Here is a 54,686-nt window from a genome sequence, read left to right on the forward strand (position 1 = left end):
TTTTTGTTCATATGTAAACCTCGAGTGTCCAATTTCAAAATGTTCAGTGGCTCAAACAACCACAAACCCACTACAGTCTTTCTATTATGGTCATGCTATGGTACATGCATTCACAAATGTATGTAAACGTAACCTCTGTAAAGTCATTAACCTATGGCACGAAAAACCAAACAACAGGCACGTGAAACCCGGCAACTGATTCTGGATGTTGCTCTGCGTCTGTTTTCGCAGCAAGGCGTATCATCTACCTCGTTGGCAACAATTGCAAAAGCTGCGGGTGTAACGAGGGGGGCTATCTACTGGCATTTCAAGAATAAATCAGATTTATTCAACGAAATTTGGGAGCTGTCAGACGCCAGTATTAGCGATCTCGAAATTGAGTATCGGGCAAAATTCCCCAACGATCCACTCTCAGTTATCAGGGAGATATTAGTCTATGTTCTTGAAGCGACAGTGACAGAGGAACGTCGACGATTAATGATGGAGATTATCTACCACAAGTGTGAGTTTGTCGGTGAGATGACCGTGGTGCAGCAGGCCCAGCGGCAGCTCTCCCTGGCGAGCTACGAGCGTATCGAGCAGACCTTAAAAGAGTGTATCGCCGCGAAGCTATTGCCCGCCAATTTACTCACCCGGCGGGCGGCCGTGTTAATGCGCAGCTACCTTTCCGGCCTGATGGAAAACTGGCTGTTTGCCCCTGACTCGTTCGACCTGCATGCGGAAGCGCGCGACTACGTCGCTATCCTGCTGGAGATGTATCAGTTCTGTCCTACGCTACGCGGCCCGGAGAGCCTGACAGCTTAACGTTAGCGCGCGGATGTACGTGAATTTTTAGCGCCGTCCGCCGCTATTCGCCAGCGAAGAGAAGTGCTATTCTGCGCGCTTGCGACGACCCCCGGTATTCTCCGGCATTTGCATTCATTCATATTAACTATGCTGCACACGATCTCCAGGCAACGCGCCACGTTTATCTTTTTCATTACGCTGCTCTGCTTTATTGGCCTTTTCAGCCCAGTTCAGGGCCGCGCCGCGGACCTCCCTGACCGGGCAGAGGTGCAGAGCCAGCTCAATACGTTAAACAAGCAAAAAGAACTGACTCCGCAGGACAAACTGGTCCAGCAGGATTTGACCCAGACGCTGGAAACGCTGGATAAAATCGAGCGCATCAAAAGCGAGACGGCACAGCTGCGTCAGCAGGTCGAGCAAGCCCCGGCGAAGCTGCGCCAGGCGGTGGATAGTCTCAACAACCTGAGCGAGGTCCCTGACGACGCCGCCACGCGCAAAACGCTCAGTACGCTCTCTCTGCGTCAACTGGAGTCACGCGTCACCCAGACGCTGGACGATCTGCAGAATGCGCAAAACGATCTGGCGACCTATAACAGCCAACTGGTTTCCCTGCAAACGCAGCCGGAACGTGTGCAGAACGCGATGTATAACGCCTCCCAACAGTTGCAGCAGATCCGCAATCGGCTGAATGGCACCTCGGTGGGCGACGAGACGCTGCGCCCGACCCAGCAGGTGCTGTTGCAGGCTCAACAGGCGCTGCTCAACGCGCAGATTGAGCAGCAGCGCAAGAGCCTCGAAGGCAACACCGTCCTGCAGGATACCCTGCAGAAGCAGCGTGACTACGTCACCGCCTGGAGCAACCGGCTGGAGCATCAGCTGCAGCTGCTGCAGGAGGCGGTGAACAGCAAGCGGCTTACGCTGACGGAGAAAACCGCCCAGGAGGCGGTCACCCCGGACGAAACCACGCGAATTCAGGCCAATCCGCTGGTTAAGCAGGAGCTGGATATTAACCATCAGCTCAGCGAGAAGCTGATCCAGGCGACGGAGAACGGTAACCAGCTGGTGCAGCGCAATATCCAGGTGAAGAACTGGCTCGACCGCGCGCTGCAGTCTGAACGGGATATTAAAGAGCAAATTTCAGTTCTGCGGGGGAGCCTGCTGCTGTCGCGCATTCTTTATCAGCAACAGCAGACGCTGCCGTCGGCGGACGAACTGCAGGATATGACCAACCGCATCGCCGACCTGCGGCTCGAGCAGTTTGAGGTGAACCAGCAGCGCGACGCGCTGTTCCAGAGCGACGCCTTTGTCGCCAAACTGGAGGAGGGGCACAGCAGCGAAGTGAACGATGAAGTCCACGCCGCGCTACTGGAAGTGATCGACATGCGCCGCGAACTGCTTGACCAGTTCAACAAACAGCTGGGGAACCAGCTGATGATGGCCATCAACCTGCAGATCAACCAGCAGCAGTTGATGAGCGTCTCGAGCAGTCTGAAGGAAATTCTGACCCAACAAATTTTCTGGGTGAACAGCAATAAACCGATGGACTGGGAGTGGATTAAGGCCTTCCCGGAAGCGCTGAAAGGTCAGTTTAAGGCGATGAAAATCACCGTGAACTGGGAAAAAGCGTGGCCCGCGGTGTTTATCGCTTTCCTGGCCGGTTTACCATTGCTGCTGATTGCCGGCCTGATCCGCTGGCGTCTGCAGTGGCTGAAGGATTATCAGGCTAAGCTTGCTTCCCAGGTGGGGCAGCTGCGCAACGATACCCAGCTGCATACGCCAAAGGCGATCCTGATCGACCTGATTCGGGCCTTGCCGGTGGTGCTGGTAATTTTGGCGATTGGCCTGATCTTACTCACCATGCAGCTTAATATCAGCGGACTGCTGTGGGCGTACAGTAAAAAGCTGGCCATGTTCTGGCTGGTCTTTGGTCTGTGCTGGAAAGTGCTGGAAAAGAACGGCGTGGCGGTCAGCCACTTCAATATGCCTGCGCAGTTGACCAGCCACTGGCGGCGACAAATTGTTCGCGTCAGCCTCGCGTTGCTGCCGCTGAATTTCTGGTCGGTGATTTCCGAGCTGTCGCCACTGAACCTGATGGACGACGTGCTGGGGCAGTTTGTGATTTTCTTCAATCTGCTGCTGATTGCCGTGCTGGTCTGGCCGATGTGTCGGGAAAGCTGGCGTGATAAAGAATCACACAGCCTGCGCCTGCTGACGATCACCGTGCTGTCTATTGTCCCGGTAGCCCTGATGGTGCTGACGGCGACCGGTTACTTCTACACCACGCTGCGCCTGGCGGGACGCTGGATCGAGACCGTGTATCTGGTGATGATCTGGAACCTGCTGTACCAGACCGTGCTGCGCGGTCTGAGCGTGGCGGCGCGACGTATCGCCTGGCGCCGGGCGCTGGCGCGCCGTCAGCATCTGGTGAAGGAGGGTGCGGAAGGCGCCGAGCCGCAGGAGGAGCCGACTATCGCTCTCGAGCAGGTCAACCAGCAGACGCTGCGCATCACCATGCTGGTGATGATCGCGCTGTTCGCGGTCATGTTCTGGGCGATTTGGTCTGATCTGATCACCGTTTTCGCCTATCTCGACAGCATTACCCTCTGGCACTACAACGGTACCGAAGCGGGGGCCAGCGTGGTGCGCAGCGTCACGATGGGCAGTCTGCTGTTTGCCATTGTGGCGTCGATGGTCGCCTGGGCGCTAATACGCAACCTGCCGGGTCTGCTGGAGGTGCTGGTTCTCTCGCGTCTCAATATGCGTCAGGGCACCTCCTACGCCATCACCACCATTCTTAACTATGCGATTATCGCCATCGGGGCGATGACGGTGTTCGGGTCGCTGGGCGTCTCCTGGGATAAACTACAATGGCTGGCGGCCGCGCTGTCGGTTGGTTTAGGTTTTGGCCTGCAGGAGATCTTCGGTAACTTCGTCTCCGGTCTGATTATTCTGTTCGAGCGTCCAGTGCGCATTGGGGATACGGTAACCATCGGCACCTTCTCCGGTACGGTAAGCAAAATCCGTATCCGCGCGACCACCATCACCGACTTCGATCGCAAAGAGGTAATTATCCCGAACAAGGCGTTCGTTACCGAGCGCTTGATCAACTGGTCGCTCTCCGACACCGTGACCCGGGTGGTGATCCGCCTCGGCGTCGCCTATGGCTCCGATCTGGATAAAGTGAAAGCGGTGCTGCTGAAGGCCGCGCACGATCATCCGAAAGTGATGCAGGAGCCGGCGCCAGCGGTTTTCTTCACCACCTTCGGGGCCAGTACGCTGGATCATGAACTGCGTCTGTATGTTCGTGAACTGCGCGATCGCAGCTACACGGTGGATGAGCTCAACCGCGCCATCGACCGCCTGTGCCGGGAGAATGACATTAACATTGCCTTTAACCAGCTGGAAGTTCATCTGCGCAATGAAAAAGGCGATGAAGTCACCGAAGTGAAGCGGGACGGGAAGGGGGACGATCTGGCGCCCACCACCGCGTCCTGATCGAAGAGGGGCGGCGCAAAGCCGCCCCTGCTGCTTCAGGGTGCCAGCGCGGCGAGTTCTTCATCGCTGAGCCCGGTGAGCTCCTGCACGGTTTGACGTTCGAGGCCGCGCGCCAACATTCTGGCGGCGATGCTGCGGGTGGCTTCCTGCTCACCCTCTTGCTGTCCCTGTTTACGGCCTTTTTCTTCCAGCCATTCGGCAATGGTCATCATCAGCTCCTTATGCCTGGGCGACTGCGCCGCCAGCGTGCGGATCAGCGCCCCCGGATGTTCCGTAGTTCCCGCCTGCAACATATAGCGCAGCAGCGTATTCAGCTGCGCTTCGGTCAGATAGCCTTGCGTCATCAGCGCAATCAGCGGCACCTGCAGCTCGGCCAGATCGCGATGGCGGATATGCTTTTGCAGCAGCTCCAGCATGGCCATCCGCCGATGACGGGCGATCTGATTATCTGGCATTACGGTGAGGTCCACCAGCGGAAAATCATTGCTATAGAGCGTCTTCGCCAGCGCCGGATCGGCGAATAGCTGTTGCCAGTTGCGGGCCCAGGGCCAGGGGCTCACTTTGCCGTGATAAAACAGAATGGGCACCACCAGCGGCAGCGTGTCGTGGCCAGCGTCCAGATGACGCTGCATGGCGGCCAGCGCATAGCGCAGCAGGCGAAATGCCATCAGCTTGTCCGGGGTACTCTGGTGCTCAATCAGCGCGTACACATAGCCCGGTCCATGACGCGTGCGCAGTGAGTAAAGGATATCGGAATAGCTGGCGCGCAGGTCCTCTTCAACAAAGCTACCGGAGACCAGCTGCAGCGAATCCAGTTCGCAGATCGCCAGAAACGGCGCGGGGAGATACAACTGCAAAAAATCCTTCGCGACCGCCTGATGCATGAGCATCTGGCGAAACACCGCGTCGTGTGGGGTTTGACTGACTTTTTCCATCAATATTGTCTCCAGTGGCGTCATGCGCAGAGGACCAGACTGCCAGCACACTGCCGGAGACAACATCCTACTTCTCTGGGTTTTGCGACCCGCTTTCCGCGTTTTTTAACTTGTTTGCATAATCCCGCCTGACAATTTCCAGCGCGCCCAGCACGGTTTGCGCCGGGATCTGATGCGATTCCAGCAACATGATTAAATCGACGGCCAGTTTGACCTCATCGGATGCATTTTCCAGCGACATCGGGCTCTCCTGTTAGCGCGTCAGCCGCGCCAGTACGTTTTCAATCTTGTCCAGTGCCTGTCGGCAGCGCGCCAACCGGCCGCTGTAGGCTTCAACTTCTTTCCCCAGCCGCTGCTGCTCGTCAAGGCTGGTCGCCTGCGCCTGCTGACGCTGACGTTGGTCGCGCATCGCCAGCAGGCGGCGCTCATACTCCTGATGCTGCAGGCGACGGCGCTGCCAGCGGCTCAGCGTTGGCGACGCGTGGTCCCAACTGCGCAAGGACCAGGTGGCGGTTTCACGACGCAGCGCGGCGATTTGCGCCGCCAGACGCTCGGCAATCCAGACCACCTGCGGCAGCTGCTGGCGCTCGACGGCCTGGCTCAGTTGGGAAAAGTTTTGCCGGGCTTCCGCCAGATAGTCCTGCATCAGCGTGCTGCGGGTATGAAAGAGCTGACGGTCAAAGCGTGGGCTCAGGGTCGCGTGCTTCGCCAGCGGCGCCACCAGCGCGGCCAGCTCGCTGAGCTGATCGTTCAGCGTTTGTAAAAGTTGAGCTGTTTTCACCACACCTCTCCATTCCCTTCCAGCCAACTGTGCTACAGTAGCCTCATCTGTTTGATAACGATTCGCATTATGCCACCTGTTATTCTAACCATTATCGGCTGGCTGGCGGTAGCGCTGGGTACGCTGGGCATCTTCTTACCGTTGCTGCCGACAACGCCGTTTATTCTGCTCGCCGCCTGGTGCTTTGCCCGCTCATCGCCGCGCTTTCACCAGTGGCTGCTGTATCGCTCCTGGTTTGGCGGCTATCTTCGCCACTGGCAGCAGTACCGCGCGATGCCTCGCGGCGCCAAACCGCGCGCCATTGCGATGATCGTGGTGACTTTTGCTATTTCGCTGTGGCTGGTTAAGCTTACGTGGGTGCGCATCATGCTGTTGGTCATTCTGGCCTGCCTGCTGATCTTTATGTGGCGCATTCCGGTGGTTGACGCAAAGCAACAAAAGCACTGATGCGCAATAATGCCTGTTGCAATTGTTGCTGACAGCCAGTAAATTCTGGCGTTTTCGAGCGCGGGCAAGCCTGGTCAAAGGTTAAACAAATGTTTCTTTGGCCCCTTTTGCACGCCCGTGGGTAACACCGTTTCAATCAGGCATACACTTATGACCGCAACTGCACAGCAGCTTGAATATCTGAAGAACAGCATCCAGAGTATCGAGGATTATCCAAAACCTGGCATTCTTTTCCGCGATGTCACCAGCTTACTGGAAGACCCGAAGGCCTACGCGCTTAGCATTGAACTGCTGACCGAGCGCTACAAAGACGCGGGTATTACCAAAGTGGTAGGGACTGAGGCGCGTGGCTTCCTGTTCGGCGCCCCGGTTGCGCTGGCGCTGGGCGTGGGCTTTGTTCCGGTTCGCAAGCCGCGTAAGTTGCCGCGTGAAACCATTGCCGAGAGCTATGAGCTGGAGTATGGCACCGATCAGCTGGAGATCCACGTTGACGCAATCAAACCGGGCGACAAGGTGCTGGTGGTGGACGATCTGCTGGCGACCGGCGGCACCATCGACGCGACGGTCAAACTGATCCGCCGTCTCGGCGGCGAAGTGCACGATGCCGCTTTCATTATCAACCTCTTCGATCTGGGCGGCGAACAGCGCCTGGAGAAGCTGGGGATCCACTGCTACAGCCTGGTGCCGTTCCCGGGCCACTAAGCAAATCCCTCCACATAGCCTCGCCGATCGGGCGGGGCTGTGATAGCATGACCCCTTCGTGATTTCACCTTCCAGCGTTTCAGAGCCAGCCCATGAGTTATCAGGTCTTAGCCCGTAAATGGCGCCCACAAACCTTTGCTGACGTCGTCGGCCAGGAACATGTGCTGACCGCACTGGCGAACGGCTTGTCGTTAGGGCGCATTCATCACGCTTATCTCTTTTCCGGTACCCGCGGGGTCGGTAAGACCTCCATCGCCCGTCTGCTGGCGAAAGGGTTAAACTGTGAAACCGGCATCACCGCCACCCCCTGCGGCGTGTGCGATAACTGCCGGGAAATTGAACAGGGGCGTTTTGTCGATCTGATTGAGATTGACGCCGCCTCGCGCACCAAAGTCGAAGATACCCGCGACCTGCTGGATAACGTCCAGTACGCGCCGGCCCGCGGCCGCTTTAAGGTCTATCTCATCGACGAAGTCCATATGTTGTCGCGCCACAGCTTCAACGCGTTATTAAAAACGCTGGAGGAGCCGCCAGCGCACGTCAAATTCCTGCTGGCGACGACGGATCCGCAGAAGCTGCCGGTGACGATCTTATCCCGCTGCCTGCAGTTCCATCTCAAAGCCCTGGATGTTGAACAGATCCGCCATCAGCTGGAGCATATTCTTGGCGAAGAGCAGATTGCCTTTGAGCCCCGTGCGCTGCAGCTCTTGTCGCGGGCAGCCGACGGCAGCCTGCGCGATGCCTTAAGCCTGACCGATCAGGCGATTGCCAGTGGAGAAGGACAGCTGACGGCCGCATCGGTGAGCACCATGCTCGGCACCCTTGATGACGATCAGGCGCTGTCGCTGATTGAAGCGCTGGTTGCTGCCGACGGCGATCGGGTGATGGCGGGCGTCAATGACGCCGCCGCACGCGGCGTCGAGTGGGAGGCGCTGTTGGTGGAGATGCAGAGCCTGCTGCACCGCATCGCCATGGTACAGCTGTCGCCTTCGGCGCTGGGCGCCGATATGGCCACGGTCGAAGTGCGGATGCGCGAACTGGCGCGAACCGTACCGCCGGGTGACGTTCAGCTTTACTACCAAACGCTGCTGATGGGCCGCAAAGAGCTGCCTTATGCGCCGGACCGGCGAATGGGCGTCGAAATGACGCTGCTCCGCGCGCTGGCGTTTCATCCGCGTAAGCCGCTTCCAGAGCCGGAAGTGCAGCCAGCACAGACCGCCGCGCCCGCGCCGCGTCAGCCGGTTGCCCCCGCTGCGCCGCCGCAGCAGCCGTCGCAGAGTTTGCCGCCGACCACCAGCCAGGTGCTGGCGGCCCGCAGCCACCTGCAGCGCAGCCAGGGAGCAACCACTCCAAAAAAGAGTGAACCGGCAGCCGCTTCCCGCGCGCGGCCGGTGAATAACGCTGCGCTGGAGCGACTGAGTTCGATTACCGAGCGCGTCCAGGCTCGTCCGGCGGCGGCTGCCCTTGAGCAGGCCCCGGCGAAGAAAGAGGCCTATCGCTGGAAGGCGACGACAGTGGTTGAAGAGGCCAAAGTCGAAGTCGCGACGCCAAAAGCGCTGAAAAAAGCGCTGGAGCATGAGAAGACGCCGGAGCTGGCGGCCAAGCTCGCCGAAGAAGCGGTCGAGCGCGACAGCTGGGCGGCGGAAGTGAGCCGGCTGGCGGTACCTAAGCTGGTCGAGCAGGTGGCGCTCAACGCGTGGAAAGAGCAGGAGGGCAGCCGCGTCTGTCTGCATCTGCGCCCCAGCCAGCGTCACCTCAATTCCACCGGCGCGCAGCAAAAGCTGGCTGAAGCGCTGGGGGTGTTGTACGGTACGCCGGTTGAATTGACCATCGTGGAAGATGATAATCCCGCGATGCGTACGCCGCTGGAGTGGCGGCAGGCTATTTATGAAGAAAAGCTCGCGCAGGCGCGCGAAGCCATTATCGCGGATAATAACATTCAGACCCTGCGTCGTTTCTTCGACGCCGATCTGGATGAAGAGAGTATCCGCCCCATTTGAACGCCAGTCTGACTGGCATTCAGTACCTTTAACGATGACTGACTGAGAGAGAAGCCTATGTTTGGTGGAAAAGGCGGCCTGGGTAACCTGATGAAGCAGGCCCAGCAGATGCAAGACAAAATGCAGAAGATGCAGGAAGAGATCGCTCAGCTGGAAGTGACCGGCGAATCCGGCGCGGGTCTGGTGAAAGTGACCATTAACGGCGCGCACAACTGCCGCCGTGTGGAAATCGACCCAAGCCTGCTGGAAGACGACAAAGAAATGCTGGAAGATCTGGTGGCTGCCGCGTTTAACGACGCCGCGCGCCGCATTGAAGAGACCCAGAAAGAGAAGATGGCTTCCGTTTCTGCCGGTATGCAGCTGCCGCCAGGCTTCAAGATGCCGTTCTGATGCAAACCAGCCCGCTGTTAACTCAGCTTATGGAAGCGCTGCGCTGTCTGCCGGGCGTTGGCCCGAAGTCGGCGCAGCGCATGGCGTTTACCCTGCTGCAGCGCGATCGCAGCGGCGGTATGCGCCTGGCGCAGGCGCTGACGCGCGCGATGTCGGAGATCGGCCACTGCGCCGATTGCCGCACCTTCACCGAGCAGGAGGTGTGCAATATCTGCAGCAACCCGCGTCGCCAGGAAAACGGCCAGATCTGCGTGGTGGAGAGTCCGGCGGACATCCACGCCATCGAGCAGACCGGGCAGTATTCCGGCCGCTACTTCGTGCTGATGGGGCACCTGTCGCCGCTCGACGGCATCGGGCCAGATGACATCGGGCTCGATCGCCTTGAACAACGGCTGGAAGCAGAGTCGATCACCGAGGTGATCCTTGCCACTAACCCGACCGTTGAGGGTGAGGCGACGGCCAACTACATCGCGGAGCTGTGCGCGCAGTATGGCGTTGATGCCAGCCGCATCGCCCACGGCGTGCCGGTGGGCGGCGAGCTGGAAATGGTCGACGGCACCACGCTGTCCCACTCGCTGGCCGGTCGTCACAAGATTACTTTCTGAACAAATGGAGGCGGCCAGCGCCGCCTCCGCTTGAAAAATTTCCCCGCAGTCCCCATCTCCCACTCAACGGTTTTTTACCCCATTTAAAATGGCATTGTTGAGGTTGAATCAGATGAAAGGACAAGAAACTCGTGGTTTTCAGTCAGAGGTAAAGCAACTTCTGCACCTGATGATCCATTCCCTCTATTCCAACAAAGAAATCTTTCTGCGTGAGCTGATTTCCAACGCCTCTGATGCGGCCGATAAGCTGCGTTTCCGCGCGCTGTCGCAGCCGGATTTGTATGAGGGCGATGGCGAGCTGCGCGTACGGGTTTCGTTTGATAAAGACAACCGCACCCTGACCATCGCCGATAACGGTATCGGCATGAACCGGGAAGAGGTTATCGATCATCTCGGCACTATCGCCAAATCCGGCACCAAAGCGTTTCTGGAATCGATGGGTTCCGACCAGGCGAAAGACAGCCAGCTGATCGGCCAGTTCGGCGTCGGCTTCTACTCTGCCTTCATCGTGGCGGATAAAGTGACCGTGCGTACCCGTGCGGCGGGCGATAAACCTGAGAATGGCGTGTTCTGGGAATCCGCCGGCGAAGGGGAATATACCGTTGCCGACATCACCAAAGCCGATCGCGGCACCGAAATCACCCTGCATCTGCGTGAGGGCGAAGACGATTTCCTCAACGACTGGCGCGTGCGCTCCATCATCAGCAAGTATTCCGACCATATCGCGCTGCCGGTTGAGATTGAAAAGCAGGAAGAGAAAGACGGCGAAACCGTGATTTCGTGGGAAAAAATCAACAAGGCGCAGGCCCTGTGGACCCGCAGCAAGTCCGAAGTGAACGACGACGAATACAAAGAGTTCTACAAGCATATCGCTCACGACTACAGCGACCCGCTGACCTGGAGCCACAACCGCGTGGAAGGTAAGCAGGAGTATACCAGCCTGCTGTATATCCCGTCGCAGGCGCCGTGGGATATGTGGAACCGCGATCATAAACACGGCCTGAAGCTGTACGTGCAGCGTGTGTTCATTATGGACGACGCCGAGCAGTTTATGCCGAACTACCTGCGCTTCGTGCGTGGCCTGATCGACTCCAACGATCTGCCGCTGAACGTCTCCCGTGAAATCCTGCAGGACAGCAGCGTGACCCGCAACCTGCGTACCGCGCTGACCAAACGCGCGCTGCAGATGCTGGATAAGCTGGCGAAAGACGACGCTGAAAAATATCAAACTTTCTGGAAACAGTTCGGCCTGGTGCTGAAAGAGGGCCCGGCGGAAGATCCGAGCAACCAGGAAGCGATCGCCAAACTGCTGCGTTTCGCGACGACGCATACCGACTCCTCCGCGCAGACCGTGTCGCTGGAAGAGTATGTCTCGCGGATGAAAGAAGGCCAGGAGAAGATCTACTACATCACTGCCGACAGCTATGCGGCGGCGAAGAGCAGCCCGCACCTCGAACTGCTGCGTAAGAAAGGGATTGAAGTTCTGCTGCTCTCCGATCGCATCGACGAGTGGATGATGAGCTACCTGACCGAGTTCGACGGCAAAGCGTTCCAGTCGGTGGCGAAAGCCGACGAGTCGCTGGACAAGCTGGCGGATGAAGTGGACGAGTCCACCAAAGAAGCTGAAAAAGCGCTGGAGCCGTTCGTTGAGCGTGTGAAAAACCTGCTTGGCGACCGGGTGAAAGAGGTGCGTCTGACCCATCGTCTGACCGACACCCCGGCGATTGTCACTACCGATGCCGATGAGATGAGCACGCAGATGGCGAAGCTGTTCGCGGCAGCGGGCCAGGCGGCACCGGAAGTGAAATACATCTTCGAACTGAACCCGGCGCATCAACTGGTGAAACGCGCCGCCGATACCCAGGATGACGCGCAGTTCGGCGAATGGGTAGAGCTGCTGCTGGATCAGGCGCTGCTGGCTGAGCGCGGCACGCTGGAAGATCCGAACCAGTTTATCCGTCGTATGAACCAGTTGCTGGCTTCCTGACGCGAACCTGAACGAGTAGCCCGGCCAAGCGACGCGACGCCGGGAACGGGATAAATGCCCCGCCTGAGCAATTTGCTCCGGCGGGGCATTTCACATTGGATTGCATAAAATATCTCACCATTAACCGTTTCAGCCGCACCGCCTTCCTTGAGCCATTGCCGTTCTGGTGGTATGGTTTAGCGTTTTTGAAAAATTGAATCGACTTTTGAGGGGATTTTCGTAATGCGTATTATTCTGCTTGGCGCTCCGGGCGCGGGTAAAGGAACTCAGGCTCAGTTCATCATGGAGAAATACGGTATTCCGCAAATCTCCACCGGCGATATGCTGCGCGCGGCGGTAAAATCCGGCTCTGAGCTCGGTAAGCAAGCGAAAGACATTATGGACGCCGGCAAGCTGGTAACCGATGAGCTGGTCATCGCGCTGGTGAAAGAGCGTATCGCCCAGGAAGATTGCCGTAACGGCTTCCTGCTGGACGGCTTCCCGCGAACCATTCCGCAGGCTGACGCGATGAAAGAAGCGGGTATTACCGTTGATTACGTGCTGGAATTCGACGTGCCGGACGAACTGATCGTCGACCGCATCGTTGGCCGTCGCGTTCATGCGGCATCCGGTCGCGTATACCACATCAAATTCAATCCGCCGAAGGTGGAAGGCAAAGACGACGTGACCGGCGAAGAGCTGACCACCCGTAAAGACGACCAGGAAGAGACCGTGCGTAAGCGCCTGGTGGAATACCATCAGATGACAGCACCGCTGATCGGCTACTACACCAAAGAAGCGCAGGCGGGCAACACCAAATATGCCAAAGTCGACGGCACCAAAGCGGTAGCTGACGTGCGCGCTGAACTGGAAAAAATCCTCGGCTGATAAAGCCTTTTCTCATCCTGCTGCCGCAGGATGAGAACTCCTCTCATTTCTACCTTTTGCTATGATTGGTTCCGTTTAGCGCCATTTCAGCTACAATTGGCTGCGATTCAAATGGTTAAGAGGCGGTAATGCATCAGACGAAAACAGGTATCTTGCTGGCCAATTTAGGCACTCCCGATGCGCCCACCCCCGGTGCGGTGAAGCGCTATCTGCGACAATTCCTCAGCGACAAACGGGTGGTGGATACATCTCGTCTGCTATGGTGGCCGCTGCTGCGTGGCGTCATACTGCCGATTCGCTCCCCGCGCGTGGCGAAGCTCTATCAGTCCGTGTGGATGGAGGAGGGATCGCCGCTGATGGTATACAGCCGTCGCCAGCAGCAGGCGCTGGCCGCCAGGCTGCCGGATACGCCGGTGGCGCTGGGCATGAGCTATGGTTCGCCGTCGCTGGCCAGCGCGGTGGATGATTTACTGGCGCAGGGGGTGGGACACATCGTGGTGCTGCCGCTGTACCCACAATATTCCTGTTCGACGGTGGCCGCCGTCTGGGATGAGCTGGCGCGGATCCTTGCGAAAAAGCGCGCTATTCCGGGTATCTCGTTTATTCGCGACTATGCCGATCACCCGGACTATATCCATGCGCTGGCGGCCAGCGTGCGCGCCTCCTTCGCGGTGCACGGGGAACCCGATCTGCTGCTGCTCTCCTACCATGGGATCCCGCAGCGCTATGCCAACCAGGGCGATGATTATCCCCAGCGCTGTCGCGATACCACGCGGGAACTGGTTTCCGCGCTGGGGCTGCCGCCGGAGCGGGTGATGATGACCTTCCAGTCGCGCTTTGGCCGGGAACCCTGGCTGACGCCGTACACCGATGAGACGCTGAAGATGCTTGGCGAGCAGGGGACGAAGCATATTCAGGTGCTGTGCCCGGGGTTTGCCGCTGACTGTCTCGAAACGCTGGAAGAGATTGCCGTTCAGAACCGGGAAGTTTTCCTCGAAGCGGGTGGCGAGCAGTATGAATATATTCCGGCGCTAAATGCGGATGTGGCGCATATTGAGATGATGGTCAACCTGACGGCGCCTTATCGCTGATCGCGCGCAGGGCGGGGAATATGCTACTATTTCCCGCTTGTTCCCTGTTATTTAAGCGCCACTATGAAATTTCCCGGTAAACGCAAATCCAAACACTATTTTCCCGTCAACGCCCGCGACCCGCTGCTGCAGCAAATTCAGCCGGAGAATGAATCCAGCGTCTCCTGGGTGGTCGGTATCGACCAGACGCTGGTGGATATCGAAGCGAAAGTGGATGAAGCGTTTATCGTACGCTATGGTCTGAGCGCGGGCCACTCGCTGGTGATTGAAGATGACGTCGCCGAGGCGCTGTACCAGGAGCTGGTACGCAATAATCTCATTACCCATCAGTTTGCCGGCGGCACCATCGGCAATACCATGCATAACTACTCGGTGCTGGCGGACGATCGCTCGGTGCTGCTTGGCGTGATGTGCAGCAATATCGACATCGGCGGCTATGCCTATCGCTACCTGTGCAATACCTCCAGCCGCACCGATCTGAACTATCTGCAGGGCGTCGACGGCGCCATTGGCCGCTGTTTTACCCTGATCAGCGACAGCGGCGAGCGCACCTTCGCCATCAGCCCGGGTCACATGAACAAGCTGCGCCCGGAAAGCATTCCGGAAGCGGTGATCGCCGGCGCCTCGGCGCTGGTGCTCACCTCCTACCTGGTACGCTGCAAGCCGGGCGAGCCGATGCCAGACGCCACGATGAAAGCCATCGAGTACGCCAAAAAGCATGATGTGCCGGTGGTGTTAACTCTCGGAACTAAATACGTGATTGCCGATAACCCGGCGTGGTGGCAGCAGTTCCTGCAGGAGCATGTCTCGATTCTGGCGATGAATGAAGAAGAAGGGGAAGCCCTGACCGGTTTTGCCGATCCGCTGTCGGCGGCGGATAAAGCGCTGGACTGGGTCGACCTGGTGCTGTGCACTGCCGGTCCGGCGGGCCTGTATATGGCGGGCTTTACCGAAGAAGAGGCGAAGCGGAAAACCCAGCATCCGCTGCTGCCGGGGGCGATCCCGGAGTTTAACCAGTTTGAATTCAGCCGTGCGATGCGCCACCAGGATTGCGTTAATCCGCTGCGTATCTATTCACATATCGCCCCGTATATGGGCGGGCCTGAAAAAATCATGAATACCAACGGCGCTGGCGACGGCGCCCTGGCGGCGCTGCTGCATGACATCACCGCCAATAACTACCACCGCAATAACGTGCCCAACTCCAGCAAGCACAAATGCAAATGGCTGACCTACTCCTCACTGGCGCAGGTGTGTAAATATGCCAACCGCGTGAGCTATCAGGTGCTGAACCAGCACTCGCCGCGTTTAACCCGCGGCCTGCCGGAGCGTGAGGACAGCCTGGAAGAGGCGTACTGGGATCGGTAAGCGCGTCCCTCTCCCGACGGGGAGAGGGCAGTACATCAGCCGGTGACGACTTCACCGGCCGGTGGCGTTTCCAGAAGCTGCAGCATGGCGCGGGCAATTTCCCGCTCGCCCATCACCACCTGATTAGCCCCGCGATCGATAATGTAGTCCACTTCATCATCGTAATGGGCGCGGGCGATGATCTCGATATTCGGGCATTTTTCCCGTGCGGAAGCGACAATTTCTCCGGCCTCGTAGCCGTTGGGGATAGTCAGCAGCAGCCAGCGGGCGCAGTCGAGATGCGCCAGTTCCATGATCTCTTCATTGGCGGCATTACCCAGCACCGCGCTGATCCCGCGCTCGCGTAACTCATCCACGCGGGTACGCGAGGTTTCAACCACCACCAGCGGGATCCCCTGGGCCATCAGCTTCTCGCCCAGCAGACTGCCGACGCGGCCGAAGCCAACCAGCAGCGCGTGGTTACAGATATCGACTGGCACCTGTTTCTCATCTTCCAGCACCTCTTCCAGCGTCTGCTCGTCGAGGGTTTCGGTTTTATCGAGATATTTTTCCAGCAGGGTAAACAGCACCGGGTTGAGCATAATCGAGATGATCGCCCCGGCCAGCACCAGGTTTTGTCCAGCCTGCGGCAGCAGGTTAAGCGCCATCCCCAGGCCGGCGAGAATAAAGGCAAACTCACCAATCTGCGCCAGGCTGGCGGCAATGGTCAATGCGGTACGCGGCGAATGACCAAACATACGCACGAGGAAAAAGGCGGCGGCGGATTTACCAAAGATAATAATCGCCAGTGTCGCCAGCACCGCCAGCGGCTGCTGCACCAGCACCATCGGGTCAAACAGCATGCCGACGGAGACAAAGAACAGCACCGCGAAGGCGTCGCGCAGCGGCAGGGTGTCATGGGCGGCGCGGTGGCTCAGCTCAGATTCGTTAAGCACCATGCCGGCGAAGAAGGCGCCAAGGGCGAAGGAGACATCAAACAGCTCCACGGCGCCGAAGGCGATGCCCAGCGCCAGGGCCAGCACCGACAGGGTGAACAGCTCGCGTGATCCGGTGGCGGCGCTGCGCGACATGATCCACGGCACCAACCGGCGACCGACCAGCATCATGATGGCGATAAAGGCCACCACTTTACCAATGGTGATCCCGAGGTCGAGGGCCAGAGAGGCGAAGCCAACGTCACCTTTCTCCGTCATCCCGGCAATCGCTGGCAGCAGGACCAGCGTCAGGACCATCACCAGGTCTTCTACAATCAGCCAGCCAATGGCAATCTGCCCGCGCTGACTGTCAATAAGCTGTCGCTCCTCGAGGGCACGCAGTAGCACCACGGTACTGGCGGTGGAGAGACACAGGCCAAAGACGATGCCGGTCATCAGCGACCAGCCAAGGGCGGCGGAAAGTGCCATACCCAGCAGCGTCGCCACGGCTATCTGGGCGATGGCCCCGGGAATGGCGATCGACTTTACCGCCATCAGATCTTTCAGGGAAAAATGCAGCCCGACGCCGAACATCAGCAGGATCACGCCGAGTTCTGCCAGTTCAGGAGCCAGTTTGGTATCAGCAACAAAGCCTGGGGTGAAAGGTCCGGCCAGCACGCCCGCTAAGAGATATCCCACCAGAGGAGAAATACGTAGCTTATTGGCAATCATGCCGAGAATAAAGGCGAGCACGAGGCCGCCGACAATGGTGGTGATAAGCGGTGTTGCGTGGTGCATTCCGTCTCCTTTCCAGTGGTGTATCGGTCCATTTTGCTACCCTATCCGGGTAATAGTTTATGACAAAAACGTTCACTTTGTTTATGAATAATTCTTGAATTGTGCAAAAAAATGGAATTAACCGGCCAAAAGGCACAGAAGGGAAAATCGCGGAGGGAATGCGCGCATCAGGCTGATGGCGCAAGGGATAACGGCGGCCAGCGTTGCACTTTGGCCGCCGGATAATCAGGCTTTTTGCCGGTTATCAGGAAGAAATATCGTCAGGAAACCCAGCAGCGGCAGGAAGGCACAGATTTTATACACCAGATCGATACTGGTATGGTCCGCCAGCAGGCCCAGCACCGCGGCGCCAAGGCCACCCATGCCAAAGGCGAAGCCGAAGAACAGGCCAGAAACCATGCCGATTCGACCCGGCAGCAGCTCCTGCGCATAGACCAGGATAGCGGAAAAGGCCGAGGCGAGGATAAAACCAATAATCACCGTTAAAATCCCCGTCCATTCAAGGCTGGCGTAGGGTAAAACGAGGGTAAACGGCGCCACACCGAGGATAGAGCCCCAAATCACATATTTACGTCCAATTTTATCGCCAACTGGCCCGCCGATTACCGTCCCGGCGGCAACCGCGAACAGGAAGGCAAACAGATGAAGCTGGGCATTTTGCACCGATAATCCGAACTTATGCATCAGATAAAAGGTGTAATAGCTGCTAATGCTCGCCATATAGAAATATTTCGAGAAAATCAGCATCAGCAGAATACCTACCGCCAGAATCACCTTATTGCGCGGCAGCGGATTAACGATCAGCGGCTTCGGTTTGCCTTTATTCATACGGTGCTGTGCGGCATACCAGCGGCTGATTTGCGACAGCACCACAATAGCCAGCAGGGCGGCCAGCACGAACCAGGCGACGTTGCCTTTGCCATAGGGGGCGATAATCACCGCCGCCAGCAATGGACCAAGCGAGCTGCCGAAGTTGCCGCCGACCTGGAACAGCGACTGGGCCAGGCCGTGACGGCCGCCAGAGGCCATCCGCGCCACGCGGGATGATTCCGGATGGAAAACCGAGGAGCCGGTACCCACCAGCGCGGCAGCCAGCAGCACCATGCCGAAACTCCCGGCCAGCGCCAGCAGAATCAAACCGCAGAGGGTGAAGCACATGCCCACCGGCAGCGACCACGGCATCGAGCGTTTATCGGTGATGTAGCCAATCACCGGCTGGAATAGCGATGAGGTCAGCTGGAAGGTGAGGGTGATCATCCCGATCTGCACGAAGGTAAGGGAGAACTCCGCCTGCAGCAGTGGGTAAATCGCAAGGATGAGCGACTGGATCATATCGTTAAGCAAATGGGACAGGCTGATCGCGCCTAAGATGCCAAACGAGGTGCGTGCTTTTTGCGGCGGCGCAGCGGGGCCGGACAGGGGTTGAGCGGTCTGATTGATTGCCATAGGTTCACGTCACTTTTTTATATAGCTTTCGTCATTTTTACGCCATGGCGACGACCCTGATTTTCCCGGCTACTACATGGGAAATATAACCAACGGGCTGACGCAATGCCATACAACGCGAAGGCGTATAGAGGATGCAGGTGGAATTATTATCCGACTAACATACCTGTCCTTAGGGGTTGAAGGAAGTCGCAATTCTGAAAACATATTTGTCAACGCGACTAACTCGCTATACTTTCGGCACTTGGGATTAAGTCAGGGAGTGAAGCATGCAGTATTTTAAACATCGCGTAGCGCTGGCGTTATTTGCCGCCTTATCGCTGGGCAGCCTGTCCGCACAGGCCTATGAGCAGGATAAAACCTATAAAATTACCATCCTGCACACCAACGATCATCACGGCCATTTCTGGCGCAATGACTACGGCGAATATGGTCTGGCGGCGCAGAAAACGTTGGTCGATGGCATCCGGAAAGAAGTGGCAGCGGAAGGGGGGAGCGTCCTGCTGTTATCCGGCGGCGATATTAATACCGGCGTGCCGGAGTCTGATTTACAGGATGCAGAGCCCGATTTTCGCGGCATGAACCTGATCGGCTACGACGCAATGGCGGTGGGGAACCATGAATTTGATAATCCGCTGAGCGTGCTGCGCCAGCAGGAAAAGTGGGCTAAGTTCCCGTTCCTGTCGGCCAATATTTATCAGAAAAGCACCGGCGAACGGCTGTTCAAACCCTGGGCGCTGTTTAAGCGCGGCGGGCTGAAAATCGCGGTGATTGGCTTAACCACCGACGATACGGCCAAGATTGGCAATCCGGAATATTTCACCGATATCGAATTCCGCAAACCGGCGGAAGAGGCGAAGCTGGTGATCCAGGAGCTGCAGCAGAATGAAAAGCCGGACGTGATCCTGGCCACCACCCATATGGGCCATTACGACAATGGCAACCACGGCTCTAACGCGCCGGGCGACGTTGAAATGGCGCGGAGTTTACCTGCGGGATCGCTGGCGATGATCGTCGGCGGTCACTCGCAGGATCCGGTATGCATGGCGTCGGAAAATAAAAAGCAGGTCGATTATGTGCCAGGCACCCCGTGCGCGCCGGATCGTCAGAACGGCATCTGGATCGTCCAGGCGCATGAGTGGGGCAAATACGTCGGCCGCGCCGATTTTGAGTTCCGCAACGGCGAGATGAAGCTGGTGCATTATCAGTTGATCCCGGTGAACCTGAAGAAAAAAGTGACTTACGATAACGGCCAAAGCGAGCGGGTGCTGTATACGCCGCAGATCGCAGAGAACCCGCAGATGATGTCGCTGCTGACGCCATTCCAGAACAAAGGCAAAGCGCAGCTGCAGGTCAAAATCGGTAGCGTGAATGGTCATCTGGAGGGCGACCGCAGTAAAGTGCGCTTTGTGCAGACCAATATGGGGCACCTGCTGCTGGCGGCGCAGATGGCGCGCAGCAACGCGGATTTCGCGGTGATGAGCGGCGGTGGGATCCGCGACTCGATCGAGGCGGGGGATATCACCTATAAGGATGTGATGAAGGTCCAGCCGTTCGGCAATGTGCTGACCTATGTCGATATGAGCGGCAAGGAGGTGGTGGATTACCTGACCGCCGTCGCGCAGATGAAGCCGGATTCCGGCGCCTATCCGCAGTTTGCCAACGTCAGCTTTGTAGCCAAAGATGGCAAACTGAACGATCTGAAAATCAAAGGCGAACCGGTGGATCCGGCGAAGACCTACCGGATGGCGACGCTGAGCTTTAACGCTACCGGCGGCGATGGCTATCCGAACATTGCCGATAAACCCGGGTATGTGAATACCGGCTTTATCGATGCCGAAGTGCTGAAAGAGTATATCGAGAAGAACTCGCCGCTGGATGCGGCAGCCTACGAGCCGAAAGGCGAGGTGAGCTGGCAGTAGGTCTGAGCTTCAGGTTGGCTATTTCCCCGGTGGCGCTGCGCTTACCGGGGCTACGAGTTGGATAACCCGGATAAGGCGCGTGCGCCGCTATCCGGGATGGTGTGCTCAATCGCGGCGGGCGATATCGGCGAACTTCGCGTCCAGAAGCTGCGCCAGATCGCTGGCCGCCAGCTCAATATCCAGACCGCGTTTGCCGCCGGAAATATAGATGGTGGCAAATTCCTGCGCCGGAGCGTCAATCACCGTCGGCAGGCGCTTCTTCTGCCCCAGCGGACTGATGCCGCCCACCAGATAGCCGGTGATACGCTGCGCCACCATCGGGTCGGCCATGTCGACTTTCTTGGCGCCCAGCGCTTTCGCCACTTTCTTCAAATCCAGCTGCCCGGCGACCGGGGTGACGGCGACCGCCAGATGCTTCATATCGCCGTTAACGGCGACCAGCAGGGTCTTGTAAACCTGGTCGGCATTGAGGCCGAGCTTGCGCACCACTTCATCTCCGAAGTTGGTCTCATTGGGATCGTGATCGTAACTGTGGATCTGAAAGGGGATTTTGTTTTTTTCGAGTAATTTAACGGCGGGAGTCATAGCTATCCTTCTTACCAACCGGTTTTGCGTGACGTCAGAATACGCCCGCAGGTTGTCTAAAAAATAGTACCATCTTGCGCAATAGTGTTGGCAGTGATGGTCACTTTGAGCGACAATCAGACGATCCGGGATGCAAATCCCGGGATAATAATAATGATGAAATTCCTCTTTGACGGGCCAATAGCAATATTGGCCATTTTTTTAGGTCAGCATATCCGGCAGATTCCCTTCGCCATACAGGTGCAGCGCGCCGACGGCAACCACGTAGCGCCCCGGCGGCAAGGCCAGCAGCGTCTCGCGCCAGGCGAGATTGCGCTGGTGCATCAGCACATCATACAAAGACTGGCTGAAGGTCGTCGGCAGCGATACCGCGCCGCGCGATGGCGGTTGCTCCAGCCACCAGCCGATCATCACCTGTAGCAGGCGGGCATTGGTCCGCCAGTGGCTCAGCGTATCCTCCAGCAGCGCCATCCCCCCGTCGGGCAGATCGCGCAGCAGCGCGATTTGGCTGTCGGCGCCTTCCAGCTCCATCACCGTTATGTTGCTCTCGCGGGCGGCCATCAGCAACTGATAATCGATGCCGTAATCCGGCCGCAGTCCCAGCTTCTGCGCCTGGGTGGCTTGTAGCACCATCGCCACCTGCCACAGCGGCTGGCTGTCGAACAGCCCGACCGACAGGCCCAGCTCGCCGGCTCGCGCCTCTAGCTCGCTCAACTGCGCATCGCTCAGACGTTCTGCCAGCGGCGGGTAAGAGGGAAGGTTGCTAAACGGGGTTTCATTGCCGCTGATATCGGCCTCGACGATTAACGCATCGGCCTGGCGTATTTTTTTCAGAAGCTTCGCTGGCGGCGGCGCCATGTCGCGGGTGCCCATATGGATGCTGCCGACGAGGTGCAAATAGCGTTCGCCGGGCAGGACGATATCCATCGCAGGCCAGGAATAAGACGAGCCGACGGCGGCTCGCCACAGCATTTTTATCCGGTTTAACAGGCCCATACGCGCTCCGAAGTGTGAGGACTTCATGCTAGCGCATATGGTGATACACGTCACCCTTCCGGCGGGCTTTTCTTGTGTCAGCAAAAAACGGGCGCCGAACAACGTCAGCGCCCGTTTCATCTGACGGCGTTTACTCTTTTGGTTTAAAGCGCAGCAGGCGGTTGGCGTTACTCACCACGGTGATCGACGACAGCGCCATCGCCGCGCCGGCGACCACCGGATTGAGCAGGGTGCCGGTCAGCGGCCAGAGGATCCCGGCTGCAATCGGGATACCCAGCGAGTTGTAGACAAACGCGCCCAGCAGGTTCTGCTTCATATTGCGTAAGGTCGCCTTCGAAATCGCCAGCGCATCGGCCACGCCGTGAAGACTATGGCGCATCAGGGTGATCGCCGCGGTTTCAATAGCGACATCGCTGCCGCCGCCCATGGCGATCCCGACATCGGCCTGGGCCAGCGCCGGAGCGTCGTTAATGCCGTCGCCAACCATCGCCACTTTGTGCCCCTGGCTCTGCAGTCGTTTAATGGCATCGGCTTTACCGTCCGGCAGCACGCCAGCGATCACTTCATCAATGCCGGCTTCTTTGGCGATGGCCTTCGCGGTGGTGGGGTTATCCCCGGTAAGCATCACCAGCCGGTAGCCCTGCCGATGCAGGCGGGCCAGGGCGTCGACGCTGTCTTCGCGCAGCGGGTCACGGATGGCGAACAGCGCGGCCGCCTGACCATCCACCGCCAGCAGCACCGGCGTGGCGCCGCGCGAGGCCTGCGCCGTCATCTCGCTTTCTATGTCGGCGGTATTGATATGCTGCTCGTTGAGCAGCGCCTGGTTGCCGAGCAGCAGGCGATGACCTTCCGCTTCGCCGCTGACGCCAAGGCCGCGCAGGGTGCGGAAGCCGCTCACTTCCGGCAACGAACTGTCGGCGGCTTTATCGAGGATCGCTCGCGCCAGCGGATGACTTGAGCCCTGCTCCAGCGCGGCGGCAAGACGCAGCGCGGTATGCTCATCAACGCCAGCGAAAGTTTTCACCGCCACCACCTGCGGCTTGCCTTCGGTCAGGGTGCCGGTTTTATCGAACACCAGGGTATCGAGTTCACTGGCGCGCTGCAGCGCATCGGCATCGCGCACCAGCACACCGTACTCCGCCGCCCGGCCAACGCCGGAGATAATCGACATCGGCGTCGCCAGGCCTAACGCGCACGGACAGGCGATAATCAGTACCGTGGTGGCAATGACCAGGGTATAGACGATCTGCGGCGCCGGGCCGAAGACGTACCAGATCGCGGCGCTGATCAGCGCAATGGCGACTACCGCCGGAACAAATACGGCGGAGATTTTATCCGCCAGCTGGCCGATCTCCGGCTTGCTGCTCTGCGCCTGGCGCACCATACGGATAATTCTTGCCAGCGTGGTCTGGCTGCCGACGGCGCTGGCGGTGAACAGCACGCTGCCGTCCTGCACCACGGTGCCGGCGTGAATGGCATCGCCATCGCCTTTTTGCTGTGGCACCGGTTCGCCGGTGAGCATCGCTTCATCAAACCAGGCTTCGCCCTGGCTTATCACGCCGTCGACCGGGACGCGGTCGCCGGTGGTCAGGCGCAGCGTCATACCCGCCTGAACTTCCGCGAGCGGCAGATCCTTTTCCCCCTCAGGGGTCACCACGCGGGCTGAAGGTGGCGTCAGATCGAGCAGTTTCTCCAGCGCTTTCGAGGAGCGCTGGCGGGCGCGGGCCTCCAGCATATGGCCGAGGTTAATCAGGCCGATAATCATCGCGCTGGCTTCGTAATACAGATGCCGGGCTTCCATCGGGAACCACTGTGGCCACAGGTTGACGCTCATCGAGTACAGCCAGGCGACGCCGGTGCCGAGCGCTACCAGCGTATCCATGGTGGCGGTGCCGTTTTTCAGGCTTTTCCACGCGCTGCGGTAGAAGTGGCCGCCGGCAAAGACCATGACGGCGAGGGTGATAAGGCCGATGACCAGCCACAGCGAACGGTTGTCGTCGCTGACCATCATGTTATCGCCGATCATCCCCCAGACCATCACCGGCACGCCGACCAGCAGGGCGACAATCGCCTGCCAGCGAAAACGCTTCATCGTAGCAATAGCGGTTTCCTGCTGGCGTTCGCGGCGTTGCAGATCGTCTTCGATCGCCTCCGCGCCATAGCCGGCTTTCTCCACCGCCTGCACTAATTCTGCGGCGGACGCACTGCCCATCACCAGCGCCGTGCGTTCCGCCAGGTTAACCCGCGCCTGTGAGACGCCCGGCACCGCGGCAAGCGCGTTTTGTACCCGGGAGACGCAGCTGGCGCAGCTCATGCCGTTGATCAGCAGCTGTTGACTGTCATCTTCGTCATGGGCTGCCGGAAGCTCAGGAGTGGCCGCTGTCAGTGCTTCCGACGGGATTGATGATTCTGCCAGCGGTTTAGCCTTTGGGTGGCTGAGCTCCGCGCCGTATCCGGCTTGTTTCACGGTATCAATCAGCGCTTGCGCGCTGGCGCTGCCCGTGACATGGGCTTCAGTGAGGGTCACCTCGGCTTGCTCAACGTCAGGACGCTGCTCCAGACTCTCTTTCACGCGTTTGACGCAGTGGCCGCAGGAGAGGCCATCCAGCGTCAGGTCGATAGTGTTAGACATAAATAACTCCTGAATAATTTTCCGGTCAACGATTGACCAGACCCACTCTTTCATCGAGTATTAAGAAGGTTAAACCTTCCAGCAAGGGGAAGGTCAAGGAGAAAAAATGAATATCAGCGATGTGGCGAAAAAAACCGGTTTAACCAGCAAAGCGATTCGTTTTTACGAAGAGAAGGGGCTGGTGACGCCGCCGTTGCGGAGCGAAAACGGCTACCGCACCTACAGTCAGCAGCATCTCGATGAGCTGACGCTGCTGCGCCAGGCGCGGCAGGTGGGGTTTAACCTGGAAGAGTGCCGCGAGCTGGTGGCCTTGTTCAACGACCCGTCGCGGCACAGCGCCGATGTGAAAAAACGCACGCTGGAGAAAGTGGCGGATATCGAGAACCATATCCTCGAGCTGCAAAATATGCGCGCGCACCTGCTGGCGCTGGCCGAATCCTGCCCCGGCGACGACAGCGCGGAGTGCCCGATTATCGATAATCTTTCCGGCTGCTGTCATCGCAAGGCGCAGGCTTAACGGACGGCGGGTCTGATCCGTAGCGTAATCCCTTCTACGGCAATCACTTCAACCTTGCTGCCCGCCGCGAGGTCTTCATCGGCAATCACTGGCCAGGAGCTGTCGCCCACGCGTACGTGGCCGCGGCCGTTTACCAGCGGGGCATCCAGCGTCAGGCGGCGGCCCACCAGTTGCTGACCGCGCTGGTTGAGCTGAGCATCGGCCGGGCGCTGCGTTTTGACCCGCTTGCGCAGCCATTTCGACCACAGCCACGCCGCCAGCAGGGTGAGAACGGCAAACAGCGTCCCTTGCCATTCCCAGCTCAGCGGCAGGAGCCAGGTCAGGGCGCCGGTCACCACGCCAGCGACGCCGCTCCACAGCAGATAGCCGCTGCCGCCAAGCATCTCGGCCGCCAGCAGCAGTCCGCCCAGGCTTAACCAGAACAGATGCGGATGGGCGAAGATCATGTCGATCATGATTTTTTCCGATCGCCAGCGCCTTCTTTGATCAGCTCGCTGATCCCGGCGATCGATCCCATCAGGCTGCTGGCATCCAGCGGCATCAGCACCACTTTGCTGTTGTTAGCGGCGCCAATCTGCTGCAGCGCATCGGTGTACTTCTGCGCCACGAAGTAGTTGATCGCCTGAATATCGCCCGAGGCGATTGCCGAGGAGACCATCTGAGTGGCGCGGGCTTCCGCTTCGGCGGAACGTTCGCGAGCTTCGGCCTGCAGGAAAGCGGACTGCCGTTCCCCCTCGGCTTTGAGGATCTGCGACTGCTTTTCCCCTTCCGCTTTCAGAATTTCCGCCTGTCGCACCCCTTCGGCCTCAAGGATATAGGCGCGTTTGGTACGTTCGGCTTTCATCTGGGCGTTCATTGAGGCAATAAGCTCCGCCGGCGGGCGAACGTCGCGAATTTCGACGCGGGTGATTTTTACTCCCCACGGATTAGTGGCGTCGTCAACGATATGCAGCAGACGGGTGTTAATGCTGTCGCGTTGGGAGAGCATTTCGTCCAGCTCCATCGAGCCGAGCACGGTACGGATATTGGTCATCGTCAGGTTGACGATCGCCTGCTCAAGATTGCTGACCTCGTAGGCGGCCTTTGGCGCGTCAATCACCTGAATAAAGCAGACCGCGTCGATGGTGACGTTGGCGTTATCCCGGGAGATAACCTCCTGCGAGGGGATGTCGAGCACCTGCTCCATCATGTTCACTTTGCGGCCGATTCGGTCCATAAACGGCACGACTAAGCTTAATCCCGGCTGCAGCGTCTGGGTAAAGCGCCCAAAACGTTCTACCGTCCACTGATAGCCTTGCGGGACAATTTTCACCGCCGCGGCCACAATGACCAGCGCGACGAAAATAAGGATAGGAATAAAAATCAGCATCAAAAACCTCCTGTCTTGTTGCCTGGTGGGGCGCTACAAGGAAATAGCGCATGTTTAAACTGAGTATATCTTTCTCCTCATCCTGGAGAAAGGAAAGTGGGGTAAACTAGCGGTGTTTCAGAAAATAATCAGGAAGACTCATGAAGGAAAATAACGCGCTTTTGCGTCTCGAGGGTGTGGGGTTTAAGACCGACGACGCAGTTATTTTACACAATATCACTCTTCAGCTCAGACCCGGAGAATTTAAGCTGATTACCGGGCCTTCCGGCTGCGGGAAAAGCACCTTGCTGAAGATTATCGCCTCGCTGCTCAGCCCAACCTCCGGACGCCTGTTTTTTGACGATGTGGATATCGCGACGCTGTCGCCGGAAACCTATCGTCAGCAGGTGTCTTACTGCGCGCAGACGCCGGCGCTGTTCGGTGATTCAGTCTACGATAACCTGATTTTTCCGTGGCAGATCCGCAACAAACAACCCGATCCGCAGGCGCTGGTGGCTGACCTGCAGCGCTTTGGCCTTGGCGAAAATATGCTGGAAAAGTCTATTAACGAACTGTCCGGCGGGGAAAAGCAGCGCGTATCGCTGATCCGCAATTTACAATTTCTGCCGCGCGTGCTGCTGCTGGACGAAATTACCAGCGCGCTGGATGAAAGTAATAAACAGAATGTGAATGACATTATTCATGGCTACGCGACGGAAAAACAGGTCGCTGTTCTGTGGGTCACCCACGATCGCAACGAAATTTCGCATGCCGATGAAGTGATTACGCTGCAACCTGCCGGCGGAAACCTGCAGGAGGTACAGCATGAACGGGCATAACATTACGAACGAATCGCTGGCGCTGTCGATGGTGCTGGTGCTGATCGCTATTCTGGTCAGCTATCGGGAAAAACTGGCACTGGAAAAAGATATTATCTGGAGTATTTGCCGGGCGATCGTGCAGCTGATTATCGTCGGCTATGTGCTGAAATATATCTTTAACGTCAATCATGCGGTTCTGACGCTGTTGATGGTGCTGTTTATCTGCTTTAACGCGGCGTGGAATGCGAAGAAGCGCAGTAAATATATCGATAAAGCTTTTGTCTCGTCGTTTATCGCTATTACCACTGGCGCTGGACTAACGTTGGCGGTACTGGTCTTTTCGGGGTCGATCGCCTTCGTGCCGATGCAGGTGATCCCGATTGCCGGGATGGTGGCCGGGAACGCCATGGTGGCGGTGGGGCTGTGCTACAACAATATGGGCCAGCGCTTCAGCAGCGAGCAGCAGCAGATTCAGGAGAAGCTGAGCCTCGGCGCGACGCCGAAGATGGCTGCGGCGCGGCTGATTCGCGAGAGCATTCGCGCGTCATTGATTCCCACCGTCGATTCAGCGAAAACGGTCGGGCTGGTGAGCTTGCCTGGGATGATGTCGGGGCTAATTTTTGCCGGTATTGACCCGGTGAAGGCGATTAAGTACCAGATCATGGTGACCTTTATGCTGCTGTCGACCGCCAGCCTGTCGACGATTATCGCCGGCTATCTGACCTACCGGAAGTTCTTCAATGCCCGTCATCAGCTGGTGGTAACGCAGCTGAAAAAGCACCCATGAACGATACCGGGTTGCGGCGTTCACGCCTTACCCGGGCTACCACGGCGTAATCTGTAGCCCGGATAAGCGTAGCGCTATCCGGGTCAGCGCCTCTGATTAGTACAGCAGCGAATACAGCTGGCGGCGGTATTTGGCGGCCAGCGCATCGCCGGTACCGAGGGCGGCGAGGATCTCCTGCAGCATCTTGCGCGCCTGGCCATCGCCGGCGCCTAAATCCTTCTGCAGATGGCTGAACAGCAGCGCCAGCGCTTCTTCATTACGCCCGACCTGATGCAGCTGCAGCGCCAGCTGGGAGGCCAGCTGCGCATCGTCCGGATTCTGTTCCACCTGCTGCTGCAACTGCTGAATTTCCGGGGTGTCGGCGGCCTGTTTGAGCAGCTCAATCTGCGCCACCAGACCCTGATAGTGGGTGTCCTGATCCTGCAGCGGGATGGTTTTCAGCACGCTTTCCGCTTCATCGGAACGGTGCAGGGCAATCAGCGTTTCCGCCAGCAGCAGACCAATCTGGCTGTCCTGATTCGACAGCTGCCAGGCTTCCTTCAGCAGCGGTAATGCCTCGGCGTATTTTTCTTCCTGCATCAGGGCCAGCGCCTGCTGGGCTTTCAGCTCCTCTTCACGCGGCAGGACTTTATCCAGCAGGGCGCGAATCGCTTCCTCCGGCTGCGGGCCTTCAAAACCGTCCACCGGCTGGCCGTTCTGGAACAGATAAACTGTAGGGATGGCGCGCAGACCAAACTGTGAAGCGAGCATTTGCTCGGCGTCGCAATCGACCTTCGCCAGCGTGAACTGGCCGTTATACTGGGCGGCCAGGCGCTCGAGGACTGGGGTCAGTTGTTCGCAGTGCTGGCTGCGGGCAGACCAGAAATAAAACAGCACCGGGACGTTCATGGACTGCTGTAGCGTCTGCTGCAGGTTCGCTTCGCTAATATTGACAATATTCTGTTCGGACATGGGCATTTCTCGTTAGTCGATTTCTGTTTTACATGGGGGCGGCATGCCGCGCTTCAACTCAGCCGTGGATAATTTTGTCCATCGCGCGGGCAGGCAGCAGGCGTTTGAGCAGCGCCACCGCGTGAGTCACCAGAGTGACCGGGTAGCGCAGCTTTGGCTTATCGCTGGTAAAAGCGTGGCGCACTTTTTCCACCACCGCCTCCGGTCCGAGGGTAAAGCGGGCGGCAATGCCCGGATTTTCTACGGGTTTATCGCTTTGCGTCTGGTTGACGTTATCGGTAAAGCGGGTGCGGATCGGGCCCGGTTCAATCAGGCTGACCTGAATACCACTGTGGCGCAATTCCATGCGTAGCGCATCGGACCACGCCTCGAGGGCGTATTTACTGGCGGCATAGGCCCCGCGACCGGGACTGGCGATAAGCCCCATCACCGAGGAGGTCATCACGATGCGCCCTTCGCCGTGCGGCGTCATCGCCGGCAGCAGCAGCATGGTCAGCTGATGCGCGCCGAAAAAGTTGGCGGAAAACTGCTGTTCCATCTGCTGGCGGCTGATGGTGTTCAGCGGGCCATAGACGCCATAACCGGCGTTATTGAACAGGCCATAGAGACGATTATCGGTCAGCGCAATCACCTCCGCCGCTGCGCGCTCCACGCTCTGTGGGTCATCCAGATCGAGCAAAATACCGGTTAGCCCCAGCTCCTGCATCCGCGCGACATCCTCCGCTTTGCGGCAGGCCGCCAGCACGCGAAAGCCCTGGCGGGTTAAATCCAGCGCGCTTTCCAGACCAATTCCGCTGGAACAGCCTGTCACTAAAACCGTTTTTTGCATAACTTTACCTGTCAGCGACCCCTGGCGTTCAGGAGTCATGATTAACTAAGGGAGCCAGCCGGTTCGCCATCCAGTCGGCGATAAACGGCTGCGCGTCGCGATTTGGGTGAATGCCGTCGTCCTGCATCCATTGCGGTTTGAGATAGACCTCCTCCATAAAAAAAGGCAGGAGAGGAATACCGAACTCTTTGGCCAGGGCCGGGTAAATCGCGCCGAAGGCTTCATTATAGCGGCGGCCATAGTTCGCCGGCAGGTGAATTTGCATCAGCAGCGGCTCGGCGTTGGCCGCTTTGATATCTTTAATAATGGTGCGCAGTGTTTGCTCGGTCTGCTGTGGCGGAAAACCGCGCAGCCCGTCATTGCCGCCGAGCTCAACCAGCACCCAGCGCGGCTGATGCTGCTTAAGCAGCGCTGGCAGGCGGGCCAGCCCCTGCTGCGAGGTATCGCCGCTGATGCTGGCGTTCACCACCGGTGTTTTCGCCTGCCACTTCTCATTGAGCAGCGCAGGCCAGGCGGCGTTGGCCGCCATTCGATAGCCAGCGCTCAGGCTGTCGCCGAGGATCAGCAGCGTGTCCGCCGCCATTGCGCGGCAGGTAAACAGGAACAAAAACAGGAAAGGCACATGCCAGCGGAAAACATACTTGAAGTTCATCATCTTAAGAAGTCCGTCGGTCAGGGAGAGCATCAGCTCTCCATCCTTACCGGAGTTGAGCTGGTTGTCAAACCGCGGCAGACCATCGCCCTGATCGGCGAGTCAGGTTCCGGTAAATCGACCCTGCTGGCGATCCTCGCTGGCCTGGACGATGGAAGCAGCGGGGAAGTCTCGATGCTGGGCAAACCGCTGCATCGGATGGATGAGGAGGCGCGGGCGGCGCTGCGGGCGCAGCACGTTGGCTTTGTTTTTCAGTCGTTTATGCTCATCCCGACGCTCAACGCCCTGGAGAACGTCGAGCTGCCGGCGCTGCTGCGCGGCGCCAGCGACAGTGAGAGCCAGGGCGATGCCCGCGCGCTGCTTGAGCAGTTGGGGCTTGGCAAACGCCTGCACCACCTGCCGGCGCAGCTCTCCGGCGGCGAACAGCAGCGGGTGGCGCTGGCCCGGGCCTTCAACGGGCGCCCGGCCCTCCTGTTCGCCGATGAGCCCACCGGCAACCTCGATCGCCAGACCGGGGACAAAATTGCCGATCTGCTGTTCTCGCTTAATCGCGAACACGGCACCACCCTGATCCTCGTCACTCACGATCCGCTGCTGGCGGCGCGCTGCGACCGCCGTCTGCGCCTGGTGGATGGCCAACTGCGGGAGGAAGCATGATCGCCCGCTGGTTCTGGCGCGAATGGCGCTCGCCGTCGCTGCTGATCGTTTGGCTGGCGTTAAGCCTCGCCGTGGCCTGCGTGCTGGCCCTGGGGTCGATAAGCGATCGGATGGAGAAAGGCCTTAGCCAGCAAAGCCGTGAGTTTATGGCCGGCGACCGTACGCTGCGCAGTTCGCGCGAGGTACCCGCCGAGTGGATCGCGCAAGCGCGGAAGTCAGGGCTGACCGTCGGCGAGCAGCTGAGCTTCGCCACCATGACGTTCGCCGGTGATACGCCGCAGCTGGCGGACGTTAAGGCGGTGGACGACCGTTATCCGCTGTATGGCACCCTCGAGACGCAGCCGCCGGGGCTGAAGCCGCAGGCGGGGAGCGTGCTGCTGGCGCCAAGGCTGATGGCGCTCCTGAACCTGAAAACCGGCGATACGATTGACGTTGGCGATGCCACGCTGCGCATTGCCGGGGAAGTGATTCAGGAGCCGGATGCAGGGTTTAACCCCTTCCAGATGGCGCCGCGACTGATGATGAATATGGCTGACGTGGCAAAAACCGGGGCCGTGCAGCCCGGCAGTCGCGTCGCATGGCGCTATAAGTTCGCCGGTAACGCGCAACAGCTGGCGGATTATGAACAATGGCTGCTGCCGAAGCTCGGCGCGGAACATCGCTGGACTGGCCTTGAACAGGACGACAGCGCGCTGGGCAAATCCCTTGAGCGCTCGCAGCAATTCCTGCTGTTATCCGCGCTGTTGACGCTGCTGCTGGCCGTTGCCGCGATCGCCGTGGCGATGAGCCACTACTGCCGCAGTCGCTACGATCTGGTCGCAATTTTGAAGACGCTGGGCGCCGGGCGGGCGCAGCTGCGCAAGCTCATCGTCGGCCAGTGGCTGCTGCTGCTGACGCTGTCGGTAATAAGCGGCGGGGTCGTGGGCCTGGCGCTGGAGCGCCTGCTGCTGTTGATGCTCAAACCGGTGCTACCCGCCGCGCTACCCGCTGCCAGCGGTTGGCCGTGGCTGTGGGCTATCGGGGCGACAGGCGTCATTTCCCTGCTGGTGGGCCTGCGGCCGTATCGACTGCTGCTGGCGACCCTGCCGCTGCGAGTGCTGCGTCAGGATGTGGTGGCTAACGTCTGGCCGCTGAAACACTATATTCCTGTGGTCTGCGCGGTGGTGGTCGGCGGGCTGGCCTGGCTGATGGGCGGCAGCCCGCTGCTGTGGTCGGTGCTGGCCGGGGCGGTGGTGCTGGCGCTGCTGTGCGGCCTGGTGGGCTGGGGATTGCTGTGGCTGCTCAAACGCCTGACGCTCAAAGCCTTGCCGCTGCGTCTGGCGGTGAACCGCCTGCTGCGCCAGCCGTGGTCGACCCTCAGCCAGCTGGCGGCGTTTTCCCTGTCGTTTATGCTGTTGGCGCTGCTGTTGGTGCTGCGCGGCGATCTGCTTGACCGCTGGCAGCAGCAGTTGCCCCCGGAAAGCCCGAACTACTTTCTGATCAATATCGCCCCTGAGCAGATAATGCCGGTGAAGACTTTCCTCGCCGAACACCAGACCCGGGCGGCGGAATTTTATCCGATCGTCCGGGCTCGTCTGACGCAGATCAACGGTCACTCCACGGACGGGAACAAAGACGAAGCGCTGAATCGCGAGCTTAATCTCACCTGGAGCGAACAGCGTCCGGATCATAATCCGCTGGTGGCCGGTAGCTGGCCGCCGAAGCCGGGCGAGGTATCGATTGAAGAGGGACTGGCGCAGCGGCTGGGGGTGAAGATCGGCGATACGGTGACCTTTACCGGCGATACTCAGGACTTCAGCGCGAAGGTCAGCAGCGTGCGCAAAGTTGACTGGGAGAGCCTGCGGCCCAACTTCTTCTTTATTTTCCCCTCCGGGGCGCTGGACGGGCAGCCGCAGAGCTGGCTCACCAGCTTCCGCTGGGATAAAGGTCCCGCGATGTTGACCCAGTTGAACCGCGAGTTTCCCACCGTTAGCCTGTTGGATATCGGCGCCATCCTGCGTCAGGTCGGCCAGGTGCTCTCCCAGGTCAGCCGGGCGCTGGAGGTGATGGTGGGCCTGGTCACGGCCTGCGGCGTGCTGCTGTTGCTGGCGCAGGTCCAGGTCGGTATGCGCCAGCGGCATCAGGAGCTGGTGGTCTGGCGCACGCTGGGGGCCGGGAAATCGCTGCTGCGCGCCACGCTGTGGGCGGAGTTTGCCCTGCTGGGGCTGGTTTCCGGACTGGTGGCGGCGATAGGCGCGGAAGTGGCGCTGGCGATGCTGCAGACGAAAGTATTTGATTTCCCCTGGACGCCGGACTGGCGCTTGTGGGTGATGCTGCCGCTGACGGGAGCGGTGTTGTTATCTCTGTGCGGCGGCGGGCTGGGGCTGCGTTTGTTAAAAGGGAAAGCGTTGTTCCGCCAGTTTAGCCAGTAAGATTATTGCATTTCGATGATGCGCCGCCGTTTTTGGCGGCGCTTTTATTTTAAGCGCACAAATTGATAACTCATTGATTTTTAAGCGCACAAAACATTAAAAAACCGACAACACGCTGTACTGATTCGCGGTTAATATTCAGCTGGTAAATATAAGGTTGCTTATTAATCAAGGAAAAACTATGGCACATAAAATAAAAGCGCTGGCGGTCTCGATCGGCGCAACACTGGTGTTCGCTTCATTTGCTTCCCACGCGGAGATCACGCTGCTGAAACAAGATCCGCAGGCGGGCGATCCGTTAAGCCGGCTTAACTTTACCGTCGGCGGGAGTATTCGTCCGCAGTTCAACATGATGAGCGGTGATGGTGATAAAGGATCCTATAAGCGTAACGGTTTCGACGGTGGCACCCGTTTCCGCTTCGCGGCGGATTACTACCTGTTCGATGATATTAGCTGGATTAGCTACTACGAACTGGGGGTGAACATTCCGGCACTGTTTGACTGGGATAACCACTACGCGGAAGGCGCAAACAATACCACCCGCCGCATGCTGTATACCGGCCTGAAAAGCGATACCTGGGGCACATTAACCTACGGGCAGCAGAACAGCATTTACTATGATGTGGTGGGGGTGAAAACCGATATCTGGGACTACGACATGATCGGCCAGGCCCCGGGAAACGGTATTAACGGCGATTACGATGGCTCCTATCGTTCACGGAATATGCTGAAATATAAGAAAACCGTGGGTGATGTCGATCTATACGGCTCTTATCTGTTCGAAGATAGTGAGTATCTGCCTGGCAACGGCCTGCGCTACAAGCGTAAAGGCGGCGGTTCTGTTGGTGCGGACTACCACATCATGAAGGACCTGACCTGGGGTACCGCGTGGAACTATACCCGCGCCGAAATGCGCGACCCGTCAAGCGCCGACAGCAAAACCTATGACCAGAACATCGTCGGTACCGCGCTGAGCTGGACCCCGGATAACTGGACCTTCTCCTTCGGCGGCGGCTGGTATCAGAACTTCCTCACCACCAAAAAAACCGATGTGCATAACTACTTCGCCGGCGACGCCTGGGGGATTGAATATTTTGCGGGCTATAAATTCCCGATCAATCAATACGCTGTTAAATCTATTCAGCCGTACTTTATGGGCGACCGCCTGCAGTACGTGAATGGCCGCAACTACCAGCGTATCGATAACGGTCTGGGGATCAGCTTCCAGCTGGATTACGGTTTCCGCGTTGACTACGAACACGTGTTTACCTCCAGCACCGACAACCTGGGGGATATGAACCTGGTGCGTCTGCGCTACGACTTCTAAGCGGTCACAACCCCCGGTCGCGCTGCGCTACCGGGGCTACAAATCGCGCCGAGCGGTAGCCCGGCTAAGGCGTTTACGCCGCAAGCCGGGACAATAGCGCATGCGATTACTTCGCCAGCCAGGCGGCGACCTCCTGCCAGTTGCCGCGAAACAGGATCTTCCCGGCTTTTTTCCCCAACTGATAGCGATACATCGGGTCGTAGTATTCTTCCAGCAGCGGCACCAGCCAGGCGAAGTGCGCCTCGGTGCTGGCGGTGCGCTGCTGCTGCGCCAGCGCCGCGTCGAGCCGTTCAGTCAGCTGAGCAAAACGCTGCAGCCCCAGGCGACGGCGGATGGCAAACAGACCATGATGGAGGTACTCGCCGTATGCCAGCCAGCCTTTCTCTTCGCCATACGCGGCGATGAAGTCGCGATACATGCGATCGAAGTACTCTTCGCGCAGCCGTTCGAGGCGAACGTCAAATGGATCTTCCACCACCGCCAGCGGCGATTGCGCCATGCGGAGGCGCAGGCACTCCGGCAGATGGTTGGCACCGATCATATGGCCTTCATCTTCCAGCACCCAGCGGGTCTGCTGTTCGGCTTTTTTAAGCAGGCTGACCGCCAGATGGTTTTCAAAGGTGGCCTGCGGGTGCTGATCCTGCAGGGTTCGACCGAATGAAGAACCGCGGTGATGGGCAAGCCCTTCCAGATCGATACCGTCCGGTCGCGAGCAGACCAGCTGAGTTTTGCCATTGCCGGTGCAGCCGCCAATCAGCACAATCGGGCGCTGCACCAGTTCGTCGGTGGCCTGGATCGCCGCCTGGCGTAGCGCTTTATAGCCGCCGACGATCAGGGGGTACTCCACGCCAGCGTCTTTCAGCCACTGCTGGACGATATGCGATCGCTGGCCGCCGCGGGCGCAGCACAGGTAACCGTGCGGGTAACGGGCGCACGCTTCCAGCCACGCCTGGATCCGGCTGGCGCGCAGGTCGCCATCAACCAGCTTATGGCCGAGCGCCAGCGCCGCCTCTGGCCCCTGACGCTTGTAGCAGGTGCCGACCGCGGCGCGTTCTTCATCATTCATCAGCGGCAGGTTGATCGCCGCCGGCATCGCGCTTTGGCTAAACTCCACCGGGGCGCGTACGTCAATCAGTGGCGTATCGCTGGCGAGAATGGCGCGATAATCCGTCCCATTGGTCATGGGGTATCCTCTGAAGTCAAAACAGAAATGGGCTTTACAGCAAGGGGGGGATTGTACGCGCCTCAAGGTGTGCCGGGGAAGGGGATAGATCAAATCCCCGGCACGCAGGGCTTAGCTGAGCTGCGATTGCGCCCAGAACAGGCCGCTGGTGTACTCCGGCGGCAGCAGCGGCTTGATCGCTTCCAGCGTCGCGCTCAGGCGATCGGTATCGCTGTCGGTGAGGTTCAGGTGCCCGACTTTGCGACCCGGACGCACCTCTTTATCGTACCAGTGCAGGTGCACCAGCGGCAGCTTCAGCCAGTCGTAGTTGAGATCGGTGCCGATCAGGTTGATCATTACCGACGGGCTGTTGACCACCGGCGGCGGCAGCGGCAGGTCGGTAATCGCTCGCAGATGCAGTTCAAACTGGCTGATGGAGGCGCCATTTTGCGTCCAGTGGCCGCTGTTGTGCACGCGCGGCGCCAGCTCGTTGATCAGCAGCCCCTCGGCGGTGACGAAGCACTCCATCGCCATCACGCCGACGTAGTTCAGCTCGTTCATGATCGCCGTCAGCATGCTTTCCGCTTGTTCCTGCTGGCGGGCATTGGCCTGCGGGAAGGCCACGCTGGCGCGCAGAATACCGTCCTGATGCAGGTTGCGGGTCAGCGGGTAGAAGACGGTGCTACCGTCATGAGCGCGGGCGCCCACCAGCGACACTTCGCCGGAGAAGTTAATCCCCTGCTCGACGATGCACTCGCCGTAGTTATCCTCCGGGAGTTGCGCGGTTTCGTCAGCGCGCAGGCGCCACTGGCCGCGGCCGTCGTAGCCGCCGACGCGACGCTTAACGATCGCCAGCTCGCCGAGACGAGCAAACACCGTCGGCCATTCGCTTTTATCCGCCAGCAGCTGCCACGGGGCAGTGGCGAGGCCAAGCTTGTCGAATAGCTGCTTTTGCGTCAGGCGGTCGGCGATAATTGGGAAGACATCGCGGTTGACGAACGCCGGATGGCGGGCCAGCTCGCGGGTGAGGGCGGTTTCCGGCCAGCGTTCAATTTCTGCCGTGATGACACTCTGCTGGAACGGCACCGCTTCCGGGTCGGCTTCCAGGCCGACCGGCCAGACGGCGATGCCCAGCGGCTCACCGGCCTGGCGCAGCATGCGGCCTAACTGACCGTTACCGAGCACGCATACCTGTTTCATGCCGCACCCCGCGGATCCGGGTTATCCAGCACTTCATCGGTTTGTGCCTGACGCCAGGCGCTCAGGCGCTGGTGCAGTTCGGCATCATGTTGGGCAAGGATCTGTGCGGCGAGCAGGCCGGCGTTCGCTGCGCCAGCTTTGCCGATAGCCAGCGTACCGACCGGAATGCCGCGCGGCATTTGCACAATGGAGTAGAGGCTGTCGACACCGCTTAAGGCCGCGCTCTGAACCGGTACGCCGAGCACCGGCACCAGGGTTTTCGCCGCAATCATGCCCGGCAGATGCGCCGCGCCGCCTGCCCCTGCAATAATCACCTGATAACCGTGGCTCTCGGCGCTTTCAGCAAAGCTGAACAGCTTATCAGGCGTACGGTGGGCGGAGACCACTTCGACATGGTACGGAACGTTCAGGGCATCAAGGATTTCTGCGGTAAATTGCATGGTAGCCCAGTCGCTTTTGGACCCCATCACGATGGCGATACGCGCCGAATTATTGCGGGAAGACATGCGTCTTAAAACTCCTGTGGGTGTGTTTCACACTGCTTTAGAGGCCACAGAGAATAGCATGAACTGCCAGCAAGGAAAACGGTTGCGTGCGCATGGTTAGCCGTCTTTTGTCTCGTTCAGTGATGACGTCGATCGCGGCTTAGTGGCCTTTATCTCATTCATGATACAGGTGATGAGCAGCACTAACCCCCAAGGGAGCATCAGGGTGCCCATCACCAGTAAATAGATTTGTACCAGCCGACTATCGTGAGGGCGGGTACAGAGCAAATAAATGGCATAGAAATAGATGGCCCACGCCAGCATTGCACACCAGACAAACGTCAGCGTGTTGCCAATAGCGACGCCGACTAAGGCGATATAACTTACCCCTAACGGATTGAGGATCGCGATGATCGTTCCCCACATCAGCGGCTGACTCCACTTTTTTCTGTTCATGCTCGTTCCTTGAGAGTGATGTCGTGGGAGACTAGCATGCAGGACGCGGGGAAGCGCGCACCTTCGCCCAGGCAAAAGACGGTTTCGGAATTGTGCTCGCGCAGGAACTAGAACGGAAAGTGGATCAGTTCGACGTCGTCCGGTGTCACCTTGACCATCGAACCTTCGCTGTGCCAGGCGCCAAGTACCACGCGCCATGCGGGTTGGCCGTTGGCCTGCAGTTCATGGACCGCCGGGCGATGGGTATGGCCGTGGATCAGCCACTGCACATGATGTCTTTCCATGACGTCAACTACCGCCTGTGGATTCACATCCATAATGTCCATTGATTTACTGCTGTTGGCGGCTTTGCTGTCGGCGCGCATGCGGGCGGCGATGCGGCGGCGGATAAACAGCGGCAGGGCCAGGAACAGACGCTGGATCCACGGGGTGTGGACTTTGGCGCGAAACGCCAGATAGCCTGGGTCATCGGTGCACAGCGTGTCGCCATGCATAATCAACACTTCACGGCCATAGAGGTCCAGTCGCTCTTCTTCGGCGAGCAGGAGCATCCCGCTCTGGCGGGCAAAGCGCTGGCCGACGAGAAAATCGCGGTTGCCGTGGATGAAGTAGCACGGCACGCCGGCGTCGACGACGGCTTTGATTGCCGAGGCAATTTGTTGGTGCAGCGGGTTCGGATCGTCATCGCCGATCCACGCCTCAAACAGATCGCCAAGGATATACAGGGCGTCCGCCTGGCGGGCTTCGCCCTGTAAAAAACGCAGAAAACCGGCGGTGATCGCCGGTTCTTCTGTTTGCAGGTGCAAATCTGCAATAAAAAGTGTCGCCACGAATTACTCGCTGACGGTGACGCTTTTGATGATCACATCATCTTTCGGCACATCCTGGTGCATGCCGCTGCGGCCGGTGGCAACCGCTTTGATTTTGTCTACCACGTCCATGCCTTCAACCACTTCGGCGAAAACGCAGTAGCCCCAACCCTGCAGGCTTTCGCCAGAGAAGTTCAGGAAGTCGTTATCGGCCACGTTGATGAAGAACTGGGCGGTGGCAGAGTGCGGCGCCTGAGTACGGGCCATTGCCAGCGTACCACGGGTGTTTTTCAGGCCGTTGTTCGCTTCGTTCTGAATCGGAGATTTGGTCTCTTTTTGTTTCATGCCCGGTTCGAAACCGCCGCCCTGAATCATAAAGCCGTTGATAACACGGTGGAAAATGGTGTTGTCGTAGAAACCTTCGCGGCAGTAGTCCAGGAAGTTTTTAACTGTTTCCGGCGCTTTGTCGTCAAACGTTTTGATTACGATATCGCCATGATTGGTGTGGAAAGTAACCATTTTTGCATCCTGTTCCGATGAGTGTGGTGCCAGCACCCGATGTCGGGTGAGATATAGGGGGGTGTTATAGCATAACCGCGGGGGTCGATGCACCTTGCAATGTGTGCTGCGTCCGGTCTGAATTATGGGTATTATAGAGACTTCATTACCCACACACGTCTACACGGAATCTTCGATGTTAAAAATTTTTAATACACTGACGCGCCAGAAAGAGGAATTTAAACCTATCCATGCCGGGGAAGTCGGCATGTACGTGTGTGGTATTACCGTTTACGATCTCTGTCATATCGGCCATGGCCGTACCTTCGTCTCCTTTGACGTCGTGGCGCGCTATCTGCGTTTTCTTGGCTATAAGCTCAAGTACGTGCGCAATATCACCGATATCGATGACAAAATCATTAAGCGCGCTAATGAAAACGGCGAAAGCTTTGTCGCGCTGGTCGATCGCATGATTGCCGAAATGCACAAAGATTTTGACGCGCTGAATATTCTGCGTCCCGACAGCGAACCGCGCGCAACGCACCATATCGCGGAGATCATTGAGATCACCGAGCAGCTGATCGCTAAAGGCCATGCTTACGTCGCAGATAACGGCGACGTGATGTTTGACGTGCCGACGGACCCGAACTACGGTCTGCTGTCGCGTCAGGATCTCGATCAGCTGCAGGCGGGGGCGCGCGTCGACGTGGTTGACGTCAAGCGGAATCCGATGGACTTCGTCCTGTGGAAGATGTCGAAAGAGGGCGAGCCAAGCTGGCCGTCGCCGTGGGGCGCGGGTCGTCCGGGCTGGCATATCGAGTGCTCGGCGATGAACTGCAAGCAGCTCGGCACCCACTTCGATATTCATGGCGGCGGTTCGGATCTGATGTTCCCGCATCATGAAAACGAAATCGCCCAGTCCACCTGCGCCCATGACGGCGAGTACGTTAACTACTGGATGCACTCCGGCATGGTGATGGTTGACCGCGAGAAGATGTCGAAATCGCTGGGTAACTTCTTTACCGTCCGCGACGTGCTGAAGTATTACGATGCGGAGACGATTCGCTACTTCCTGATGTCCGGCCACTATCGCAGCCAGCTGAACTACAGCGAAGAGAACCTCAAGCAGGCGCGTTCGGCGCTGGAGCGTCTGTACACCGCGCTGCGCGGGACGGACAAATCCGTCGATGCGGCGGGTGGCGAAGCCTTCGAAGCACGCTTTATCGAGGCAATGGACGACGACTTCAACACCCCGGAAGCCTATTCGGTGCTGTTCGATATGGCGCGTGAAGTAAACCGCCTGAAAACCGAGGACGCGGCCGCGGCGAACGCCATGGCGGCCCACCTGCGTAAGCTTGCTGCGGTGCTGGGTCTGCTGGAGCAGGAGCCGGAGGCGTTCCTGCAGAGCGGCGCGCAGGTTGACGACGCGGAAGTGGCGGAGATCGAATCGCTGATCCAGCAGCGTCTGGACGCGCGTAAAGCGAAAGACTGGGCGGCGGCGGATGCGGCGCGCGACCGTCTTAACGAGATGGGCATTGTGCTGGAAGATGGCCCGCAGGGCACCACCTGGCGCCGGAAGTAAGCCATAAAAAAACGCCCGCAAAAGCGGGCGTTTTTCTTTTCGTTGTCAGGCCGTGACGGTGACGCTCTGGCCTTCAAAGCTCACCGTCTGACCGGCGACGATTTTGCAGCGTTTGCGGGTTTCCACCGCGCCGTCAACTTTCACCAGCCCGTCAGCGATAGCGATTTTCGCCTGGGCGCCGCTTTCGCTCCAGCCTTCCAGCTTCAGCAGATCGCACAGCTCAACGTGCGGGTGTTTACCTAAGGAAAATGTCGCCATCTCAGGCCTCCTCAACGTCGTGATACTCTTCGCACGCCTGCAGCGTGTTCTGAATCAGGGTGGCGACGGTCATCGGGCCAACGCCGCCGGGAACCGGGGTGATGTAGGACGCGCGTTCGGCGGCATCTTCATACACCACGTCGCCGACCACTTTGCCGCTTTCCAGACGATTAATGCCGACATCGACCACAATCGCCCCTTCTTTAATCCACTCGCCAGGAATAAAGCCCGGTTTACCTACTGCAACGATCAGCAGGTCGGCGTTTTCGACGTGATGGCGCAGGTTTTTGGTAAAGCGGTGGGTCACGGTGGTGGTGCAGCCGGCCAGCAGCAGCTCCATGCTCATCGGGCGACCGACGATATTGGACGCGCCAATGACCACCGCATTGAGGCCGTAGGTGTCGATATTGTAGCGTTCCAGCAAGGTCACGATACCGCGCGGGGTGCACGGACGCAGGCGCGGCGCGCGCTGGCACAGGCGGCCAACGTTATAGGGATGGAAGCCGTCGACGTCTTTATCCGGCGCGATGCGCTCGAGCACTTTGACGTTGTCGATCCCTGCCGGCAGGGGCAGCTGAACCAGAATACCGTCGATGGTCTTATCGGCATTCAGGGTGTCGATAAGCTCCAGCAGCTCGGCTTCGCTGGTGGTTTCCGGGAGATCGTAAGAGCGGGAGACGAAGCCCACTTCTTCACATGCTTTGCGCTTGCTGCCGACATAAATCTGCGAGGCCGGGTTGCTACCGACCAGCACGACGGCCAGCCCAGGGGCGCGTTTTCCGGCCGCAACGCGAGCCTTCACTTTTTCCGCAACCTCAGAGCGTACCTGCTGCGCAATCGTTTTACCGTCAATAATTTTTGCTGCCATCAGAGAGAGGATTCCATCTGTATCTTTACGAAAGGGGGATGAGGATATTTTGTCAGAAGCGGGCCTCGCTGTCAGTCCTCGTTTGCTGTTTTATCCTGTATGCGGTGAATTTAGCCTGTTTTGACCCTGTTAAGCCCAGGGTCATTGGTGTGTTGCGCCTGGCCACTAAGTGAATTTTCGCGCGCATGAGCTCCGGTGGTATGCTTCTTGTACAGTTGCTGAGGGATATTTCGCCAGCATCGTATAAGCCCCGCAGTTTCCTGGCAAAATGGATTGACTCAACGGACGTGGACCGTATAATTCCAGGCGTTTCACTCCGCGAAGCACTCGCTTCTCAGGGCGCCCTTAGCTCAGCTGGATAGAGCAACGGCCTTCTAAGCCGTAGGTCACAGGTTCGAATCCTGTAGGGCGTACCATTTTCACTTCTCTTAACGTCTCCTGAAGTCTACTAAATCCAGCATACACGCGGCATTCGCCAATATCTCATTATCTCAACGTCCACTATGGTCTATTGAAATCCACATTCATGTGGGGGTACATTTGGGGGTAGATTTCTGTTCAATGAAATGAGATACCCCCAAAATGAAGCTCACAGCCCGCCAGGTCGACACATCCAAGCCCAAGGACAAACCCTATAAGCTGTCTGATGGTGGCGGTCTTTACCTGTTGGTGAACCCCAATGGCTCGCGATACTGGCGCCTGAAGTACCGCATCGCTGGTAAAGAGAAGTTACTGGCGTTGGGGGTATATCCTGATATCACTCTGGCGGATGCCAGACAGAAACGCGCGGATGCAAAAAGAGTTCTGGCCGCTGGTGGTGATCCGGGACAGGAGAAGCAGGAAGAGAAACAAGCAAAAGAGCAGGCTGTGGCAAACAGCTTTGAGCGCCTGGCGATGGAATGGCATACCCATAAAAGCACATCATGGTCTGAAGGCTATGCCGAGCATCTCCTGATGTACCTGAAGAAAGACATCTTCCCCTTCATCGGGCAAAAGGCGATTACGGATATCAGCCAGGTCGAAATGCTTAACGTCCTGCGAAAGATGGAACAACGTGGCGTTCTGGATAAACTCAAGAAAACCCGTCAGGCCTGCCGGCAGATATTTACCTATGCCATTATTACCGGTAGAGCCGAGCACAACCCTGTATCAGATCTGGCAGGCGCGCTTAAGCCGCCCAAGCAACAGCACTACCCGCACCTTTTAGTCGACCAGATCCCGGATTTTCTCCGTGCGCTAAGTGAATACAGCGGTAGCACAATCACCCGCAACGCCACTCGACTATTAATGCTTACCGGGCTCAGGACAATTGAGCTCCGTGCTTCTGAATGGGTTGATATCGACTTTGACAAAGGCGTCTGGAATATACCCGCAGAGCGAATGAAGATGCGGCGCCCACATCTCGTACCTCTTTCGATTCAGGTTCGTGAGTTGCTGGAAGAGATCCACCAGCTTACCGGGCGAGGGAAGTATGTTTTCCCGGGTCGAAATGATGCCGGCAAGCCAATGAGTGAGGCCAGCATTAACCAGGTGATTAAACGTATTGGCTATGACGGTAAAGCGACCGGGCACGGCTTCAGGCACACCATGAGTACCATACTCCACGAACAGGGCTATAACACCGCCTGGATTGAAACGCAGTTGGCCCACGTCGATAAGAACTCAATCCGCGGGACATACAACCACGCTCAGTATCTGGGCGTCCGGCGGGAAATGCTTCAGTGGTATGCCGACTATATGGCAGCGCTTGAGAATGGTGAAAATGTGGTGCATGGCTCGTTCGGAAAACGTGCCTGACTGGATGCATAGACAGTATATACAGACGATAGTAGACTTAGGTAGACGAGCAAAGAATAGGCTATGTCTAGGTTGATCCCCGAAAACCCGTACACCTCTGCGGGCTGGCATAGCCGCCAAAATCAGGGGGCGCGAGGTGGCTTGGTGGCAAAAAAAAATGAAACACCGAATGTATGGTGTCTTAATAATATTCCTGCTTTGGAATTTTGTACCTTATTAAGGGCTGCTGAGTTGCTTCGATGCCATCCAAGTGATTTAATTCACTTTAGCCAGATTGGAGCTATTGAGCTTTGTTTAGCCCTTCATGATTTTGAGGCGGCATTATTTACACTAGGTCGCTGGGAAGAATTAAATGAATGGGAGGAAAAGTTCCCTCCTAAATTAATGAAAAAGTATAGTAATAAGTCACCTTTAAGCCTTTTTATGCCAAAAGCTGAATTGGATATGAGTCCAGCATCAAAAATGCGAGTTAAGCGGTTTTATCAAAATGAGGATATACCTGGATTAAAAAAACCGATTTTATATCTTTCCGGACTTTGGGCATTATCAACAGGTTACTTGCCTCATTCATTTTTCAATGCATTAAAATATAATGAACAAATCGCACTTACTCCTTTCAATTTATCATTTAAAGAAGCCGATATCCCAATGAGTCCAGAAGATTATTGCAGTGATAATTACGTAGTTATGGCTCACCCAATAACAGAGCACCTTTACTCATCTGGTTTGCTAAAAGAAGGAGAAGTAAAACCGATTGCAACAGTCACGGTGAACGATATTTTTGTTACTAGGCTTCAAATTGAAAAAGTATACAATTTTATTGGGAGGGAAATACCAAGTGTTATAAATGGAGGGGTTAGCCAACCTCAACTTCCTGAAACGGTGATAGAGAAACCCGTTAGAACAACAGCAAAACAGGCTGAGCTTATTGTTGCTTTACTTAGAGGGATTGGCCTAACCGATGATGATCTGGCTGGTAGCGTGTCACAATTTAGGAATAAAGCCAGCAATAAAGTAAGCGACCTCCCATTTCCGGATGATGATAAAGCGTTAGTTGAATGGTTACGAAGAGGGGGGGTAAACCGGTAAGGGGTTATCATAATTCCGGGGCGTTTTTTGATAACTCCGTTACACGTTAAAGGCCCTACTGTTTAATAGCCTCGTAACTTTAATAGACCTTACGAGGTATACATGTCCCACAATCTTATCCGACTTCCCGAAGTTCAGCGCCGCACTGGTTATAGCAAGGCGTGGATCTATCACATGATGAGCGAGCGTCGCTTTCCATCTCCAGTAAAAATCGGTTCTCGTGCGATCGCATTTATCGAGAGCGAAATTGACGAATGGATTAATCAGCGCATTGCTGAATCGCGTGGTGAGGTGGCCTAATGAAAAAAGAAAACCGCCCCGGACAGCAGGCGGTTAACTCAGATACTCGCGGATCTGATGTTACGCCACCAGCCTACACCGTTCAAGCCTCAAAGCGCATTCCGAAGAAACACCGTGCCCGCACCTACATGCTGCGCTGTGGGGCCGGTGGGTGGACAGAAAACGATATCCTGCGCAATTGCCGGCTTTCCTCTGGACGGAACTATGCGAGCGAGCTTGAGCGCGAGCTTGATATCTGGCTGGAACGCCTTGAAGAGAAAAATCCTGATGGTATCGGGGCGCACATGCGCTACCGGTTTGCGTGCCGTGGTGACGTGCTGAAGGTGATTCAGTTCGTTAACCGCATGGCCGCAGTCAACCAACACTACGGGCTTTCTACGCAGGATATTGCCGACATTCTGAACCTCTACCCGGACAACTTCACCGCCGCATAACGGAGCCGACAAAATGAAAATCGAAAAAAGCAGATTCAATTCTGAGGCCGCCCCTCAACCCAATGTTAGCCAGGGCGTAATTAACGGTAACGACTTTGCCGCTATTGTCCCTGTTATTTCCGGTCAGATTGGCGGGCGTGAAACCAATATTGCGAGCGCCAGAGCTCTGCATAAGGCGCTGGGGGTGGGCCGCGACTTTACCAACTGGATTAAAGGCCGCATCGACCAGTACGGATTTGTAACCGGGGCTGACTACATCCGTGTTGAAAATTTGAGCTCACCAAAACGGGCGAGCGCAAAATTTCGCCAGCAAATCGAGCATGATTACCTTCTCTCGCTGGATATGGCCAAAGAAGTGGCAATGGTTGAGCGCAACGAACAGGGCCGTGCCGTCCGCCGCTATTTCATTCAGTGCGAGGAAGCGTTACAGCTGAGTGCGCCGGAAATCGCCGCGAAGTACCGCCGGCACCTCAAAGCCCGCATTGGTGCTGCCAGCCTCTTTAAGCCGATGTGCGCCGCTCTGGCTGCTGCTCGTGCAGAACAGGGGAAAGAGACACAAGCCCGCCACTACAGCAACGAAAGCAACATGATCGCCCGCATCGTGCTGGGCGGCATGACCGCTAAGCAGTGGGCGCTGGTAAACGGTATCGACGGTGAGCCTCGCGACAGCATGAGCGCTGGCCAACTGGAGCACCTCAGCTACCTGGAGAGCACCAACATCACATTGATCGATATGGGGATGGAGTACGACCAGCGTAAAGCGGAATTGATCCGCCTCTCTCAGCGCTGGCTTGCTAAACGTATGGGGGCTAACGATGAATAAGCCAACCAGCACGCGCATGCATCTGACGTTATTGTGCGCCGGAGATCGAGATGGAGGGAGAGCCTCCTCTCAGCAGAATAATTCTCTGAAAAGTGAGTGCATCGGTGGGCGAAAAGCGGGAAATTCTACTTATGACGCATTGGTGGGGTTTTATGGCTGTTTGCTGGTGGTGATCGGTAACGGTGCCGACCGCCAAAAGAAAAAGGGCAGGATTCTGCCCTTGGGTACCAGAGCCCTGATTCGGGCTTTGAGTCATTCCGATTCTTTGGGCTTCTTGCGCTGCCGGCGCTGTAGTTCGTCACGCGCAACGCTGATGATCTGCTGGATTTCCTCACCAGCTCTCGTGCCGATTTCTTCAACACGTGTCAGCGCATCGAGGGAGGATAGCAGTAAGGCTTCCTCGTTGCCCTCTGACTGCCTACGGGCGATTTCGCTACGTGCTGCCGTTACTAAAAAACCGGCGGTTGACTCTCCGCTAAATTTCGCTGCCTCCATTTCATCTAGAACATCATGCGGTATACGAATTGATATTTGCCTGGACTTATCATTGCTGGTGTTTGTTGCCATGTGGGCGCCTGTTAATAGAGTTTGTGATTCAGTATACACAAAAATAAATCACATTAAACACTTGTTGTGTGATTTAGTTTGGTATAATTTAAATCACACCTTATCCACAGGTAGCAAACAGATAAGGCACAAAAACGGCGAAGCCCGTAGGTGCGACAACACCAACGGGCCTCTGACCACCAGCGATAGAACGAGTATCGAGGTAGCTATGTCAAATCGTACCACACCCCCTGCAGGGCGGGCATCACTCAGCCCTAATTTATTCCTCTGGCGCTTTCTGGCGCTCAACCGCCACGACAAAAAGGCCACGCCCTGCCGCCTGTCTGTCGAGGCCGCAACCGAACGCGAAGCCCGCCGCATTCTGGCGCCGAACTTCATCCTTTCGCTGGCCGCACGTCTGCCGGTGGCGGAGGTGGCAGCATGAGCCTGTATAACGATTTAGTGCGCCACGAGTTCGGCAAGGGCACCACCGCTGATGAGCTGGAAAGTATGCAGAACCGCGCAGAAGAGGCCGTGAGTGATTTGATGCTCGGCATTAGAGCCATTGGCAGCCTGATGTTCTGGGCCACGGATAATGACAACTACACCGAGGAAACCGCAAAGGGAGACATGCGCAAATTAGCCGCAATGCTGGGTACGGTTAGTGAGCTGGTGCTGGCGCTGAACGATACCGCAGCGAACGCGGGTGTATGTCGTTCTGACTGCGGGAAGGGATCAAAGGTGAGGTCAGCCAAATGAATATAAACGCTATATACCGCCATCCTGCCGAGCTTGAGGCCGAGGCGATGCTATCCCGTGAGCAACCTTATCCGGAAAATTTTACGCTGGCAGAGCGTGCCGCAGAACGTATGGCCCGCGCTCGCAAGGGGCTGGCTCACGTTATGACTGATTTATCACCACACCTCGACGTTGAGCAAGCAGTCATCGTGCATTGCTGGCTGGATAAAGTCCTGGCGATTGTCGATATGGCCCGAATTGATGCGGAGGCCAGCGTATGAGCCATTTGCAGCTTATTGATGCTCAGTGCCGGGTTGAACAGGCTCAGGCCACTCTTTCAGTATGGCTTGAGGCAACTACTGCAAAAGATCGAGACAGACAGCTAATCTGCACTCTAATGACCTTGCTCGAGGATGTACCCGAGGCTATACGAGTTGCAGATGAAGAACTAGCTGACTGTGTGATGCGTACGTATCGGGAGAAACATCAATGAAGTCGGCACCGAACCTGAAGCACCTGCCAAAGGAAAAATTTACAGAAGCGGTTATTTTTGCGGGAACTGATGCATATGCTCATGCGAAGGGGTGGGAAGAGGGCATGGGTAAACAAATTGCTGAGGATACAACGCCTCCCATTTATCTTGGGCCAAAACAGCTAGCGGAGTTGGATAACCTGCAAATTATCGATAAAGGGCGTCGCAGCGCTCGCGTGTACCTTGCAGGGAATATTGAACCAATACTGATTAATGCCATTGGTGAAAAGCTGGCACAGGCAGGTGTGCAGGACGCGAGATTATATAAGGGAATACCTGATCAGAAGCCGGAGAACTGGCGGGAATACCTGGTCAGGCTCAGAGAACAAGGTGGGCAAACGACAACTTCTATTCTGAAAACCAATAAATTGGTAAATAGCGATAGTTTGAAACCACATGCCCAAAGTCGTGCTGATGGGGTGTATTGGGTTGAACCTCGCACAGATAACACTACCGGGGAAATCATCAGTCGTGAAAGCTGGTTGTGCTCTGCTCTGGAGGTTGTCGGTATTGGCATTGATGACAGTAAAACCCGGTATTTGATCCTGCGCTGGCAGGCATTAGGTTCGAAGGGGGACACCGTCCAGGCGATACCACTTGCTGATATCGGTGAGCGTGAAGGATGGCGAACGCTCAAGTCGGGTGGGGTAAACGTCACAACCAAAAGCGGTTTACGTGCAATTCTGGCTGACTGGTTGCAAAGCTGTGCTAATGGTGAGGTATGGCGCATTGCGCATGCTACGGGCTGGCAGTGTGGCGCCTATATCATGCCGGATGGCGAGATCATTGGTACTCCAGAGCAGCCGGTGCTGTTTAACGGGCGGAGTTCTGCCGCATCCGGTTATACCACCAGCGGTACTGTTGAGAGCTGGCGAGAGTGCGTTGGACGTCTGGCCTTTGGCAACTACTCGATGATGACTGGTGTGGCCGCAGCTTTGGCCGCCCCGCTGATTGGCCTTGCTGGTGCGGATGGATTCGGCATCCACCTCTACGAACAGTCGAGCGCGGGTAAGACTACCACTGCTAATGTGGCCTCCAGTCTTTACGGTAACCCTGACGTGCTGCGTCTCACCTGGTACGGTACTGCGCTGGGGCTGGCGAATGAAGCTGCCGCACACAACGACGCGCTGATGCCGCTAGACGAAATCGGCCAGGGTGCTGATCCGGTGGAAGTCTACAAATCTGCCTACGCGCTATTTAATGGTACGGGTAAGCTGCAGGGCGCGAAGGAGGGGGGGAACCGTGATCTGAAGCGCTGGCGTACTGTTGCAATCAGTACCGGTGAGATGGATCTGGAAACATTCATCGCCAGTGCCGGCCGTAAAGCTAAAGCGGGCCAACTGGTTCGCCTGCTTAACATTCCAATGCGTCGGGCAGTGCGTTTTCATGAGCATGCCAATGGTAAACACCATGCCGATGCTCTGAAGGATGCATACCAGCATCACCACGGAGTGGCCGGGCGTGAGTGGGTGAAGTGGCTGGCGGACCACCAGCACGAGGCGGTAAGCTCCGTCAGGGCAGCGGAAGAGCGCTGGCGTAGCCTGATCCCGTCTGATTACGGAGAGCAGGTCCACCGCGTCGGTGCCCGGTTCGCCATTCTGGAAGCCGCACTACTGTTGGGTAGGGTGATCACCGGATGGGATGAGCAGACGTGTAGAGATGCCATCCAGTACAGCTATAACGCCTGGCTGCGTGAGTTCGGTACCGGCAATAAAGAACATCAGCAGATAATCGAGCAGACCGAGGCATTCCTGAACGCCTACGGCATGAGCCGCTTTGCACCGTTCCCGTATGACCCGACCAGCCTTCCAATCTCCAACATGGCGGGATACCGGCAGAAGGGCGGTCATGAGACTGACCCGATGGTGTTCTACACCTTCCCTGCGGCCTTCGAAGGGGAGATCGCCCGCGGCTTTAACACTCGTCAGTTTGCAGAAGTCCTAAAGAAAGCTGGCATGCTAACACCGCCGACGTCTGGCCGCGGTTTCCAGAGAAAGTCTCCACGCATTGATGGGCGACAAATTCGGGTTTATGTCCTGCAGTATCTGCCGGACGATGACCAGCCAGAGTAAAAGCATTCTTTCATGTGTGTGGTTTAGGTGTTGGTTCAGTTGGTTCAGTTGCCTCAGTAATTATATCTATATGTTTAATAAGGTTTCATGTTTGCAAAATGAACCAACATTGAGGCAACAAACTACCATTTTGAACCAACACTGAATCAGATACAGAGCATCGGAAGAGAGGATTCAAGCGATGACAGCTCAAATTTCAGCATACGGCCGACTGGTGGCCGACCCGCAGACCAGAACCACGGGAAAAGGGACGAATATGGCTATGGCCCGCCTGGCGGTAGCTCTGCCCTGTAATGCGGCAGATAACGGAGAGGCTACTTTCTGGCTGGGTGTCATTGCCTTTGGTAAGCAGGCTGATGCGCTGGCCAAACACCGTAAAGGCGACCTCGTCAGCGTGGCGGGAAATATGCAACTCAATCAGTGGACGGTGCAGGATGGTGCTGCTCAACAGGGCTATCAGGTAATTGCGGACAGTGTGCTCAGTGCCAGAACGGTACGCCCAGGCGGTAAAACGGGGCAACAAGGACAGGCTACAGATGCCCTGCGTCGGGCCCATGAGCAGCAACCGCCCACTACCGGGTATGAAGGATTTGACCAGACGCCGCCGTATGACGATGATTTTTGATAAGAGTATCTTCCAGCAAGAGACTATCGACATTCTGGAATGGCTTCTGAAAGCGCCCGGAACTAGGATAGAGATGAAGTAGATTAGATGTTAATAAACGTTATCAGAATTGTTTTAAGTAAAAGGAGTTCTCTCAATAAATTGATCTGGCCCGTGAAATACGGGTTTTTATTGTGTCGTATTGGAGGAAAACGGATTCGTCTGATATACGTTTATGAGCATCTACGGAATGCGGTAGGTGAAGAAACCATCATATCATCTGGGAAATTTGCAGGGGTAATACATGAAAACACTTATGTCGATGCTCTTGCTCATAAATAGCTAATTGTTAGGATGGTAATTATCTCATGTGAAATAATTTTGAGGCGTAAATATGGAAGATATTTCTTACGTACCAATTTTAAAAACAAAACGCGCAGAGTTTACAGCAACCGCACAGTTATCTAAATCGGTCAAAGTGAAAATCATCCCTCTTTTTGAAATTGAACCTGTTCCTTTAGATCCAGACACAGATATTCCCGATAAGAGTTATAATGAAATGTTGAGTGATTTTGGAAAGAAAATTGCTACAGCATGTTCTGACATTTCTATTATTTACCTTGATGGGATACTTGTTGAAGAGCAATTCATTGACTTAGGTGATATTTACCCAATCACGAATGCTGTCAATCAGGCGCGCGCAGCAGGGGTTCATGTTATTCCGGTAAGTTCTCCAACTCGTAACGGGAATTATTTAAAAGCGATTGATGGTCTTGTGAAAGATGAAGTGTGTTTACGATTGACTGTAACAGATATTGCTAACCCCCAGATGATATCAGCTTATATTTCCAGGTTAAATATCCCCTATCGAAATATTGATGTTGTTATCGATCTGCGTGACTCTATAACAGAAGATTCATTGGGGACAGACCAAAGTCAAACACTTGCTGCAGGACTTATTAACAATCTTCATAATATACATGATTTTCGTCGCGTAATATTAGCTGCCGGTTCATTTCCAGTTGACCTTAGTCAAATATCCGTAGGTATATATTCGCAACCTCGTTTCGAATGGTTTCTGTGGAAGGATTTACGTCAAAAATCCTATTTAACGCGAGAAGTGATTTACGCGGATTATGGGATTCAGCATCCAGATTATACTAGGCTTGCGACACGGTTTCCTAGTGTCACTGCTAGTGTTCGTTATACTGGTGATGATGATTTTTGGGTTTTTAGAGGAAGAAAAGCTAACCAATATGGGTATGATCAATATGGTGCGCATAGCCAACAAATTGTTGCTCACAGAGAATACTCTGGGGTGACATTCAGTGTAGCGGATAAAGATATTAATGATTATGCTCTAGTTTATGCACAGTACCTGCAAAATCCCTCTCAGAGTTATAAATTTGGTAGCCCCGAAGTTTGGAGACGAATTGGTCAAAATCACCATATTACAAAAGTTGTTTATCAACTCTCCAGTTTGTACGGGCTTTAAGGCGCATGCGCACTTCATCTCTTAGCTGATGGGTTTCCATGCATTCTGCAACCATCGCCCACAGTACTCTGCGTGGCTTGCTTTTCAGGCCACGCTCTAGACCTTGAGCAGCCAAAATAGACAGCATTTCATCCTTCCAAAGTAACATGGCTAGGGCAACTTTATCGACGTTTGGATTCATTCGATTAAGACGCAGCGTGCGTAGATGAACGGCATTCCTAGAGCCTTCAGTTGCAATTTTTACTCCCCACCAGTCAGGTATGATTTTCTCTGCGGCAGCTGCATGGCAATCTGATACAACAAGGGTTACCTTGTCCATAATCGAAGAATAGAATTCAACCTGAGCGGGTAGACGCAAAAGATTATCGCTTTTGCTCTTCAATTCATAACCATGCATTAACCCATTGATTACTGTGATATCAGCACGGCTAGCCCCTAAGTTCATAACAAACTCATCGATAATAAGGGTATCAGGATCCTTGTGATGTTCCTTAAGGATTTTTGAATGAACAGCTTGTCGAACGTCGATGTCTCTCATGGTTGAAGGTCGTTTTTTGTCCTATTTAGGAATGGTTTTTTTTGAAGCCGTAGACTTTAAATCCATATCATCGTTATAGCACGAAATTTTTGTGTTCTTCTGTGACTGCTGCGATTTATCACTAAGTTACATCTGGTAACTATCCGTCATAGCTCAATAGAAAGATTACCGGATGGAGTTCTCGCAGGTGGACAAATGAAAGCGAAGAAGACGCGATAGCGCATGCTAGTACCGAGTGTCAAAGTGCCCATATCTTATTTATAGGCAGAAACGGTGTGTTCTGGCTATGTATGGCAGGAATGGTGTGTTCTGCCTATAGATAGGCAGGTTTGACGTGTTCTGGCTATGTATAGGCACATCAGGGTTGATATCTCTTAGCGTTAACTTGCTGCGCTGGGAGGTAGCGGGTATCTCAGGTCGATTTGTGGCGCATCGCTTAGAAGCTGGCCAGATCTTGCCATCAGGTATCCGGCGATTTCTTCAGGCGTCAAATCAACATGAAGCATGTCTTCACCATGGAACCATTCATTAGGCCAGTAGATGAGGTCGGACGGATTGGCATCAAAGTTTTTCTGCAGCAATTATTGTCTGGAATAAAATCTTGTTGGGATAGGCTTTTAGTCCCATTAGTAACTTTTCTTAGAGAAGTTACTAATGGGACTAACTCATCATTAGTAACTTTTTCCAAAAAAAATACTAATGAGTTCACTGCGCTCCCTATCCCTTCATTAGTAACTTTTTCATAAATAGTTACTTATGTATAAGGGGAACTAAAGCGCAGTTTGATGACAGATGCCAACGGGCTTCCTCTGTCGCTGGTCGTCGCAGCAGCGAACACGCATGACATCAAACTGGTTGCGGATACATTCAAAACCCTCCGGACGGGTCATACAGGACAAAAACTCAGACTCTGCCCGGAAAAAGATTACGAAGCAGGCCGGCTGAGTGGCCGCGTCGAGCCGCATATCCAGTCCCGTAATGAGGGACACAAGGGTTTCAAAGCCTATCGTTAGATCGTCGATAGGACTCATAGCTGGATGAATCGCTTTCGTCTGGTCCTGAACCAATGGGAAAAGAAGGTCGAAAATTACGAGGCCATGTTGCATTTTATCTGTGGTCTTATCGTCTGGAATAAGGTCCTATTGAGATAAGCTCTAAGCTGATGCCCAGCAGCAGCAAGTCATTACGCAATCTTCGTCAAACACTCGTCAAGAGTCTATAAAACAATCAATTCCCCTTCTGGTAACGATCGAAATCATTCCTTCATTAATTGCAATATAAACGATGATTATTTCAATATGTGAAATTATAATGGCTGTATAAATATCAGGGGGTGGCCATGTCGAAACAGTC

56 protein-coding genes, 1 tRNA gene, 2 pseudogenes and 1 other annotated feature (2 of these 60 running past the window's edge) are annotated in these 54,686 nt (G+C 56.5%); of the genes and pseudogenes, 33 read left to right on the plus strand and 26 right to left on the minus strand.

The window, feature by feature from the left end:
* A protein-coding gene (acrA, locus tag HMPREF3096_RS00805) for a multidrug efflux RND transporter periplasmic adaptor subunit AcrA (protein WP_012542667.1) crosses the window boundary here: on the minus strand, positions 1–11 show its 5' portion. It extends 1,183 nt beyond the left edge of the window; 11 of the gene's 1,194 nt are visible here — the first part of the coding sequence; the start codon lies at positions 9–11; the stop codon falls past the left edge of the window.
* 142 nt (positions 12–153) lie between these two features.
* On the opposite strand from acrA, the gene acrR reads away from it, so the two are divergent.
* Together acrR and mscK are read left to right on the plus strand one after the other, a co-directional pair.
* A complete protein-coding gene (gene acrR / locus HMPREF3096_RS00810; protein ID WP_008805439.1) occupies positions 154–804 on the plus strand; it encodes a multidrug efflux transporter transcriptional repressor AcrR in 651 nt (216 codons plus the stop codon).
* Between the two features lie 129 nt (positions 805–933).
* Positions 934–4,281 carry a mechanosensitive channel MscK gene (gene mscK, locus HMPREF3096_RS00815; RefSeq protein ID WP_032729458.1) on the plus strand — a complete coding sequence of 1,116 codons (3,348 nt, stop codon included), beginning with the start codon at positions 934–936 and terminating at the stop codon, positions 4,279–4,281.
* A 35-nt stretch (positions 4,282–4,316) separates the two neighbouring features.
* Here mscK and HMPREF3096_RS00820 read toward each other — a convergent pair whose 3' ends face one another.
* From HMPREF3096_RS00820 to priC, 3 genes are all read right to left on the minus strand, one after another.
* Entirely contained in the window at positions 4,317–5,216 is a 900-nt protein-coding gene (locus tag HMPREF3096_RS00820) for an Rpn family recombination-promoting nuclease/putative transposase (protein ID WP_016160397.1), read from the minus strand.
* 67 nt (positions 5,217–5,283) lie between these two features.
* The gene (gene rsmS / locus HMPREF3096_RS00825; protein ID WP_008805442.1) at positions 5,284–5,457 is read right to left on the minus strand and encodes a pleiotropic regulatory protein RsmS; all 174 of its coding nucleotides are present in this window, start codon (positions 5,455–5,457) and stop codon (positions 5,284–5,286) included.
* Positions 5,458–5,469: 12 nt separating this feature from the next.
* Entirely contained in the window at positions 5,470–5,997 is a 528-nt protein-coding gene (gene priC, locus HMPREF3096_RS00830; protein WP_032729459.1) for a primosomal replication protein N'', read from the minus strand.
* A 69-nt stretch (positions 5,998–6,066) separates the two neighbouring features.
* On the opposite strand from priC, the gene HMPREF3096_RS00835 reads away from it, so the two are divergent.
* The 9 genes from HMPREF3096_RS00835 to HMPREF3096_RS00875 all read left to right on the plus strand — a co-directional run bounded on the left by HMPREF3096_RS00835 (position 6,067) and on the right by HMPREF3096_RS00875 (position 15,454).
* Positions 6,067–6,444: a DUF454 family protein gene (locus HMPREF3096_RS00835; protein WP_008805444.1), complete on the plus strand. Its 378-nt coding sequence runs from the start codon at positions 6,067–6,069 to the stop codon at positions 6,442–6,444.
* 150 nt (positions 6,445–6,594) lie between these two features.
* On the plus strand, positions 6,595–7,146 hold the full coding sequence (apt, locus tag HMPREF3096_RS00840) for an adenine phosphoribosyltransferase (protein WP_012542663.1): 552 nt from the start codon (positions 6,595–6,597) through the stop codon (positions 7,144–7,146).
* 92 nt (positions 7,147–7,238) lie between these two features.
* Positions 7,239–9,146: a DNA polymerase III subunit gamma/tau gene (dnaX, locus tag HMPREF3096_RS00845; protein ID WP_032729460.1), complete on the plus strand. Its 1,908-nt coding sequence runs from the start codon at positions 7,239–7,241 to the stop codon at positions 9,144–9,146.
* Positions 8,479–8,543 (plus strand) — a sequence feature (DnaX frameshifting element). (Overlaps the previous gene by 65 nt.)
* 57 nt (positions 9,147–9,203) lie before the next feature.
* Positions 9,204–9,536: a YbaB/EbfC family nucleoid-associated protein gene (locus tag HMPREF3096_RS00850; RefSeq protein WP_008805448.1), complete on the plus strand. Its 333-nt coding sequence runs from the start codon at positions 9,204–9,206 to the stop codon at positions 9,534–9,536.
* Positions 9,536–10,141: a recombination mediator RecR gene (gene recR, locus HMPREF3096_RS00855; protein WP_008805449.1), complete on the plus strand. Its 606-nt coding sequence runs from the start codon at positions 9,536–9,538 to the stop codon at positions 10,139–10,141. The genes HMPREF3096_RS00850 and recR overlap by 1 nt, the downstream gene beginning before the upstream one ends.
* Positions 10,142–10,253: 112 nt before the next feature.
* Positions 10,254–12,128 carry a molecular chaperone HtpG gene (htpG, locus tag HMPREF3096_RS00860; protein WP_012542661.1) on the plus strand — a complete coding sequence of 625 codons (1,875 nt, stop codon included), beginning with the start codon at positions 10,254–10,256 and terminating at the stop codon, positions 12,126–12,128.
* Between the two features lie 222 nt (positions 12,129–12,350).
* Positions 12,351–12,995, plus strand: coding sequence for an adenylate kinase (adk, locus tag HMPREF3096_RS00865; RefSeq protein WP_002892184.1), 645 nt, complete (start codon positions 12,351–12,353; stop codon positions 12,993–12,995).
* Between the two features lie 128 nt (positions 12,996–13,123).
* A complete protein-coding gene (gene hemH, locus HMPREF3096_RS00870) occupies positions 13,124–14,086 on the plus strand; it encodes a ferrochelatase (RefSeq protein ID WP_008805451.1) in 963 nt (320 codons plus the stop codon).
* A 63-nt stretch (positions 14,087–14,149) separates the two neighbouring features.
* Positions 14,150–15,454: an inosine/guanosine kinase gene (locus tag HMPREF3096_RS00875; protein ID WP_008805452.1), complete on the plus strand. Its 1,305-nt coding sequence runs from the start codon at positions 14,150–14,152 to the stop codon at positions 15,452–15,454.
* Positions 15,455–15,489: 35 nt separating this feature from the next.
* Here HMPREF3096_RS00875 and ybaL read toward each other — a convergent pair whose 3' ends face one another.
* Together ybaL and HMPREF3096_RS00885 are read right to left on the minus strand one after the other, a co-directional pair.
* The gene (ybaL, locus tag HMPREF3096_RS00880) at positions 15,490–17,166 is read right to left on the minus strand and encodes a YbaL family putative K(+) efflux transporter (RefSeq protein WP_008805453.1); all 1,677 of its coding nucleotides are present in this window, start codon (positions 17,164–17,166) and stop codon (positions 15,490–15,492) included.
* A 225-nt stretch (positions 17,167–17,391) separates the two neighbouring features.
* On the minus strand, positions 17,392–18,612 hold the full coding sequence (locus HMPREF3096_RS00885; protein ID WP_008805454.1) for an MFS transporter: 1,221 nt from the start codon (positions 18,610–18,612) through the stop codon (positions 17,392–17,394).
* A gap of 269 nt (positions 18,613–18,881) precedes the next feature.
* Between HMPREF3096_RS00885 and ushA the strand changes: the two genes are divergently transcribed.
* Positions 18,882–20,534, plus strand: coding sequence for a bifunctional UDP-sugar hydrolase/5'-nucleotidase UshA (gene ushA / locus HMPREF3096_RS00890; RefSeq protein ID WP_012542660.1), 1,653 nt, complete (start codon positions 18,882–18,884; stop codon positions 20,532–20,534).
* Between the two features lie 105 nt (positions 20,535–20,639).
* On the opposite strand, the gene ybaK is transcribed toward ushA, so the two are convergent.
* The 3 genes from ybaK to copA all read right to left on the minus strand — a co-directional run bounded on the left by ybaK (position 20,640) and on the right by copA (position 24,747).
* Positions 20,640–21,119, minus strand: coding sequence for a Cys-tRNA(Pro)/Cys-tRNA(Cys) deacylase YbaK (gene ybaK / locus HMPREF3096_RS00895; protein WP_004204728.1), 480 nt, complete (start codon positions 21,117–21,119; stop codon positions 20,640–20,642).
* A gap of 201 nt (positions 21,120–21,320) precedes the next feature.
* Positions 21,321–22,115 carry a TraB/GumN family protein gene (locus tag HMPREF3096_RS00900; RefSeq protein WP_012542659.1) on the minus strand — a complete coding sequence of 265 codons (795 nt, stop codon included), beginning with the start codon at positions 22,113–22,115 and terminating at the stop codon, positions 21,321–21,323.
* A 130-nt stretch (positions 22,116–22,245) separates the two neighbouring features.
* Positions 22,246–24,747 carry a copper-exporting P-type ATPase CopA gene (copA, locus tag HMPREF3096_RS00905; protein ID WP_032730958.1) on the minus strand — a complete coding sequence of 834 codons (2,502 nt, stop codon included), beginning with the start codon at positions 24,745–24,747 and terminating at the stop codon, positions 22,246–22,248.
* A 106-nt stretch (positions 24,748–24,853) separates the two neighbouring features.
* On the opposite strand from copA, the gene cueR reads away from it, so the two are divergent.
* Positions 24,854–25,264 (plus strand): Cu(I)-responsive transcriptional regulator, encoded by a 411-nt coding sequence (cueR, locus tag HMPREF3096_RS00910; protein ID WP_032729466.1) that lies wholly within the window; start codon positions 24,854–24,856, stop codon positions 25,262–25,264.
* Here cueR and HMPREF3096_RS00915 read toward each other — a convergent pair.
* Both HMPREF3096_RS00915 and HMPREF3096_RS00920 read right to left on the minus strand, forming a co-directional pair.
* Positions 25,261–25,719, minus strand: coding sequence for an NfeD family protein (locus HMPREF3096_RS00915; RefSeq protein WP_008805458.1), 459 nt, complete (start codon positions 25,717–25,719; stop codon positions 25,261–25,263). The two genes, cueR and HMPREF3096_RS00915, sit on opposite strands and share 4 nt — an antisense overlap.
* A complete protein-coding gene (locus HMPREF3096_RS00920; protein WP_002892258.1) occupies positions 25,716–26,633 on the minus strand; it encodes an SPFH domain-containing protein in 918 nt (305 codons plus the stop codon). The genes HMPREF3096_RS00915 and HMPREF3096_RS00920 overlap by 4 nt, the downstream gene beginning before the upstream one ends.
* 140 nt (positions 26,634–26,773) lie before the next feature.
* Here HMPREF3096_RS00920 and fetA point away from each other — a divergent pair, with 140 nt between their 5' ends.
* Together fetA and fetB are read left to right on the plus strand one after the other, a co-directional pair.
* Positions 26,774–27,451 carry an iron efflux ABC transporter ATP-binding subunit FetA gene (gene fetA, locus HMPREF3096_RS00925; RefSeq protein ID WP_012968804.1) on the plus strand — a complete coding sequence of 226 codons (678 nt, stop codon included), beginning with the start codon at positions 26,774–26,776 and terminating at the stop codon, positions 27,449–27,451.
* On the plus strand, positions 27,438–28,220 hold the full coding sequence (gene fetB, locus HMPREF3096_RS00930) for an iron efflux ABC transporter permease subunit FetB (protein ID WP_008805460.1): 783 nt from the start codon (positions 27,438–27,440) through the stop codon (positions 28,218–28,220). Before fetA ends, fetB begins: the two co-directional genes overlap by 14 nt.
* 96 nt (positions 28,221–28,316) lie before the next feature.
* Here the strand turns inward: fetB and HMPREF3096_RS00935 are convergent, their stop codons facing one another.
* From HMPREF3096_RS00935 to tesA, 3 genes are read right to left on the minus strand one after another with little or no spacing between them, the layout of a single operon-like run.
* Complete coding sequence (locus tag HMPREF3096_RS00935; protein WP_008805461.1) at positions 28,317–29,171, minus strand: co-chaperone YbbN; 855 nt, start codon at positions 29,169–29,171, stop codon at positions 28,317–28,319.
* 58 nt (positions 29,172–29,229) lie between these two features.
* Positions 29,230–30,039 carry an SDR family oxidoreductase gene (locus tag HMPREF3096_RS00940; RefSeq protein ID WP_009484702.1) on the minus strand — a complete coding sequence of 270 codons (810 nt, stop codon included), beginning with the start codon at positions 30,037–30,039 and terminating at the stop codon, positions 29,230–29,232.
* Positions 30,029–30,652: a multifunctional acyl-CoA thioesterase I/protease I/lysophospholipase L1 gene (gene tesA, locus HMPREF3096_RS00945; protein ID WP_032691134.1), complete on the minus strand. Its 624-nt coding sequence runs from the start codon at positions 30,650–30,652 to the stop codon at positions 30,029–30,031. The genes HMPREF3096_RS00940 and tesA overlap by 11 nt, the downstream gene beginning before the upstream one ends.
* On the opposite strand from tesA, the gene ybbA reads away from it, so the two are divergent.
* Positions 30,623–31,309 carry a putative ABC transporter ATP-binding protein YbbA gene (gene ybbA / locus HMPREF3096_RS00950; RefSeq protein WP_008805463.1) on the plus strand — a complete coding sequence of 229 codons (687 nt, stop codon included), beginning with the start codon at positions 30,623–30,625 and terminating at the stop codon, positions 31,307–31,309. The genes tesA and ybbA overlap by 30 nt on opposite strands.
* Positions 31,306–33,720 (plus strand): putative ABC transporter permease subunit YbbP, encoded by a 2,415-nt coding sequence (ybbP, locus tag HMPREF3096_RS00955; protein ID WP_032729469.1) that lies wholly within the window; start codon positions 31,306–31,308, stop codon positions 33,718–33,720. The genes ybbA and ybbP overlap by 4 nt, the downstream gene beginning before the upstream one ends.
* Here the strand turns inward: ybbP and HMPREF3096_RS30715 are convergent.
* A complete protein-coding gene (locus tag HMPREF3096_RS30715) occupies positions 33,682–33,810 on the minus strand; it encodes a hypothetical protein (protein ID WP_046882284.1) in 129 nt (42 codons plus the stop codon). The genes ybbP and HMPREF3096_RS30715 overlap by 39 nt on opposite strands.
* A 91-nt stretch (positions 33,811–33,901) precedes the next feature.
* Between HMPREF3096_RS30715 and HMPREF3096_RS00960 the strand changes: the two genes are divergently transcribed.
* Positions 33,902–35,047, plus strand: a complete 1,146-nt coding sequence (locus tag HMPREF3096_RS00960; RefSeq protein WP_016160408.1) for a porin — start codon at positions 33,902–33,904, stop codon at positions 35,045–35,047.
* A gap of 106 nt (positions 35,048–35,153) precedes the next feature.
* On the opposite strand, the gene mnmH is transcribed toward HMPREF3096_RS00960, so the two are convergent.
* From mnmH to ppiB, 6 genes are all read right to left on the minus strand, one after another.
* Positions 35,154–36,230 carry a tRNA 2-selenouridine(34) synthase MnmH gene (gene mnmH, locus HMPREF3096_RS00965; protein WP_012542651.1) on the minus strand — a complete coding sequence of 359 codons (1,077 nt, stop codon included), beginning with the start codon at positions 36,228–36,230 and terminating at the stop codon, positions 35,154–35,156.
* A gap of 111 nt (positions 36,231–36,341) precedes the next feature.
* The gene (gene purK, locus HMPREF3096_RS00970) at positions 36,342–37,409 is read right to left on the minus strand and encodes a 5-(carboxyamino)imidazole ribonucleotide synthase (protein WP_032729471.1); all 1,068 of its coding nucleotides are present in this window, start codon (positions 37,407–37,409) and stop codon (positions 36,342–36,344) included.
* Positions 37,406–37,915, minus strand: a complete 510-nt coding sequence (gene purE / locus HMPREF3096_RS00975; RefSeq protein ID WP_004151322.1) for a 5-(carboxyamino)imidazole ribonucleotide mutase — start codon at positions 37,913–37,915, stop codon at positions 37,406–37,408. The genes purK and purE overlap by 4 nt, the downstream gene beginning before the upstream one ends.
* Before the next feature lie 96 nt (positions 37,916–38,011).
* A complete protein-coding gene (locus HMPREF3096_RS00980) occupies positions 38,012–38,350 on the minus strand; it encodes a hypothetical protein (RefSeq protein ID WP_012968796.1) in 339 nt (112 codons plus the stop codon).
* A 107-nt stretch (positions 38,351–38,457) separates the two neighbouring features.
* Positions 38,458–39,180: a UDP-2,3-diacylglucosamine diphosphatase gene (lpxH, locus tag HMPREF3096_RS00985; RefSeq protein WP_032729472.1), complete on the minus strand. Its 723-nt coding sequence runs from the start codon at positions 39,178–39,180 to the stop codon at positions 38,458–38,460.
* 3 nt (positions 39,181–39,183) lie between these two features.
* Positions 39,184–39,678 carry a peptidylprolyl isomerase B gene (ppiB, locus tag HMPREF3096_RS00990; protein ID WP_008805471.1) on the minus strand — a complete coding sequence of 165 codons (495 nt, stop codon included), beginning with the start codon at positions 39,676–39,678 and terminating at the stop codon, positions 39,184–39,186.
* A gap of 175 nt (positions 39,679–39,853) precedes the next feature.
* Between ppiB and cysS the strand changes: the two genes are divergently transcribed.
* On the plus strand, positions 39,854–41,239 hold the full coding sequence (cysS, locus tag HMPREF3096_RS00995; protein WP_032729473.1) for a cysteine--tRNA ligase: 1,386 nt from the start codon (positions 39,854–39,856) through the stop codon (positions 41,237–41,239).
* A 45-nt stretch (positions 41,240–41,284) separates the two neighbouring features.
* Here cysS and ybcJ read toward each other — a convergent pair whose 3' ends face one another.
* Both ybcJ and folD read right to left on the minus strand, forming a co-directional pair.
* Positions 41,285–41,497, minus strand: coding sequence for a ribosome-associated protein YbcJ (gene ybcJ / locus HMPREF3096_RS01000; protein WP_004143016.1), 213 nt, complete (start codon positions 41,495–41,497; stop codon positions 41,285–41,287).
* A 1-nt stretch (position 41,498) separates the two neighbouring features.
* Positions 41,499–42,365, minus strand: a complete 867-nt coding sequence (gene folD, locus HMPREF3096_RS01005; RefSeq protein ID WP_004143017.1) for a bifunctional methylenetetrahydrofolate dehydrogenase/methenyltetrahydrofolate cyclohydrolase FolD — start codon at positions 42,363–42,365, stop codon at positions 41,499–41,501.
* Between the two features lie 339 nt (positions 42,366–42,704).
* Between folD and HMPREF3096_RS01010 the strand changes: the two genes are divergently transcribed.
* From HMPREF3096_RS01010 to HMPREF3096_RS01030, 6 genes are all read left to right on the plus strand, one after another.
* Positions 42,705–42,781, plus strand: a tRNA-Arg gene (locus tag HMPREF3096_RS01010).
* A 166-nt stretch (positions 42,782–42,947) separates the two neighbouring features.
* Positions 42,948–44,162: a tyrosine-type recombinase/integrase gene (locus HMPREF3096_RS01015; RefSeq protein ID WP_070544219.1), complete on the plus strand. Its 1,215-nt coding sequence runs from the start codon at positions 42,948–42,950 to the stop codon at positions 44,160–44,162.
* A 63-nt stretch (positions 44,163–44,225) separates the two neighbouring features.
* Positions 44,226–45,251: a hypothetical protein gene (locus HMPREF3096_RS28305; RefSeq protein ID WP_077270142.1), complete on the plus strand. Its 1,026-nt coding sequence runs from the start codon at positions 44,226–44,228 to the stop codon at positions 45,249–45,251.
* A gap of 102 nt (positions 45,252–45,353) precedes the next feature.
* Positions 45,354–45,551, plus strand: a complete 198-nt coding sequence (locus HMPREF3096_RS01020; protein ID WP_049085534.1) for a helix-turn-helix transcriptional regulator — start codon at positions 45,354–45,356, stop codon at positions 45,549–45,551.
* Positions 45,551–45,985 (plus strand): hypothetical protein, encoded by a 435-nt coding sequence (locus HMPREF3096_RS01025; protein WP_070544221.1) that lies wholly within the window; start codon positions 45,551–45,553, stop codon positions 45,983–45,985. Before HMPREF3096_RS01020 ends, HMPREF3096_RS01025 begins: the two co-directional genes overlap by 1 nt.
* Before the next feature lie 13 nt (positions 45,986–45,998).
* Entirely contained in the window at positions 45,999–46,808 is an 810-nt protein-coding gene (locus tag HMPREF3096_RS01030) for an antA/AntB antirepressor family protein (protein WP_070544223.1), read from the plus strand.
* 252 nt (positions 46,809–47,060) lie between these two features.
* On the opposite strand, the gene HMPREF3096_RS30720 is transcribed toward HMPREF3096_RS01030, so the two are convergent.
* Positions 47,061–47,375, minus strand: coding sequence for a YlcI/YnfO family protein (locus HMPREF3096_RS30720; protein WP_070544225.1), 315 nt, complete (start codon positions 47,373–47,375; stop codon positions 47,061–47,063).
* 208 nt (positions 47,376–47,583) lie between these two features.
* Here HMPREF3096_RS30720 and HMPREF3096_RS30725 point away from each other — a divergent pair, with 208 nt between their 5' ends.
* The 6 genes from HMPREF3096_RS30725 (at position 47,584) to HMPREF3096_RS28310 (ending at position 52,795) form a co-directional block, all read left to right on the plus strand.
* Positions 47,584–47,799 (plus strand): host cell division inhibitor Icd-like protein, encoded by a 216-nt coding sequence (locus HMPREF3096_RS30725; RefSeq protein WP_070544227.1) that lies wholly within the window; start codon positions 47,584–47,586, stop codon positions 47,797–47,799.
* Positions 47,796–48,113 carry a ubiquinol-cytochrome C reductase gene (locus HMPREF3096_RS01045; RefSeq protein WP_070544228.1) on the plus strand — a complete coding sequence of 106 codons (318 nt, stop codon included), beginning with the start codon at positions 47,796–47,798 and terminating at the stop codon, positions 48,111–48,113. The genes HMPREF3096_RS30725 and HMPREF3096_RS01045 overlap by 4 nt, the downstream gene beginning before the upstream one ends.
* Positions 48,110–48,373, plus strand: coding sequence for a nicotinic acetylcholine receptor subunit beta (locus HMPREF3096_RS01050; RefSeq protein ID WP_070544230.1), 264 nt, complete (start codon positions 48,110–48,112; stop codon positions 48,371–48,373). Before HMPREF3096_RS01045 ends, HMPREF3096_RS01050 begins: the two co-directional genes overlap by 4 nt.
* Before the next feature lie 208 nt (positions 48,374–48,581).
* Positions 48,582–50,696 carry a DUF927 domain-containing protein gene (locus HMPREF3096_RS01060; protein WP_070544234.1) on the plus strand — a complete coding sequence of 705 codons (2,115 nt, stop codon included), beginning with the start codon at positions 48,582–48,584 and terminating at the stop codon, positions 50,694–50,696.
* Between the two features lie 181 nt (positions 50,697–50,877).
* Positions 50,878–51,321: a single-stranded DNA-binding protein gene (locus tag HMPREF3096_RS01065; protein ID WP_070544235.1), complete on the plus strand. Its 444-nt coding sequence runs from the start codon at positions 50,878–50,880 to the stop codon at positions 51,319–51,321.
* Between the two features lie 373 nt (positions 51,322–51,694).
* Positions 51,695–52,795, plus strand: a complete 1,101-nt coding sequence (locus HMPREF3096_RS28310; protein WP_072041841.1) for a beta family protein — start codon at positions 51,695–51,697, stop codon at positions 52,793–52,795.
* Here the strand turns inward: HMPREF3096_RS28310 and HMPREF3096_RS01075 are convergent.
* Together HMPREF3096_RS01075 and HMPREF3096_RS31250 are read right to left on the minus strand one after the other, a co-directional pair.
* On the minus strand, positions 52,752–53,333 hold the full coding sequence (locus HMPREF3096_RS01075; RefSeq protein WP_043875985.1) for a sce7726 family protein: 582 nt from the start codon (positions 53,331–53,333) through the stop codon (positions 52,752–52,754). The two genes, HMPREF3096_RS28310 and HMPREF3096_RS01075, sit on opposite strands and share 44 nt — an antisense overlap.
* Positions 53,334–53,713: 380 nt before the next feature.
* A pseudogene (locus HMPREF3096_RS31250) lies at positions 53,714–53,914 on the minus strand (hypothetical protein); the annotation flags it as partial.
* 189 nt (positions 53,915–54,103) lie between these two features.
* Between HMPREF3096_RS31250 and HMPREF3096_RS31255 the strand changes: the two are divergent.
* Positions 54,104–54,484: pseudogene (locus HMPREF3096_RS31255) on the plus strand (IS5/IS1182 family transposase); the annotation flags it as partial.
* A 188-nt stretch (positions 54,485–54,672) separates the two neighbouring features.
* A protein-coding gene (locus HMPREF3096_RS01085) for a hypothetical protein (RefSeq protein ID WP_049085549.1) crosses the window boundary here: on the plus strand, positions 54,673–54,686 show its start. 166 nt of this gene lie beyond the right edge of the window; the window shows 14 of its 180 coding nt (coding positions 1–14); the start codon lies at positions 54,673–54,675; its stop codon lies off the right edge, out of view.

This window comes from Klebsiella sp. HMSC25G12 (assembly GCF_001807705.1).
GTDB lineage: Bacteria > Pseudomonadota > Gammaproteobacteria > Enterobacterales > Enterobacteriaceae > Klebsiella > Klebsiella variicola.

What these genes read in the sequence shown, in the direction of transcription:
- purE (WP_004151322.1), bottom strand. Translation starts at nt 37,915, where the DNA reads ATGTCTTCCCGCAATAATTCGGCGCGTATCGCCATCGTGATGGGGTCC.
- ushA (WP_012542660.1), top strand. Translation starts at nt 18,882, where the DNA reads ATGCAGTATTTTAAACATCGCGTAGCGCTGGCGTTATTTGCCGCCTTA.
- HMPREF3096_RS00960 (WP_016160408.1), top strand. Translation starts at nt 33,902, where the DNA reads ATGGCACATAAAATAAAAGCGCTGGCGGTCTCGATCGGCGCAACACTG.
- acrR (WP_008805439.1), top strand. Translation starts at nt 154, where the DNA reads ATGGCACGAAAAACCAAACAACAGGCACGTGAAACCCGGCAACTGATT.
- fetB (WP_008805460.1), top strand. Translation starts at nt 27,438, where the DNA reads ATGAACGGGCATAACATTACGAACGAATCGCTGGCGCTGTCGATGGTG.
- HMPREF3096_RS30725 (WP_070544227.1), top strand. Translation starts at nt 47,584, where the DNA reads ATGTCAAATCGTACCACACCCCCTGCAGGGCGGGCATCACTCAGCCCT.
- ybbP (WP_032729469.1), top strand. Translation starts at nt 31,306, where the DNA reads ATGATCGCCCGCTGGTTCTGGCGCGAATGGCGCTCGCCGTCGCTGCTG.
- HMPREF3096_RS01045 (WP_070544228.1), top strand. Translation starts at nt 47,796, where the DNA reads ATGAGCCTGTATAACGATTTAGTGCGCCACGAGTTCGGCAAGGGCACC.
- HMPREF3096_RS00850 (WP_008805448.1), top strand. Translation starts at nt 9,204, where the DNA reads ATGTTTGGTGGAAAAGGCGGCCTGGGTAACCTGATGAAGCAGGCCCAG.
- folD (WP_004143017.1), bottom strand. Translation starts at nt 42,365, where the DNA reads ATGGCAGCAAAAATTATTGACGGTAAAACGATTGCGCAGCAGGTACGC.
- HMPREF3096_RS01075 (WP_043875985.1), bottom strand. Translation starts at nt 53,333, where the DNA reads ATGAGAGACATCGACGTTCGACAAGCTGTTCATTCAAAAATCCTTAAG.
- HMPREF3096_RS00900 (WP_012542659.1), bottom strand. Translation starts at nt 22,115, where the DNA reads ATGGGCCTGTTAAACCGGATAAAAATGCTGTGGCGAGCCGCCGTCGGC.
- ppiB (WP_008805471.1), bottom strand. Translation starts at nt 39,678, where the DNA reads ATGGTTACTTTCCACACCAATCATGGCGATATCGTAATCAAAACGTTT.
- fetA (WP_012968804.1), top strand. Translation starts at nt 26,774, where the DNA reads ATGAAGGAAAATAACGCGCTTTTGCGTCTCGAGGGTGTGGGGTTTAAG.
- recR (WP_008805449.1), top strand. Translation starts at nt 9,536, where the DNA reads ATGCAAACCAGCCCGCTGTTAACTCAGCTTATGGAAGCGCTGCGCTGT.
- copA (WP_032730958.1), bottom strand. Translation starts at nt 24,747, where the DNA reads ATGTCTAACACTATCGACCTGACGCTGGATGGCCTCTCCTGCGGCCAC.
- ybaL (WP_008805453.1), bottom strand. Translation starts at nt 17,166, where the DNA reads ATGCACCACGCAACACCGCTTATCACCACCATTGTCGGCGGCCTCGTG.
- apt (WP_012542663.1), top strand. Translation starts at nt 6,595, where the DNA reads ATGACCGCAACTGCACAGCAGCTTGAATATCTGAAGAACAGCATCCAG.
- ybcJ (WP_004143016.1), bottom strand. Translation starts at nt 41,497, where the DNA reads ATGGCGACATTTTCCTTAGGTAAACACCCGCACGTTGAGCTGTGCGAT.
- HMPREF3096_RS00940 (WP_009484702.1), bottom strand. Translation starts at nt 30,039, where the DNA reads ATGACTCCTGAACGCCAGGGGTCGCTGACAGGTAAAGTTATGCAAAAA.
- purK (WP_032729471.1), bottom strand. Translation starts at nt 37,409, where the DNA reads ATGAAACAGGTATGCGTGCTCGGTAACGGTCAGTTAGGCCGCATGCTG.
- HMPREF3096_RS30720 (WP_070544225.1), bottom strand. Translation starts at nt 47,375, where the DNA reads ATGGCAACAAACACCAGCAATGATAAGTCCAGGCAAATATCAATTCGT.
- tesA (WP_032691134.1), bottom strand. Translation starts at nt 30,652, where the DNA reads ATGAACTTCAAGTATGTTTTCCGCTGGCATGTGCCTTTCCTGTTTTTG.
- HMPREF3096_RS00875 (WP_008805452.1), top strand. Translation starts at nt 14,150, where the DNA reads ATGAAATTTCCCGGTAAACGCAAATCCAAACACTATTTTCCCGTCAAC.
- HMPREF3096_RS01050 (WP_070544230.1), top strand. Translation starts at nt 48,110, where the DNA reads ATGAATATAAACGCTATATACCGCCATCCTGCCGAGCTTGAGGCCGAG.
- adk (WP_002892184.1), top strand. Translation starts at nt 12,351, where the DNA reads ATGCGTATTATTCTGCTTGGCGCTCCGGGCGCGGGTAAAGGAACTCAG.
- dnaX (WP_032729460.1), top strand. Translation starts at nt 7,239, where the DNA reads ATGAGTTATCAGGTCTTAGCCCGTAAATGGCGCCCACAAACCTTTGCT.
- mnmH (WP_012542651.1), bottom strand. Translation starts at nt 36,230, where the DNA reads ATGACCAATGGGACGGATTATCGCGCCATTCTCGCCAGCGATACGCCA.
- HMPREF3096_RS01060 (WP_070544234.1), top strand. Translation starts at nt 48,582, where the DNA reads ATGAAGTCGGCACCGAACCTGAAGCACCTGCCAAAGGAAAAATTTACA.
- HMPREF3096_RS28310 (WP_072041841.1), top strand. Translation starts at nt 51,695, where the DNA reads ATGGAAGATATTTCTTACGTACCAATTTTAAAAACAAAACGCGCAGAG.
- HMPREF3096_RS01020 (WP_049085534.1), top strand. Translation starts at nt 45,354, where the DNA reads ATGTCCCACAATCTTATCCGACTTCCCGAAGTTCAGCGCCGCACTGGT.
- HMPREF3096_RS00835 (WP_008805444.1), top strand. Translation starts at nt 6,067, where the DNA reads ATGCCACCTGTTATTCTAACCATTATCGGCTGGCTGGCGGTAGCGCTG.
- cueR (WP_032729466.1), top strand. Translation starts at nt 24,854, where the DNA reads ATGAATATCAGCGATGTGGCGAAAAAAACCGGTTTAACCAGCAAAGCG.
- ybbA (WP_008805463.1), top strand. Translation starts at nt 30,623, where the DNA reads ATGCCAGCGGAAAACATACTTGAAGTTCATCATCTTAAGAAGTCCGTC.
- HMPREF3096_RS01025 (WP_070544221.1), top strand. Translation starts at nt 45,551, where the DNA reads ATGAAAAAAGAAAACCGCCCCGGACAGCAGGCGGTTAACTCAGATACT.
- HMPREF3096_RS00920 (WP_002892258.1), bottom strand. Translation starts at nt 26,633, where the DNA reads ATGCTGATTTTTATTCCTATCCTTATTTTCGTCGCGCTGGTCATTGTG.
- HMPREF3096_RS00885 (WP_008805454.1), bottom strand. Translation starts at nt 18,612, where the DNA reads ATGGCAATCAATCAGACCGCTCAACCCCTGTCCGGCCCCGCTGCGCCG.
- HMPREF3096_RS01015 (WP_070544219.1), top strand. Translation starts at nt 42,948, where the DNA reads ATGAAGCTCACAGCCCGCCAGGTCGACACATCCAAGCCCAAGGACAAA.
- HMPREF3096_RS01030 (WP_070544223.1), top strand. Translation starts at nt 45,999, where the DNA reads ATGAAAATCGAAAAAAGCAGATTCAATTCTGAGGCCGCCCCTCAACCC.
- HMPREF3096_RS00820 (WP_016160397.1), bottom strand. Translation starts at nt 5,216, where the DNA reads ATGGAAAAAGTCAGTCAAACCCCACACGACGCGGTGTTTCGCCAGATG.
- hemH (WP_008805451.1), top strand. Translation starts at nt 13,124, where the DNA reads ATGCATCAGACGAAAACAGGTATCTTGCTGGCCAATTTAGGCACTCCC.
- HMPREF3096_RS00935 (WP_008805461.1), bottom strand. Translation starts at nt 29,171, where the DNA reads ATGTCCGAACAGAATATTGTCAATATTAGCGAAGCGAACCTGCAGCAG.
- cysS (WP_032729473.1), top strand. Translation starts at nt 39,854, where the DNA reads ATGTTAAAAATTTTTAATACACTGACGCGCCAGAAAGAGGAATTTAAA.
- HMPREF3096_RS28305 (WP_077270142.1), top strand. Translation starts at nt 44,226, where the DNA reads ATGTCTAGGTTGATCCCCGAAAACCCGTACACCTCTGCGGGCTGGCAT.
- htpG (WP_012542661.1), top strand. Translation starts at nt 10,254, where the DNA reads ATGAAAGGACAAGAAACTCGTGGTTTTCAGTCAGAGGTAAAGCAACTT.
- rsmS (WP_008805442.1), bottom strand. Translation starts at nt 5,457, where the DNA reads ATGTCGCTGGAAAATGCATCCGATGAGGTCAAACTGGCCGTCGATTTA.
- HMPREF3096_RS00915 (WP_008805458.1), bottom strand. Translation starts at nt 25,719, where the DNA reads ATGATCGACATGATCTTCGCCCATCCGCATCTGTTCTGGTTAAGCCTG.
- HMPREF3096_RS00980 (WP_012968796.1), bottom strand. Translation starts at nt 38,350, where the DNA reads ATGAACAGAAAAAAGTGGAGTCAGCCGCTGATGTGGGGAACGATCATC.
- HMPREF3096_RS01065 (WP_070544235.1), top strand. Translation starts at nt 50,878, where the DNA reads ATGACAGCTCAAATTTCAGCATACGGCCGACTGGTGGCCGACCCGCAG.
- ybaK (WP_004204728.1), bottom strand. Translation starts at nt 21,119, where the DNA reads ATGACTCCCGCCGTTAAATTACTCGAAAAAAACAAAATCCCCTTTCAG.
- mscK (WP_032729458.1), top strand. Translation starts at nt 934, where the DNA reads ATGCTGCACACGATCTCCAGGCAACGCGCCACGTTTATCTTTTTCATT.